The sequence below is a fragment of the Streptomyces sp. NPDC043861 genome, from assembly GCF_056435905.1.
In genome coordinates, this window is the sequence record NZ_JBWKDP010000004.1 from 110041 (window position 1) to 166977 (window position 56937).

A 56937-nucleotide genomic window follows, 5' to 3' on the forward strand; every position below is an offset into this window, starting at 1 on the left:
CGGCGATTGCGATCAGCAATGCCCGGCTCCGAGCAAACATGCAGCGCGCGCTGGTCCGCCTCGAGCGCGAGCAGCAGGCGCTGCGCGCCAGCGAGGAGTCGTTCCGGCAGGCCTTCGAGTACGCCCCGAGCGGGATGGCCATCGCCGAGATGGGCGGGGACCAGCACGGCCGGCTGCTGCGCGCCAACGACGCGCTGTGCCGCCTCCTCGGCCGCCCCGCCTCCGTGATGCGCCGCTATTCCTTCGCGGATCTCGTCCACCCCGAGGACATCGGCACGCTGCTGCGTACGTCGGCCGAGGGCGGCAGGGCCGAGCTCCGGCTGGGCCGGCGCGACGGGACGTACGTCTGGGTCTCCCTGCGCAACTCCGTCGTCGCCGACACCGCCGACGGACCGCGGTTCCTGCTCACGCACGTCGAGGACATCGAGGAGCGCAAGCGGCACGAGCTGCACCTCGCCCACCGGGCCAGCCACGACTCGCTGACCGGGCTGCCGAACAGCGCCGAGCTGCGTGCCCGGCTCAGCGCCCGGCTCTGTGAACGGCCGCAGACGCACCGCCCGGGTGCCGTGGAGACGGTGGACGCGGCGCACTCCGGGCACCCCGCGTACGGGAACGGCTACGGCGGTGGCGGGTTCGACGACACGGACGCCGCCGGGCGCGGTTTCCGGGGTGACGGATTCGACTTCGACCCGCGCGTGCCCGGCCCCCCTTTCGATCATGTGCATGCCATTGCTCCGGACGGTGAGCACGATGACGGCACCAAGGGCCTGGCCGTCCTCTTCTGCGATCTGGACGGCTTCAAGTCGATCAACGACCGCTTCGGGCACAACACCGGCGACGCGGTTCTCATCGAGGTCGCGCGCCGGCTCACGACCGGCGTGCGCGACGGTGACACCGTCGCCAGGCTCGGAGGTGACGAATTCGTCGTTCTCGCCGACGGGCTCGGCGCTGCTGACGCCGCTGACCTGGCCGTACGGCTGCGGAACGCGATCATTCCGCCGATCCGGGTGGACGGACGGGCAGTCCGGGTGGGAGCGAGCTTCGGCATCGGCTGGGCGGTCTGCGGAATGTCCGTAGAAGAGGTAATTCAGTCCGCTGACCAGCGGATGTACATCGAGAAGCGGTCCCGCTCCAAGGTCCACCGGCGCGCCGGATAGCCCGGGCCCGGGAACCGGCCGGGCACCCGGGCCCGTCCTTGGACTTGTTCGAAGGGGGTAGGCTCGGCCGGTCGGCGACGGCTGGCGAGCATGGATAGGAGTGACCCAGGGATGACGGCCGGGAACAACGGCGCGAGCACGCCCGAGGACGACGATCCGTTCGGCTACCTGTACGCGGACGGACAGCAGCCGGCGGGCGCCACGACTCCCCGCCAGGGCGGCTACGGCTACCCCGGTCCGGCCGCGCAGCCCGGTGTGCCGAGGACGTCGTACAACCAGGTCAGAACGGTTGGCGAGCGTCAGTACGGACAGGTGCCGCAGCAGGGCCATGGCCAGCAGCAGTATGCCCACCAGCCGACCCCGCAGTACGCGGCGCCCGAGACGTACCCCGGCGGCGTCCAGACCCGCGCGACTCCGCTCCCGGGCCAGGGCGGCGGCGGCCGCAGTGGCGGGCCGAACACCAGGGGACTGATCATCGGGGCGATCGCGGTCGTCGCGGTGGTCGTCATCGGTATCGGTGTGGCGCTCATCACGAGTGGCGATGACGACAAAGGCCGGCAGGGCTCCGGCAGCGGTGCTCCCGCGGACCAGGTGAAGCCGAGCGAGAAGCCGACCAAGGGCGGCGACAAGAAGCCCCCGGCCGCCAGGCTTCCGAAGCAGGACGCCGCGACGCTGAAGCTCGGGCCGCCGGCGGCTCTGGCCAAGGACGTGAAGGGTGCGGAAGGCACCGGTGGCGCGTATGTGACCAATTTCAACTCGGTGGGTTCCTCGGTGACGTGGAGGGCTGCCGTCGCCGAGCCGGGTAAGTATCGTCTGTACGTGCGCTACTCCGTTCCGGCCAAGGACGCCAACGCGACACTCACGGTCAACGGCAAGGCGAACAGCAACCCCATCGGCCTGAAGAACTTCATCAAGTCCTCAGACCCGAACCTGGAGAAGAACTGGCAGACCACCTGGGCGCCCGTCACTCTGCAGGAGGGCCAGAACGAGATCAAGCTCTCCTGCGAGCAGGGCAATCAGTGCGACGCGATCCTTGACTACCTTGAGATCAGGGTTCCTTGACCGCCCTTGTGTGATGATCATCTAACCTCCCTCCCAACTGACCAGGGGGGTGAGGAAGATCGATCAGGGGATTCCATGGCTCGCGTCGCACGCACCACCGTCATCTCAGGTATAGCGGCATCCTGCCTGCTGCTCGCAACCGCTCCATCCGCACAGGCCGCCACGTCGGGCGCATTCGCCAATGTCGCCTGGAACGTTCGGGCCGCCGCCACGACGACGTCACCCGTGGTTCTCCGAGTGAAGCCGCTGGGCGCGGGTAGCCCGGACCGGGTTCCTTGCTGGAACGATACGTGCACGGGGCAGGCGACAGGTACTTCCTACAAGTGCTCGAGCAGCGGCCGCTCCTACAACTCGTACACCCCGCTCAACGTTCGCGGAAAGAAGTACTGGGTCGCCGACAGGTGCGTGTCGCTCGGCCGCATCGCATAGACCGAACCGCTCACCCTGCGGCCTTTCCTGCCGCAGGGTGAGCGACACGTCTCCGGCCGGTAGTTCGTGCCGCAGGTCAGGGGAAGATCCTGAGGTCTGGCCCCTGACGCGGTGTTGCTGACGGATCGCCCTGTTCCCGAAGCTGCGCCGGCCTCGGGCCTGGTCGCCGGGAGGACCAGCCCCTGGTGCGCGCGGGGCGCCGGAGTCCGTTCAGGCCGCCGACGGGAGTTCCGTCACAGCGATCTTCGGCAGGAGCTCCTCGTACGACGCCCGGTCGAAGTCACCGGCCGCCGGAGCCAGGACCGTCGCCGTGGCAAGGGCGACCGCGCGGCTGAGGCGGTCGGGCCAGGGGAGGGCCTCGACGAGGCCCGACAGGAGGCCGGCGACGGCGGAGTCGCCCGCGCCGGTCGGATTCCCGTGGACCTTCGCGGGCGGCGTGGCCTGCCAGGTGCCGTCGGGGGTGGCCGCGAGTACGCCGTCCGGGCCGAGCGAGGAGACCACCGTGCGGGCGCCGCGACGTCGTGCGTCGCGTGTGGCGCGCAGGGGTTCGCGGGAGCCGGTGAGCCGGGCCAGTTCGTCGGCGTTCGGCTTGACCAGGTCGGGACGGGCCGCGATGCCCCGACGCAGGGGCTCTCCGCTGGTGTCCAGCAGGGCGGGGACGCCTGCCGCCCGCGCCCGGCGGACCAGTTCGGCGTAGGCGCCGACATGGATGCCCGGTGGCAGGCTGCCGCACAGCGCGACCGCATCGGCATCGCGCAGCAGCGTCTCGTACGAGGCGAGGAAGGCGGCCCACTCCTCCGAAGTGACCTCCGGGCCCGGTTCGTTGAGCTGGGTGGTGTCGCCCGTCGCCGCGTCCACGACGGCGATCGTCCGGCGGGTGTTCCCGGCGACCGGGACGAGCGCGTCGCGCACCGGCAGTCCGCCCAGCAGATTGCGCACCACCGCACCCGTGGGACCGCCCGCGAAGCCCGTGACGACCGCCTCGTGACCGAGCGCCGCCAGCACGCGGGCGACATTGAGGCCCTTGCCGCCGGGGCGTTCGCTCACCTCGGTGACGCGGTGGGAGGTGTGGGGGACGAGCCCGGGAACCCGGTAGGTCAGGTCGAGGGCGGTGTTCAGCGTGACCGTCAGGATCACTTCTGACACCCCCCGGAAACTGCGTCTGCCATGGTCGGACGGGTCCTGATCATGCCAAAAAGAAGGCGGTTGGCCCAGACCCTGTCCGGCCAACCGCTCCTTCCCGGGGAGCGAACGGGGGCGCGAAGGGGTCAGGACACCTCGGGCTCGACCACCCAGGCGCCCTTGCGCATCACGCCCTTGAGTGCGAAGTCCGCGTCCAGCACCACCAGATCCGCGTCCTTGCCCGGCTCCAGCGAGCCCACCCTGTCGTACACACCCAGCAGCCGTGCCGGGTTCGCCGAGACCGCCCGCACGATGTCCTCGACCGGGAGCCGGTCGACCGTCGCCGCCCGCCGGAACGCGGTGTCCAGGGTCAGCGTGGACCCGGCGATCGAGCCGCCCTCCACCAGCCGTGCGACCCCGTCCTTGACCTCGACCTCCAGCGGCCCCAGGTGGTAGACCCCGTCGCCGAAGCCCGCCGCGTCCATGGCGTCCGTGATGAAGGCGACCCGGCCGGGCCCCGCGCGGTGGAAGGCCAGCTCCAGTGCCGCCGGATGCAGATGCGTGCCGTCGTTGATCAGCTCGACCGTGACCCGCTCGTCCTCGAGGAGCGCGGCGACCGGGCCGGGCGCCCGGTGTCCGAGGGCCGGCATCGCGTTGAACAGGTGCGTGGCGACGGTGGCACCCGCGTCGATCGCTTCGACGGTCTGCTCGTACGTCGCGTCGGTGTGGCCGATCGCGGCGATCACCCCTTGCTCGGCGAGCAGCCGCACGGACTCGATGCCGCCGGGGAGTTCGGCGGCGAGTGTGACCATCCTCGCCGTGCCGCGCGCAGCGTCGAGCAGCTTGCGCACCTCGGCAGGGTCGGGGTCGCGCAGCAGCTCCTCGCTGTGCGCGCCCTTGCGGCAGGGTGAGATGAAGGGGCCTTCGAAGTGGATGCCCGCGAGATCGCCCTGCTCGACCAGCTCCGAGAGGAACCCGGCCCGACGGGTCAGGAAGTCCATCTCGCCGGTGACGGTGGAGGCGACCATCGTGGTCGTGCCGTGCTGATGGTGGGTCCGAACGCCGGTGAGGACGTCGTCGGCCGTGCCGGAGGTGAACGAGGCGCCGCCGCCGCCGTGGTTGTGCATGTCCACGAAGCCGGGGACCAGCCAGTGGCCGGAGAGGTCGGTGGAGGGCCCGTCGTCAGGGGCGGGCCCGGCGATCCGGGTTCCGTCGACGATCACCTGCCCGTTCTCGACGACCCCGGTGGGCAGCACCACCCGGGCGCCCGCGAGAACCATCCGGTCGGCCATCAGGCGGTTACCTCCGTAGTGAGCAGGTCCCAGGCGAGGAGACCCGCGCCCAGACATCCGGCGGTGTCCCCGAGGGCCGCCGGGACGATCGAGGGCAGCCGCTGGAAGGTGACCCGTGCCTCCACGGCGGCCCGCAGTGGTGTGAACAAGGTTTCTCCTGCCTCGGCGAGGCCGCCACCGATGATCAGCGTGCGGGGGTCCAGCAGGGTGAGCGCCGTGACCAGTCCGTCGGCGAGCGCCTCGATCGCGTTCTGCCAGACGCGGACGGCGCGGTCGTCACCGGACTCGACGGCCTCGGCGCAGCCGGCGGCGTCCGCATCGGGGTCGCCGCTCGCCGCGGCCCAGGCCCGGGAGACGGCGGCGGCCGATGCGAGGGTCTCCAGACAGCCGTGCTGTCCGCAGCCGCACCGGGGCCCGCCGGGGCGGACGACGACATGGCCGATCTCGCCGGCGTACCCGTGGGCACCGGCCTCGATCGTGCCGTCGATGCCGATGGCACCGGCGATCCCGGTGCCGAGCGGCACGAACAGGAACCGGTCGGCCTTCCGGCCGGCGCCGATGCGGCCTTCGGCGAGACCGCCGGCGCGGACGTCGTGGCCCAGGGCCACGGGCACACCGCCGAGCCGTCGGCCCAGCAGGTCGCGCAGGGGGACGTCGCGCCAGCCGAGGTTGGCGGCGTAGACGGCGACGCCGTTGTCCGCGTCGACGATGCCGGGGACGGCGACGCCGGCGGCCACGGCGCTCTCGCCGTAGCGCTCCTCGCCGTGGGCGCGCAGCTCGGCGGCGAAGCCGAGGATCGTCGCGACGACCGCCTCGGGCCCGCGCTCCCTGCCGGTCGCCCGCCGCGCCTCGTGGAGGAGTGCCCCGTCCGCCCCGACGAGGGCGGCCTTCATCCCGGTGCCGCCCACATCGAGGGCGATGACGTGTCTCACGCCTACAGTCTCGCGTGCCGGCCAGGAAAGGTCTAGTCCACTGCTCCGGTTGCCGCGTTTTGCCCAAGCGTGGGCGGGTGGTGTAGACCTCTTGGGTTCACAAGTGGAGGAAGAGCATGGTGGGGGACGAGCGGTGCAGCGGCGCTACTTCGGTCTGACCGCGGCGGCAGCCGCACTCGGTATGACGGCGGTGCTCGCCGGGTGCGGGAGCACCGGCGAGGGCGGGGAGGTCAAGCTGCGGCTGGTCGCCGCGGACTACGGGTCCGGTGCGGCCGACTCGTCCCAGGAGTACTGGGACGACCTGGCGCGGAACTTCGAGGCCAAGAACGCGGGCATCAAGGTGGACGTCGAAGTCCATTCGTGGAAGGACGTCGACCGCAAGGTCGCCGAGATGGTGGCGGACGGGAACGCCCCGGACATCGCGCAGATCGGCGCCTACGCCGACTATGCCGAGCAGGACAAGCTGTACCGCACCGAAGAGATGGTCTCCGTTCCCACCCAGGCGAACTTCCTCCCTCTGCTGAGCGCGGCGGGCGAGGTGGACCGCATGCAGTACGGGATGCCGTTCGCGGCCAGCACGCGGCTGCTGTTCTTCAACGAGAAGCTCTTCACGGACGCTGGTCTGCGCGCGCCGACCAGCTGGGACGAGGTCCGGACGGCGGCGCAGAAGCTGAAGGCGCAGGGAGTGAAGTACCCGTTCGCGCTGCCGCTGGGCTCCGAGGAGTCGCAGGCCGAGGCCATGATCTGGATGCTGAGCGGGGGCGGGGGCTACCAGGACCGCACCAGCGGTGCGTACGAGATCGACTCGGCCGAGAACATCGAGACCTTCCGCTGGCTGAAGGACAACCTTGTCACCCCGAAGCTGACGGGTCCCGTCGCCCCGGGCCGGCTGGACCGTGCCAAGGCGTTCGCCGCGTTCACGCGCGGCGAGGTCGGCATGCTGAACGGCCACCCGACCCTGATGCAGACGGCGGAGAAGGCCGGCATCAAGGTCGGGAAGGTCGCGCTGCCGGGCGTCGACGGCAAGGCCAGGGCGTCGATGGGCGTCGCCGACTGGATGATGGCCTTCAAACAGAACGGCCACCGCAAGGAGATCGGCCGTTTCCTCGACTTCGCCTACAACGACACGAACGTCCTGGAATTCTCCGACCGCTACGACATCCTGCCGGTGACGATCACGGCGAGCCAGACGATGGCGGCCGACGACGACCACAAGGATCTGCGGGAGTTCCTGGAGGCGCTGCCGACGTCGGAGCTGTATCCCTTCGGCGAGACGTCGTGGGCGAAGGTGAGCGCGAGCGTGAAGAGGAACATCGGCGGGGCGGTGGCGCCGGGGGGCGATCCCGCCGCGGTACTGAGGCGCATAGCGGCGGAGGCGGCGGAGGCGGAAGAGGCGGAGTAGCACTCCGTGGCGCGGGGTCTGGCGTCCTGCTGCTCCGGGGGCCGGGCCCGGCGTGTGCCGCCCGGATTTTCCGGAGGTCCGGGGCCCGGGGTGTGCCGCCCTGCACTGCGGGTCCGCGCCGTCAGGGGCACCGCCGGCGAGACGGGGCGCACAGAGGGGAGAGCACCGCGTGCATGACGGTGGGGCGCATTATGTTGCTGATATGACCGATGGCGGGGAGCTTTCCGAGCGGGACCGGGCCGTGCTCGGGCTGGAGCGTGCCGACTGGGCCGGGCCCGGGGCCAAGGAACGAGTGATCCGGGAGCGGTTGGGGATGTCGCCGACCCGGTACTACCAACTGCTGAACGCGTTGCTGGACGACCCGCGTGCGCTCGCGCACGACCCGGTGACCGTCAACCGGCTTCGGCGAGTGCGGGACTCCAGGCGCGAGCGCCGATAGGGTCGGAAGCATGGGCAGCCATGCGGACGACGTACTGCCGGAGCCGAGCACTCCCGCCGGACGGGAAGGGCTCGCCGCGATCCTCGAAAGGCCACAGGACACCGTGGTCGCGCTGGACTTCGACGGGACGCTCGCGGAGATCGTGCCCGACCCGGAGCAGGCGCGGGCGCACCCCGGTGCCGTGCCCGCCATCGCCGCGCTCGCGCCGCACGTGGCGTCCGTCGCCGTCGTGACCGGGCGCCCGGCCGGCGTCGCCGTGCGGTACGGCGGGTTCGCCGGTCACCCCGGCCTGGAGCACCTCGTCGTACTCGGCCATTACGGCGCCGAGCGGTGGGACGCGGTCAGTGGTGAGGTCCACGCCCCCGCCCCCCATCCGGGTGTCGCCGCCGTACGCGCGGAGCTGCCCGGGCTCCTCGATGCGATCGGTGCCTGGCAGGGCACCTGGATCGAGGAGAAGGGCCGGGCGGTGGCCGTGCACACGCGCCGCGCGGAGGATCCGCAGGCCGCCTTCGAGTCGCTGCGTACCCCGATCGCGGAGCTGGCGGCCCGTCACGGGCTGATCGTGGAGCCCGGCCGGCTCGTCCTGGAGGTACGTCCGCCCGGGGTCGACAAGGGCGTGGCGCTGGAGGAGTTCGTCCGGGAGCAGAGGGCGGGTGCCGTGCTGTACGCGGGCGACGACCTCGGTGATCTCGCGGCCTACGCCGCCGTCGAGAAGCTCCGCTCCGACGGGGTGCCCGGGCTGTTGCTGTGCAGCGGCACCGAGGTTCCCGAGCTCGCCGAGCGTGCGGACGTGCGGCTGTCAGGCCCCGCCGAGGTCGTCACGACCCTCGCTGCCCTCGCCCAGCGCCTCCAGCGCACGTAGCTGTTCCAGGAACCACTTCTGCGGCGGCAGCGCGGTCGCCGCCGCGGCCAGTCGCTTGGTGCGCTCGGCCCGTTCCCCGTCCGGCATCGTCAGGGCCCGGTGCAGGGCCGCGGCCGTTCCGGTCACGTCGTAGGGGTTCACCACGATCGCCTCGTCGCCCAGCTCCTCGTACGCCCCGGCCTCCCGCGACAGCACCAGGGCGCATCCCGCGTCCGAGACGATGGGGATCTCCTTGGCGACCAGGTTCATCCCGTCCCGGATCGGGTTGACGAGCGCCACGTCCGCCATGCGGTACGCGGCGAGCGACCGTGCGAAGTCGTCCTTGACGTGCAGCACGACGGGTGTCCAGCCGGGCGTCCCGTAGCGTGCGTTGATCTCCTCCGAGAGCCGCGCGACCTCGGCCGTGTAGTCGCGGTAGACGGGCAGGTCCTGCCGGGACGGGTAGGCGAAGGCCACGTGCACGACCCGCTCGCGCCACTCGGGGTGCGTGTCGAGCAGCGTCCGGAAGGCGAGGAGCCCGCGGACGATGTTCTTGGACAGTTCGGTCCTGTCCACCCGGACGATCGTCTTCCGGGCGCCCGGCCCGGCGTCCTCACCGCCGATCTGGTCGCGCAGCGCGACCATGCGCTCCTCGACGTCCAGCTCGTGCGAGCGCCGCCGCAGGAACTCGGCGTCCGCGCCCAGTCCGTGCACCCCGATGTCCGTCTCGCGCGGCTCCCCGCCGGGTGCTGCGTGGCTGACCCAGCGGCGCGGATCGCCACCGGGCACCAGCGCGGCGGCATCGGGCAGGGTCTGGTCCGCACACCACATGAACGCGTGCGCCCACCGTGAGGTGAGGAACCCGAGCCTGTCCGCGCCGAGCATCCCGCGCACCAGTTGCTGCGCGATGTCGTCCGGCAGCATGCGGAAGTACTCCGGCGGCGCCCACGGCGTGTGGGAGAAGTGCCCGATCCGCAGATCGGGGCGGAGTTCACGCAGCATCCCGGGTGCGAGCGCCAGATGGTAGTCCTGGACCATCACGACCGCGTGGGGCGCAGCCTCCTGCGCCAGTGCTGCGGCGAAGGCGCGGTTGTAGGTCTCGTACGCCGCCCACTGCCGCCGGAACTCCGCGTCGAACACCGGCTCCAGCGGGGTCTGATACAGCATGTGGTGGACGAACCAGAGCACCGAGTTGGCGATGCCGTTGTACGCGTCCGCGTGCACGGCGGGGTCGATGTCCAGCATCCGCACGCCCGGCTCGGCGACACCGCGCCGCACGGCCTCCCGGTCGCCGTCCCCCAGTGCCGCGCACACCCACAGGGCGCCCGCGTCGGGGCCGATCGCCGACAGGCCGGAGACCAGCCCGCCGCCGCCGCGCCTCGCGTCGAGTGTGCCGTCCTCACGGAAGGCGTATGTGACCGGACCGCGGTTGGAGGCGACGAGTACCTGCGCCGCGCGCTCGGAGACCATGTCGCCAAACCTAGCCCGCACCGTAACCGCTCAAACGTATGGCCGGACTCCGTCGGCGGAGTCCGGCCATATGCTCACCCGATCAGTGGCCGCGGCGCCGGCCGCGGCTCGCGGCGATCGCGATCGCCCCGGCCGCCGTGATCGTCAGTGCGACACCGCCGAGCAGCCACAGCCGCTCGGTCCTGGTGCCGGCCGCGGCGATCTCGTGGGCACTGCCGTTGGCTCCGGCGGCACTGCCGGGCACTCCCTGGCCGGTTCCGGGCCGCTCGGGTGCGCCCTGTTCCCCCGGGGTGCGGGACTGTGCGGGATTTCGGGGCGGCGCCGGCCGCGCCTGCAGCGTCTCCTCGCCGGGATGGGCCGTGGCCGGTTCCCGCGGCCGCCCCTGCCCGGGTTCCGCCGGGTCCGCCGACGTCACGGAGCACTTCCCGTCGGTACCGGGCTTCTCGCAGCCTGGCGGGGCCGGCTCCGCCCCGGCGGTGTCCCGGGCCTTTCCGTTCCCGGTGCCCTCCTCGCCGACGGTGACCGTGTACGTCACCGTCGTGTCCATGGGCGAGGACGGCGACCCGGACGCGTTCGTGGTGGCTTCGGGATCCGGCACGGGCGTGGAGAGGGTGAGCGCCGACGCCACATAGGCGTCGGCTCCCGACTCGAACGACACCTTCGCGGACGTGGCGCCCCCACCGGTCCTCGCCTGACCGTCCACGAGGAACCGGTCGCCCATGGGACCCCGGCCGCCCCCGTACGCGGCCACGGACGCCCGGATCTGTCCGCCCGGGCGGTAGAGGCCGCTCACCGACACGGTCGTCGCGGGGGAAGCGGGGAGTTGCGGTACATGCCCGCCGTGGACGTGGATGCTGCGCAGTTCCGGGGCGTACATGGCGTCGGGGCGGTCGTACGCGTACACGACCGTCAGCGACCAGCCCGCGCCGCAGCCCTGGCCGGCTGCGGACCAGATGCCGCCGACCGCGACGGGCAGCGGGGCGCCGGAGCCGGTGACGCCCTTGAAGGCGGCGGTGACGTCGGCCTCGCCGGTGTAGAAGTGCGGTCCGGCTGCGGATTCCCGGTCCTGGACCAGATGCTCCGCGTGGACCGCGACCGGCTTGTTCCGGTTGACGCCGATCGTGGGTGCGGAGGCGAGCGGACCGCCGGAGGGCGAGTCCGCCTTCCGCCGGTCTTCCTTTCGCCGGTCCGCGTCCGCCCGGCGCGCTTTCCGGCGGTCCGTGTCCCGGCGGTCCGTGGCCGCGCCGGCGGCGTCGCAGCGGTGGAGCAGGCGGCCGCCAGGGCTCCGGTACGTGCCGTCGTTGCCGCCCCAGAACAGCCGGGCGTACTCGACACGGGCGCCGGGCGGGACGACTACCCGGCCGGTCCCGGTCCCGTCGCTCCCGACCGTGGTGCCGGTGGTGGTGAAGTCGCCGAAGAGCGATTCGTCGTAGCGCTTCTTGAAGGGGGACACGACATCTGCGGCAGCCCGCCCGGGGGTGAGCATTCCGGTCGCAACGACGGCAGAGGCGGTCGTGAGAACCGCCAGGGCCCCGACGAAACGAGGCGACCTGGAATTCCGGCGCCGAGCGCCCGTGAGTTTCGTATAGCCCATATCAACGCAACTTAGACAATCCGCCCCGTTGGCGCGTGCTGCGCCGCATGTGCGTTAGGCCGCCGGTGTCGTCAGGCCGCTCTGCGCGTCGCGTATTCCGCGATCTCCAGCATGGGCGGCCGCTCCCGGGTGTCCACCTCGTGCGTCCGTGGCACGAACCCGTCCTCGCCCCGTTCGAACTGCGTCAGCGCCGGGCGCACCAAGTGGCCTCGGGACAGCCGGAGTTGGGCCGTGCGGTAGATCGCCGCCGCCATCCGGCCCAGCGCCTGTCCGTCCTGGTGCCGGTGCAGCCGCACCCCCACGTCGACCTGCGCCAGAGCGTCGAGCCCCACGGTGTGCAGCGCATCGACCAGCAGCCCGAGCTCCACCCCGTATCCCACCGGGAACGGCAGCCGCTCCAGCAGCGAGCGCCGCGCCGCATACTCCCCGCCCAGGGGCTGGACGAACCCGGCCAGCTGCGGCCAGTGCAGATTGAGCAGCGGGCGTGCGACCAGTTCGGTGACCCTGCCCCCCTGCTCGGGCCCGCCGGGACGGTCGCCTTCCGCCTTCGCCGCTCCCAGCGGCCGGTCGTACATCGCCTTCACGAACTGGACGTCCGGCTCGGTCAGCAGCGGTCCGACGATCCCGGAGACGAAGTCGGCGGAGAACTCCCTCAGGTCCGCGTCCACGAAGCAGACGATGTCGCCGCTCGTCACCAGCAGTGAGCGCCAGAGCACCTCGCCCTTGCCCGGCACGGCCGGTATTCGGGGGAGTATCGCGTCGCGGTGCACCACCCGGGCGCCCGCCTTCGCCGCCACCTCGGACGTGCGGTCCGTCGAACCCGAGTCCACGACCACCAGCTCGTCCACGAGCGGCACCGCCTCGGTCATGAGCTCACGCCGGATCACGTCGACAATGTCGCCGACCGTCTCCTCCTCGTTCAGGGCGGGCAGCACGACACTGACGGCCGAGCCGTGCTTGGCCGCGCGTTTCGCGGCGACGAGCCGGTCGAGCGGGCGGTCTGCCACGGACCAGGACCGCCGGCCGAGCCAGCGCTCCACCTCTTCCAGCACATGATCTCCATCTCGCGGATCGGACGACCATCTCAGCCGCCCAGGGGTTCGGTTACAGTCTTGAACAACGCGGACGACCATCGCATGCCGGGGTCGTCCCGCCGACAATCACATACCGCTCATCCAGAGGGGCAGAGGGACACGGCCCGTTGAAGCCCCGGCAACCCTCCAGCCGGCTCTCGTCGCAGGTCGTACGACACGCGCGCGAGGCCCCGGCTAGGGAAGGTGCCAATTCCGTCTCGTGGCGAGATGCGCCGCGAGGAAGATGAGGAGAAAGGGCCTCGCCTCCATGGCTGCGCAGACTGTCGCCACCACCACCGAATCCGTTGATCTGGGCCCTGCCTCCGGGCTTTCCTGCCGCGAGTGCGGCGAGCGGTTCGCTCTGGGTCCGATCTTCGCCTGTGAGATCTGTTTCGGGCCGCTCGAAGTCGCCTACGACCTGCCGACCGGCGACCCCGAAGGCCTGCGCAAGCAGATCGAGAACGGCCCGGACAACATCTGGCGCTACGCGCCGCTCCTCCCCGTCCCCGCCGACGTGGCGAGCAAGCCGAACCTGAACCCGGGCTGGACCCAGCTCGTCAAGGCCGACAACCTCGCCCGCGAGCTGGGCGTCACCGGCGGTCTCTACGTCAAGGACGACTCCGGCAACCCGACGCACTCCTTCAAGGACCGCGTCGTCGCCCAGGCCCTGGAGGCCGCCCGGGCCTTCGGCTTCACCACGCTCTCCTGCTCCTCCACCGGCAATCTGGCCGGCGCGGTCGGCGCCGCCGCCGCGCGTGCCGGCTTCCGCTCCTGCGTGTTCATCCCGCACGACCTGGAGCAGGGCAAGGTCGTCATGGCCGCGGTCTACGGCGGCGAGCTCGTCGGTATCGAGGGCAACTACGACGACGTCAACCGCTTCTGCTCCGAGCTCATCGGCGACCCGGCGGGCGAGGGCTGGGGCTTCGTCAACGTCAATCTGCGGCCGTACTACGGCGAGGGCTCGAAGACACTCGCGTACGAGATCTGCGAGCAGCTCGGCTGGCGGATCCCCGACCAGATCGTCATCCCCATCGCCTCCGGATCCCAGCTGACCAAGATCGACAAGGGTCTGCAGGAGCTGATCAAGCTCGGTCTCGTCGAGGACAGGCCCTACCGGGTCTTCGGTGCCCAGGCGGAGGGCTGCTCCCCGGTGTCGGTGGCCTTCAAGGCCGGCCAGGACGTGGTCAGGCCGCAGAAGCCGGACACCATCGCCAAGTCCCTGGCGATCGGCAACCCCGCCGACGGCCCCTATGTCCTGGACATCTGCCGTCGCACCGGCGGCGCCGTGGAGGACGTGACCGACGAGCAGATCGTGGATGCGATCAAGCTGCTGGCCCGCACGGAGGGCATCTTCACGGAGACCGCCGGCGGGACGACCCTCGGTGTGGCGAAGAAGCTGATCGAGGCGGGTGTCATCGACCCCTCCCTCACGACCGTCGTCGTCAACACGGGTGACGGCCTCAAGACCCTCGACGCGGTGGCCCCCACGGCGGGTATGTCCGCAGTCATCCGCCCCAACCTGGACTCCTTCCGAGAGGCTGGTCTCGCATGAGCGTCAACGTCCGCATCCCCACCATCCTCCGCACCTATACCGGCGGCCAGGCCGAGGTCCCGGCGCAAGGTGCGACCCTCGCCGAGGTCATCGCCGACCTGGAGAAGAACCACACGGGCATCGCCGCCCGCGTCCTGGACGACCAGGGCAAGCTGCGCCGCTTCGTGAACGTGTACGTCAACGACGACGACGTCCGCTTCGAGCAGGGCCTGGAGACGGCGACGCCGGACGGTGCCGGGGTTTCGATCATCCCCGCCGTCGCCGGCGGCTGCTGACTCCGGATCGACTGCGGGCCGACTCCGGGCCGGCCTCGGACCCACCCGTACCGGTTACGCTGCGCTACCTGAATTGCCCCCTCCGCAAGCTAAGCGGAGGGGGCAATTCTGTGTGGTTGAGCGCGGTAGAGTTGGGAAGTCCCCTCCGCTGCGTGTGCCAGACGCATATACGAATGCGTCCGCACACGATGAGAAACAGCCAAAGTGTTCGAGCGTATTGCGCGTTAAGTGCGCTTTGTCCGGCCTGACTTGCCCGGCAATGCTCGGAATCCTTCCCTTTGCCCGTTCGGGCGTGCCCAGATTTCTCGTCCGATTGACCTGTTGCAGACGGCAGTTGGACAGATACATTCAGCCGCGGTCGACGCGTTCCGGTACACACTCTTGGCGGTCTCCGCGATGCCCCCTGGGGGTAAGGAAACTCTCCGTGAGTGAGATCCGAAGTGAGTTCTGACCCGGGTCCGCGAAGTGCGGTCCTGTGCAAGGGCCAGTAATAGGGGAGTTAGGCATGGCTCAGGGCACCGTCAAGTGGTTCAACGCGGAGAAGGGGTACGGCTTCATCGCGGTCGACGGTGGTGCGGATGTTTTCGTCCACTACAGCGCGATCCAGATGGACGGTTACCGCACCCTGGAGGAGGGTCAGCGGGTCGAGTTCGAGATCTCGCAGGGCCAGAAGGGGCCGCAGGCGGACATGGTCCGCGTAGCCGGCTGAGCGCCGACTGACTGCAGCGACATGACGGAGGGCCCGTACCTAGGGGGTGCGGGCCCTCCGCCGTGTCCGGGTTTCTCCGGCCGCGACCGCTCCCGGCCGTCACCCGCGCCCACCGTTCGCCGGGGCTTCTTCCGAGGCGCCGCTCCCGCCCGTCACCCGGCCGCCGCGACCTCGCCGAGGTCCTCGAAGCCGCTTGCACTCGAGGGGGTCGAGTGCTAATCATTGGCGTTAGCACTCTACGAGTGAGAGTGACAACTAAGGACCGGGTCGGTGAGGCCCGCAGGCCTCGTGGGGCCAGGAACCACAAGGCATGCAGGCCGTCCGTCGCGGGCGCCAACGCGGTCCGGAGCAATCCTCCCCCGTGGCCTGCTGCGCGGGGGGACCCCCAAGTCCGGGAGGACCACTTCACATGGCCAAGATCATCGCGTTCGACGAGGAGGCACGGCGCGGTCTCGAGCGCGGGATGAACCAGCTCGCCGACGCCGTCAAGGTCACCCTTGGCCCCAAGGGCCGGAACGTCGTCCTCGAGAAGAAGTGGGGCGCCCCCACGATCACCAACGATGGTGTCTCCATCGCCAAGGAGATCGAGCTCGAGGACCCGTACGAGAAGATCGGCGCCGAGCTGGTCAAGGAAGTCGCCAAGAAGACGGACGACGTCGCCGGTGACGGTACGACCACCGCGACCGTTCTCGCCCAGGCGCTCGTCCGCGAGGGCCTGCGCAACGTGGCGGCCGGTGCCAACCCGATGGCCCTGAAGCGCGGTATCGAGAAGGCCGTCGAGGCCGTCTCCGGTGCGCTGCTCGACCAGGCCAAGGAGGTCGAGACCAAGGAGCAGATCGCTTCCACCGCCTCCATCTCCGCCGCCGACACCCAGATCGGCGAGCTCATCGCCGAGGCCATGGACAAGGTCGGCAAGGAAGGCGTCATCACCGTCGAGGAGTCCCAGACCTTCGGTCTGGAGCTGGAGCTCACCGAGGGTATGCGCTTCGACAAGGGCTACATCTCGGCGTACTTCGCCACCGACATGGAGCGTATGGAGGCCTCGCTGGAGGACCCGTACATCCTGATCGTCAACTCCAAGATCTCCTCCGTGAAGGACCTGCTCCCGCTGCTGGAGAAGGTCATGCAGTCGGGCAAGCCGCTGCTGATCATCGCCGAGGACGTCGAGGGCGAGGCCCTGTCGACCCTGGTCGTCAACAAGATCCGTGGCACCTTCAAGTCCGTTGCCGTCAAGGCCCCGGGCTTCGGTGACCGCCGCAAGGCCATGCTGGGCGACATCGCCATCCTCACCGGTGGCACGGTCATCTCCGAGGAGGTCGGCCTCAAGCTCGAGAACGCGGGCCTGGACCTGCTGGGCCGCGCCCGCAAGGTCGTCATCACCAAGGACGAGACCACGATCGTCGACGGTGCCGGTGACAGCGACCAGGTTGCCGGTCGCGTCAACCAGATCCGTGCCGAGATCGAGAACTCCGACTCGGACTACGACCGCGAGAAGCTCCAGGAGCGCCTCGCGAAGCTGGCCGGCGGCGTGGCCGTCATCAAGGCCGGTGCCGCGACCGAGGTCGAGCTCAAGGAGCGCAAGCACCGCATCGAGGACGCCGTTCGCAACGCGAAGGCGGCCGTCGAGGAGGGCATCGTCGCCGGTGGTGGCGTGGCGCTCATCCAGGCCTCCGCTGTCTTCGAGAAGCTGGAGCTCGACGGCGACGAGGCGACCGGTGCCGCCGCTGTGAAGCTGGCCCTGGAGGCCCCGCTGAAGCAGATCGCGGTCAACGCCGGCCTCGAGGGCGGCGTCGTCGTGGAGAAGGTGCGCAACCTGACCGTGGGTCACGGCCTCAACGCCGCGACCGGCGAGTACGTCGACATGATCGCCGAGGGCATCATCGACCCGGCCAAGGTGACGCGCTCCGCGCTGCAGAACGCCGCGTCGATCGCCGCGCTGTTCCTCACCACCGAGGCCGTCATCGCCGACAAGCCGGAGAAGGCCGCTGCGGCCGCTCCGGGCGGCATGCCGGGCGGTGACATGGACTTCTGATCGACCTCTGGTTGATCAACCGTCCTGAAGACCGAGGGCGGCACCCCCACTCCCAGGGGGTGCCGCCCTCGGGCGTTCCGTCGTCTTCGCTGCCGGGTGGTGCCGATGGACCGAAGCGGCACTGCTCAGGCAGTTCGGCGCGCAGTGCAGGCAGTTCGGCGCGGCATCGTGGCCCTCGGGCACCGTGGGTTCCGCAGTGGATACCGAAACCGGCTGAGGGCTGTTCACGCACGGCCGAAGGTAGCCGGATGTCCTTCTTCGGCCGAGTTCACCCCCGGGGGCCGCGCTGCGAGCCGAGCGGCACACAGGGCGGCGGCTGCCCACCCTCCTGCAGCGACAGCGTGAACCACGTCGTCTTGCCGTCGTCCGCCGGGCGCACACCCCAGCTGCCGGCCAGTGTGTCGACGAGGATGAGCCCCCGCCCGGACTCGTCGTCCGCCGCGGCCAGCCGCGGCTGCGGCGGATGGTGGCTGTGGTCGCTCACCTCGACCGTCAGTTCGGTGCTGGTGCGCCGGATCCGCAGCCGCACCGGTCCCTGCCCGTGCCGGATGGCGTTCGTGACCACCTCGGAGGCCAGCAGCTGGGCGTCGTCGGTGAGCTGGGCGCAGTCCCACTCGACGAGGCACTTGGCGAGGAACGCCCGGGCCTCCGACACGGAGGCCGGGGCGGCGGCCAGCTCCGTCTCCGCCACGGCCAGCGGAGCCGCGGGGAGCTGGGCGAGGAGAAGCGTCACATCGTCGTGGTGATGCTCGGTGGCCGGCAGGACGGACGTCAGCACCCGGTCGGTCACCCCTTCCAGGTCGGGCGCGGCGGCGAAAGCGTCGTCGAGGGCCTCGATGAGCGCGTCGAGCTGCTCCTCGATGTCGCCCGAGGGTGTCTCTATGAGCCCGTCGGTGAAGAGGATCAGGCTGGACCCCGGCGCGACGGCCAGGGTGGTCTGCTGGTGCAGATGGTCCCCCACCCCGAGGGGCACGCTGACCGGCGCGGCCAGGGGTCGCACCGCCTCGCCCGGCGCCGCGACGAGGGCCGGAAGGTGTCCGGCGGAGCACACGGTCACCTCGCCCGCGTCCGGAGCGACGATCAGATAGCAGCAGGTGACCAGTTGGTCGGGCCCGTCGAGCTCGGCGACGATCGCGTCGAGGGACTGCATCAGCTGACGTGGCTGCATCCCGGTCTTGGCGAGGGCATGAGCCGCGGAGCGGAGCTGCCCCATGATCGCGGCAGCCTCGAGGCCGCGCCCCATGACATCGCCGATGAGTACGCCGACACGGCCCGCGCCGAGCGGAATGAGGTCGAACCAGTCGCCTCCGACCCCCGCCCCTTGGGTGGCGGGAAGATAGCGGCTCGCCGTGTTCAGCCCGGGAACGGCGGGAGGGGTCCCCATCAGGCTGCGCTGCAGGGTGAGGGCGACATGACGCTGCTGCTCGTAGAGGGCGGTGAGCTGCGCTTCGGCGGCCTTGCGTTCGCTGACGTCGCGTACGGCGGCGGAGACGAGGAGTCCGTCGCTGGTCTCGAGGGGGCTGAGGCTGATCTCGACGGGGAATTCGGTGCCGTTCTTGCGCAGGCCGTGGAGTTCGAGGCCGGCTCCCATGGGGCGGACCTGGCGGTTGTGGGTGTAGCCGTTGCGGTGTCGGACGTGCTGACCGTGGTAGCGGCTCGGCACGAGTATCTCGACGGGGCGGCCGAGGAGTTCTGCGCGCCGGTAGCCGAAGAGGGTTTCGGTCTGGGCGTTGACGAGGCGGATGGTTCCGGCGTCGTCGACGATGACCATGGCGTCCGGTGCGGCCTCCAGCAGCCCGCGGAACCGCTCCTCGGCGGCCTTGCGTTCGCTGACGTCGCGTACGGCGGCGGAGACGAGGAGTCCGTCGCTGGTCTCGAGGGGGCTGAGGCTGATCTCGACGGGGAATTCGGTGCCGTTCTTGCGCAGGCCGTGGAGTTCGAGGCCGGCTCCCATGGGGCGGACCTGGCGGTTGTGAATGTAGCCGTTGCGATGGTCGGAGTGCTGGCTGCGGAAGCGGCTCGGCACGAGTATCTCGACGGGGCGGCCGAGGAGTTCTGCGCGCTGGTAGCCGAAGAGGGTTTCGGTCTGGGCGTTGACGAGGCGGATGGTTCCGGCGTCGTCGACGATGACCATGGCGTCCGGTGCGGCCTCCAGCAGCCCGCGGAACCGCTCCTCGGCGGACCCCGGCGGTGCCTCGGCTCGGGAGATCCGGCACTGGCAGGGCACGGTGGTGCCGGGCCCTAGGTCGGACTCCAATGAGACTGCGGCGGTGATGCCTTCCATGGCTGCCTCCCGGACAGATGCGCCGCCTGCGTCCGTCGCGACTGCCGTTGTCACGGCTGCGTGGTGCGCGGCGGCGGCATCCACGACTGCGGTATCGGGACATCTCAGCGCAGTTCGTCCCCACGCGTCCCCATGAGTCCGATTCTGATCGGCACTGGCGCACATCAGATCTGCGCGGGTGTGGTCCTTGAGCTTCTCGGTGTCCAACTTCGTACATGGCGGGTGACTGGCGGTGGTGGATGCCTTGCCGCGGTGCGGAAACCCGCCGGGCCAGGAGTGCGGAGCCGGGGCAGGGCCTGCTCCGGCGCGCGTTCCGTTTCCGTGGTGGATTCGGCGAGGATCCGTCACCAAGTCGTGAAGGTCGCGCGGGACTCTGGTCTTCTCAGCAGCGCACTCGCGCTTCTCACTCGGGGGGCACAGATGACCGACCACAGCCGTCGCACCGTTCGCAGAGCCGCCGTTGTTCTCGTCGCCGTATCCGCACTGGCCCTGACCGCCTGTGAGCCCGCCGGCGGTACGGACGATGCGGCGGGCAGCCCCGGCAAGTCGACCGCGGGGCCTTCGGGTTCCGCGGGGGCGGGGTCGTCCGGCGGTACGTCGTCCGGAGGGAAGGGCGACGCGTCCTCGTCCGGCGGCTCGTCGTCCGGAGGAAAGGGGGGTTCCGGCGGCAAGGGGTCCGGCGGGAGCACCGGCACGGGCGGCAGTACGGGCGGCGGTTCGTCGTCCGACGACAGCAAGGCCGTCCAGCCGTGCGGCACGGCCGACGTGACGTTCACCGCGACCGTGGCCGATCATGCGACGAGCAGCTATCTGCTGAAGGTCACCAACAAGAGCGGCAAGGCGTGCAAGGCCCTGAACTACCCGGTCGTGACCTTCGGCGATCTGGACGGCCAGGCGACGCAGCGGGAGGAGACCCACCCCGGCACCGTCATCACGCTGGGGCCGGGGAAGTCGGCCTACGCCGGTCTGATGGGCGGTGCCCATGACGGCAAGGGCAAGACGGTCGACTCCATCGCGATGACCATGGACACCGCCAGCGACCTCGTCCAGACCCCGCTCACCGCGAGCACTCCCGGTTTCTACGTGTCCTCCAAGGAGTCCGTGACCGCCTGGCTGGGCAACGCCGAGGACGCCCTCAGCCTGTAGGCAGCCGGGGCCGGGGCGCGACATCGCGCCCCGGTGGACACCGCACACCACCGGCGTGAAGCTGGAGATGATGCGGACCGATGTGCACGCCCATCTGTGGAGCGAGGGCTATCTCCGCCTCCTGGAGTCCTACGGGCGCGAGGACACCGCGACACAGCGGGGCCTGGGAGCGGGGGACAGCCCGGCGGACCTCGACGCCCGGTTCGAGATGAACGACGCCGCGGGCATCGAGCACCAGATCCTGTCCGTCTCGCCCCAGACCCCGTACTTCCCGAGCGAGCAGCAGGCCGTGGCGGCCGCCCGGCACGCCAACGACCTCTACACGGAGGTCGTGCGCGAACGGCCCGACCGCTTCTCCGCCTTCGCCGCTCTGCCCCTGCCGCATCTCGACGCCTCGCTGGAGGAGCTGGTGCGGGCGCTCGACGAGCTGGGGATGGTGGGCGCCGGGCTGACCACGTCCGTGCTCGGGCGCAGCCTCGGCGACCCCGTCTTCCGGCCGGTTCTGGAGGAGTTGGACCACCGGGGCGCGGTGCTGAGCCTCCACCCGGCGGGTCAGGACGCGGGGACGCCGCTCATCGCCGAGAACCGGATGCGATGGATGGTCGGTGCGCCGATGGAGGACACCATCTGCGCCATGCATCTGATGCTGGAAGGCATCCCCAGCCGCTTCCCACGGCTGCGGATCGTCCACTCGCACCTCGGCGGTGCGCTGCCCATGCTGCTGCCGCGCGCGGACGAGCATGTCCAGTGGGAGGCCCCCGACGTCATCGAGATGCCGACCGTCGCCGCGCGCCGCATGTACTACGACACCGTGGCCCACGGCCATGAGCCGGCGCTGCGGGTCGCGGCCGAATCGTACGGCGCGGACCGGCTGATGCTCGGCACGGACTTCCCGTACCAGACCGGGGACGCACTGCGCCGGGCCGTCGTCTTCATCGAGGAGACGCTGGTGCCGGAGGAGGCCGAGGCCATCCTGACGGCGGGCGAGGAGCTGCTCCCGACGCGGAGCAGCTCCTCGCACCTGCCGTACTAGGTAGGCTCTGTTGCCCGTGCAGGACCTAGAGGTCCTGCACGCCGACGACGAACGCGGACCAGGCGGCGGCGCCGAAGACGAGCCTCGGGCCGTCGGGGTTCTTGGAGTCGCGGACGGGGACGATGCCGGGGTGGTCGTCGGCGACCTCGAGGCAGTTGCCGCCGTCGCCGCCGCTGTAGCTGGACTTGTGCCAGACGGCAGTGCTCAGGTCGTACTCAGGGCTGGTGCTCTTCATGCGAGTAATCCTCCGCCACCGACTCGACCAAGGCCAGGGATTCCCGGGGTGACACTGCGCTCGCCGCAACCAGATCGTAGGTCAACTCATGGCGGCCGACCGTGGCCGGGTCGTCCTCCAACTGGCCTGTGCTCAGACCATTGACGTAAGCAAGCGGCGGTGCATCCGTAAACGACATCAGTTTGAGCCCGCCGTCCAGGGCCGCATGCGCCCCCGCCGCGAACGGCAGCACCTGCACGATCACCCGGTGCCGTCGCATCAGTCCGGCGATGCGGCCCAGCGCCTGGGTCATCACCGACGCGTCGCCGACCTTCCGCCGCAGCACCGCCTCGTCCAGCACCGCCCACAACAGGGGCTCTGTTGGATCGTCGAGGAGCCGCGCCCGCTCCAGCCTCGCCTCGACCAGGTCGTCGATCAGCGCTTCCGTCGCGACCGGCTGGTACGCCCGGAACACCGCCCGGGCATACGCCTCCGTCTGCAGCAGCCCCGGGATCAGCAGCGGCGCGTACTCCTTGATCGTCGTCGCGACCGCCTCCGCCTCCGCCGCCTCGGCGAAGTGGTCGGGGTACTTCGACTTGTTGGCCGCCACGCAGTTGCGCTCGAAGAAGCCGTTCGTCCCGAGCATCTCGTCGATCCTGCGCGCGATCTCCGGCTGCATCCTCCGCGTACCGGCCTCCAGCTGGCCGATGAACGAGCCGCTCACGAAAAGCGGTTCGCCCAGCTGGCGCTGGCGAAGCCCGGCCTTCTCGCGGGCGTGGCGCAGCTCAGCGCCGAGGAGGGCCCGGGGAGAGGTGGACGGGTCGAGGTCCTTCGGACCTGGCATGTCAACTCCCTGTCCCGCATGTGGGGTTGTTGGGCCGTGACGCTGGTCAGGCTAGCCGTCCTGTGGCCACGCTGTGTGCAGAACGCGAACACTCAGAGTGGAGGTGCCTGATGGAGCCTGTGCGAGCGGCGGACCGGCTGCGGGCGGCGGAAGAGGTCGTGGCCCAGCTGCGGGGCGAACTCGACGGGACGGGGGTGACCCTGCCGTCCCTGTGCGTGGACCTCGTGTCGCTCACGAACGAGTCGACTGCGTATCCCCTGGTCGACCTGGGGCGCTGCAACCTGGACACGGCGCTCCGGCTCGCGGCCGTACTCCATGGGGCGCGCCGGTGAGCGCTCCGGGGCCGGCGCCCGGGGAGTACGCGATCGACTCGCGCGACGGGCGGGTCGGCCGGGTCATGGGGCGCGAAGGTCCCTACGTACAGCTGCGGCCGCTGGGCGGCGGGCGGGAGTGGGACTGTCCGCCCGAGGTGCTGAGGCCCGCCCCGCCGGGTGAGGTGCTGCGGGCGCGGGTGAGGGAACGCAACCGGCAGAGACGGTTCTGACCACTGCCTCTCGCCGCTGCTCGGAGGCCGACGGTCCCCAAGGGGGCACAACCGGCCGCAACCGGTGCCGTGTCGGCCGATGGACGCGCGGCGGACCGTTCCACGGGCCGGACCGGGGTAAGCTGCTTCCCCGCTTGGTCACGACGTAGGAGGTGAGACCCATTACCGCTGTTGCAGGCCGGGTGCTCGCCTCCGCGCCGTCCTAGACGGCCGAGGGAGCCCCGCTCGGTTTTCCGGAAGGCTCCCGTGCTCTCTTCATCACCTGATCCGTCGGCCGTCGTCGGCCGGCTCCGCACCGCCGGCTGTGTGTTCGCCGAGGACGAGGCGGAACTCCTCCTCTCCACCGCCCGTACGCCCGCCGAACTGACCGCCATGGTGGACCGGCGTGTCGACGGCCACCCCCTGGAACACGTCCTCGGCTGGGCCGAGTTCGACGGCCTGCGGGTCGTCGTGGACCCCGGGGTCTTCGTTCCCCGCCGCCGCACCGAGTTCCTCGTGCGGCAGGCCCTCGACAACAGGCCCGATGCGGCCGTCGTCGTCGACCTGTGCTGCGGGTCGGGGGCGGTGGGTGCCGCGCTGGCCCGGGGACTGGGCGAGTGCGGGGCCGAGGTGTACGCCGCCGATGTCGACCCGGCCGCGGTCCGGTGCGCCCGGCGGAACGTGCCCGGCGGCCGGGTGTACGAGGGGGACCTCTTCGCGCCGCTGCCCGGTGCGCTGCGGGGCCGTGTCGACATCCTCGCCGCGAACGTGCCGTACGTACCCACCGGGGAAGTCGGGCTGCTGCCCACCGAGGCGAGGATGCACGAACCGCTCGTCGCGCTCGACGGGGGCGCGGACGGGCTCGACGTGCTGCGGCGGGTGACGGCGGAAGCACCTCGATGGCTGGCCCCGGGCGGCTGTCTGCTGTTCGAGACGAGCGAGCGGCAGGCGGCGGACGCCGTCGAGGCCGTAGGGGGCAGTGGTCTGGTGCCGCGTGTGGTCACCTCGGACGAGTGGTACGCCACCGTCGTCATCGGGACCAGGTTGCCCAGCTGAGCGAGGCCGAAGTGGCCCTGGAGGAGGGGCCATCCGGACCGTAGCGTCGAGGCGTGTCCCCCTCACGCATCCTGCCGCCCGCCGGTCCGCCGCGGGTTCTCGCCCTCGCCCAGCTCGTCAACTCCCTCGGTGACGGCGCCTACTACGTCACCTCCGCGCTCTTCTTCACCCATGTCGTCGGTCTGTCCCCGGCGAGGGTCGGCCTCGGGCTGACCCTCGCCTGGGCGTTCGGGTCGGTCGTGGGAGTGCCGCTGGGGCGGCTCGCCGACCGGCGGGGGCCGCGTGGCACGGCGGTGCTGCTGGCGCTCGCGACGGGCGCGGCCGTGGGCTCGTTCCTCGTGGTGCGCTCGTTCTGGACGTTCCTGCTCGCCGCCTGCATGTACGCCGCCGCGCAGTCGGGGCTCGCCGCGGCGCGGCAGGCGCTGCTCGCGGGGCTCGTGGCGAGGAAGGAGCGGACCGGGCTGCTGGCCCATCTCCAGTCCACCCTCAATGCGGGGCTCGCCGTCGGCGCGGGACTGGGCGGGCTCGCGCTGTACTCGGGCACCCGGAACGGGTTTCTGGCGGTCTTCGCGGTGGACGCGGTGAGCTTCCTGGTGTGCGCGCTGGTGCTCTCACGGCTGCCGTCGGTCGCGTCCGTGGCGACGGTCAAGGGGCCGGCCCTCGCCGTCCTGCGGGACCGGCCGTACGCGCTGATCGCTCTGCTCAACGCCGTACTGCTGCTGCGGATGCCGCTGCTGAGTCTCGGGATCCCGCTGTGGGTCAGCGAACGGACCCAGGCGCCGGAGTGGGTGGTGTCGGCGTTGTTCGTGGTCAACACCCTGTCCGTGGCAGTGTTCCAGGTGCGCGCCGCCCGTGGGGTCACCGCGCTGGGGCCGGCGGTGGGCGCCGTCCGGCGGGCCGGGCTGATCCTGCTCGCATCGTGTGCCGTCTTCGCGCTGTCGGCGGCCGGTCTGCCGGCGTGGGCGGTGGTCGCCGTGCTGTCGGCGGCCGCGTTGCTGTATGTGGCGGGCGAGATGCTGCACTCCGCCGGCTCCTGGCAGATCAGCTTCGAACTCGCCCCGGAGGGGCGCGTCGGCGAGTACCAGGCCTTCTTCGGCACGGGGCTGACCGTGGCCCGTACGGCCGGGCCGCTGCTGCTGACCGCGCTGCTGGTCACCTGGGGTGTACCGGGCTGGTTCGTGCTCGGCGGACTGTTCGTCGCCGCGTCGTACGGGCTGGGTCCCGCGGTGCGGTGGGCGGAACGGAGCAGGCTGCCCGTGCCTCCCGCTCCGGCCGCGCGGGAGACCGTGACCGGCTGAGCGCACAACACTCATGCGTCTCTCATCGGGGCCTTACCCCTCCCTCACACCGCGTCCCTAGCTTTCGCGCCATGTTCTTCACCTACCTCAGGCGCGAACTGCGCCGCCGCAGGAAGGCGGCCCTCGTCGTCGCCTCGGGGCTCGCCCTCGGAATCGCCCTGGTCATCGTCGTCAACTCGGTCTCGGCCGGGATGAACCAGGCACAGGGCAAGGTGCTGGAGTCGTTGTACGGACTCGGTACCGACATGACCGTCACCAAGGCCGCCGCTCCGTCGGAGGAGGGCGGGACGGTACGGCGGCCGCGGTTCGAGTTCGACGCCAAGGACAGTGACGACGAGGCCGAGCAGAGCCAGGACGTCGTCATGGTCCAGGGCTTCGAGACGCTCGCCGCTTCGACCGTCGCCGAGGTGGGCGGGCAGAAAGGGGTGGCGGATGCCGTCGGCGGTCTGAACGTCCGTGTGATGAAGGTCGACGGACAGTTCACCCGCGGGCAGCTCCAGCAGGGCCCGGCGCAGGGACGGGGCGGCGCGCCGTCCGGCGGCGAAGTGCGGGGCGGCGGGGCGGCTTTCGACGTCGACTCGTACTCCGTGTACGGGACGGACGTGACCCATCAGGAGCTCGGGCCGCTGACCTCGTCGAAGATCACCTCGGGGCGGGCGTTCTGGACGAGCGAGACCTCGGCAGCGGTGGCCGTCGTCGACAGCGCCTACGCCAAGGAGAAGAAGCTCGCGGTCGGCAGCACACTGACGGTCTCAGGGACGAAGTTCACGGTCATCGGGCTGGCGACGGCCGACAGCGGGGACGCGGCCGCCGACGTCTATCTGCCGCTCGCACGGGCCCAGACCCTGGCCGATGCGAAGGACAAGATCACCACGGTCTATGTGCAGGCGACCGACTCCCAGCAGATCGGCACCGTCAAGGAGACCATCCAGAAGAACATCTCCGGCACGACGGTCACGACATCGGCGGATCTCGCCGAAACCGTCTCCGGATCGCTGTCCACCGCGTCGGACCTGGCGGCGGGTGTCGGCAAGTGGCTGTCGGTCGTGGTGCTGGCGGCGGCGTTCCTGGTGGGCGGGCTGCTCACGTCATCCGCGGTGAGCAGGCGGGTACGGGAGTTCGGCACGCTCAAGGCGCTGGGGTGGAAGAGCCGCCGCGTCACCGGGCAGGTGGCGGGCGAGGCACTGGTCAACGGGCTGATCGGCGGCACGTTGGGCATCGGGCTGGGGCTGGCCGGGGCGTGGGCGATCACGGCCTTCAGCCCGACGCTGACCGCGCAGCTGGGCGCGGGTGCCGGGGGCGGTCAGGGCATGGGCGGCCGGATGCTCGCCGGCCGCGGCCCCGGCGGTCAGGGAGGGCCCGCACGGGAGAGTGCGTCGAAGGCGCTGGACATCGCCCTCACCGCGCCGGTCTCCCTCACCACCATCGGTCTCGCCGTGGCGCTCGCGGTGACCGGCGGGCTGATCGCGGGCGGGTTCGGCGGATGGCGCGCCTCCCGGCTGCGGCCCGCGGACGCGCTGCGGCGCGTCGAGTAGCCGACACCCCACCCACCGATGAACGTACGGACGCACAGCAGGAGTTGAATCACCATGTACGAGCTCACAGGCGTCACCAAGCGCTATCGGCGCGGCAAGGACACCGTCCAGGCACTCGACGGCGTCGATCTGGTCATCGAGGACGGCGGGCGGCTGGTGATCCAGGGACCGACCGGCGGGGGCAAGTCCACGCTGCTCCAGATGCTCGGCGGCCTGGACCGGCCCACCGGCGGGTCCGTCGTCCTGGACGGCGTCGATCTCGCGACCCTGCCGGAAGCGCGGCTCACGCGGGTGCGCGCCGAGAAGATCGGCTTCGTCTTCCAGGGCTTCAACCTCGTGCCCACCCTGACCGCTCAGGAGAACGTCGAGATCGCACTCGTCCCGCTCGGGCTCAAGGCCGTCGAACGGCGCGAGCGCGCGGCCGAGGCACTGGCCTCGGTGGGGCTGGGGGAGCGCCGGGGGCACCTGCCCGGCGAGCTCTCGGGCGGACAGCAGCAGCGCGTCGCGATTGCGCGGGCGCTGGTGAAGCGGCCCGCGGTGCTGCTGGCCGACGAGCCGACCGGGAATCTGGACGAGTCCATGCGGGACGAGATCATGGAACTGCTGGAGGGGCTGTGGGAGGAGAACGGGCTGACCTTCGTCATGGTCACGCATGACTCGGCGCTGGCACGGCGGGCGCCGCGGGTGGCGACGATCCGCCAGGGGCGGGTGACGATCGCGGAACGGGCAGCGGGCGCGGCATAGGCCCCCTGCCCCGCGCGGGGCGCCCGTGGCGCGGTGTCGCTGCGTTGCCGGGCCCCCGCGTTGCCGGGCCCCCGCGTTGCCGGGCCACCGCGTTGCCGGGCCCCCGCGTTGCCGGGGGCACCGGCCTCCGCCGGCGGCCCCGGTGGCCAGGGACCGGTCACCGCGCCGGGTGGAGCGGGGCGTCAGCCCCGCAGGGCTTCGCGGAGGTGGCCCTTCGACTTGATGAGGAGGGCCGCTGCCGTCGGGGCGTCGACGTCCGCGAGAAGCATGAGGATCGCCGTCTTCACCTCGCCGCCCGCCGCGGTCAGGGCGGTCTCGATCGCCTCGTCCGTCGCGCCGGTCGCCAGCGAGACGATCCTGCGCGACCGCGCCCGGAGCTTCTCGTTGGAGGCGCGGACGTCGACCATGAGGTTCCCGTACGTCTTGCCGAGGCGGATCATCGTGATGGTCGAGATCATGTTGAGGACGAGCTTCTGGGCCGTACCCGCCTTCAACCGGGTGGAGCCGGTGAGGAGTTCGGGCCCGACGACGACCTCGATGCCGTACTCGGCGGCGGCCGACAGCGCGCTGTCCGGATTGCAGGAAAGACCGATCGTCAGCGCCCCGGCGGCGCGCGCGTGCTCGACGGCGCCGACGGCATACGGTGTGCGGCCGGAAGCGGAGACGCCGACCACGGTGTCGTCGGCGGTGAGACCGAGGCCGTCCAGGTCCCGCGCCGCGAGCTCCCCGGAGTCCTCGGCGCCCTCGACGGCCTGCAGCATCGCCGCCGGGCCGCCCGCGATCAGGCCGATGACCTCTTCCGGGCCGGTGTTGAACGTGGGCGGGCACTCGCTGGCGTCCAGCACGCCGAGCCGGCCCGCGGTACCGGCGCCCGCGTAGACCAGTCTGCCGCCCCGGGCCATCCGCTCCGCGGTCGCATCGATCGCGGCAGCGATGACGGGGAGCCGAGCGGCGACGGCACCGGGAACGGAGCGGTCCTCGCCGTTCATGATCCGGGCGATCTCGAGGGTGGGCAGACGGTCGACCTCGGCGAGTTCGGGGCGGAACGCCTCGGTGGGGAGAGAGTCCAGCTGGGCGCGGAGCCCGGACTGGTCCTGCGCGTCATTCGTGGTCATGGATGCGCGGCTCTTTCGGCGGTTCGCAGTCGGTCGGCGGTGCCCGGCCCGCGCTCGCGGCGGCGCCCGGTGGCAGCCGGCCGTCAGCGGGTGCGGGGCGAGTGGCGGTGGGCGAGGGCCTCGTACGAGGCGGCCAGCGCGGGCGCCGCCGACTCGTACGTACGCTGCGCGACACCGATGAACAGGCAGTCGACGACGAGGAGCTGGCTCGTGCGGGACGACATCGCAGCCGGGCGCAGCTCGCTCTCGCGCGCGGTCGAGGTGGTGAGGACGTGGTCCGCGTACTGCGAGACCGGACCGTCCGGGCGGCCGGTGATCGCGACGGTCGTGGCGCCGTGGTCGAAGGCCACCCGCAGCGGCTCGATGCTGTCCCCGGTCGAGCCGGAGTGGCTGATGGCTATGGCCACATCGCCGGACCGCAGCTGTACCGCATTGGTCACGGCGAGATGCGGGTCGCTGTGGGCGTGCGCGATCAGTCCGATGCGGAGGAGCTTCTGCGCGAGGTCCTGGGCGACCAGGCCCGATGCGCCCACTCCGTAGATGTCGACACGGCGTGCCGTCGCGAGCGCGGCGACCGCGGCCCCGAGCTGCACCGTGTCCAGACCGGCCGCGGTGTCGGCGAGTGTCTGCTGCTCGTCGTACGCGAGCTTGGCGACGACGTCGGCTATCGGGTCGTCCACCGCGATGTCGGCGGTGACGGCGGGGGCGCGGCCCGACTGCTGCTGGGCGGCAAGGCCCGCGAGGGCGAGGCGCAGATCGCGGTAGCCGGGGTATCCGAGGAGGCGGGCGGTCCGCACGACCGTGGCCTCACTGGTGCCGGTGAGCTCGGCGAGGCCGGTGACCGTGAGGGCTGCGCAGCCGGCCGGATCGGCGGCGACGGCCTCGGCGACCCGCTGCATGGAGCGGGTCATGGACGGAGCGAGCGTGCGCACCTTGGCGGCGAGTGCGGCCGGTGCGGGCGGGGCGTCGCCCGCACGTGCGGGCGGACCGCCCTGTGGGCCGATGAAAATTTCCTTCATCTCATTGGTCACCACTGAAAGATATTTTCGGCTGGTGGGGTCGTCAACCCCCCGTTCGTCCCGGTCCCCCGGCCGGGGACCGCGTACCCACCGGCGGGGGGACAATGACCTCATGAACGACGTCGATCCCCTGGAGCAGACGCTGCACGCGGCCCGTGCCCTCGTGCTCGCCGACCTCGCGGCCCGCGACGTGGCCCACGCCGAGGTCGTGTCGCTCGTGGAGGAAGCGGTCGCGGAACGCCGTTGGTGGGTGGAGCAGTGGCCGGAGGGTGCGGCCTATGTCTCCGGGCTGATCGCCCAGGACGTACAGGACGCACTGCTGGAGCGTTACGGGCGGTGGCCGCTGTGCCCGGTCTGCAGCACGGGCGAGCCCCATGCGCTCGACGTGGAGCCCGAGTTGGGCCCCGACCCGCACTGGGTGTGCGGGAAGGCGGGGGTCGTGGTGGCCCCCGTCGGCGGACTGTCGTGACGGTCTACATCGACCCACCGAACTGGCCGGGACACAGTCGTATGTGGTCACACATGGTCAGTGATGTGTCGTTCGAGGAACTGCACGCCTTCGCGGCCTCGATCGGCTGCCCGCCGCGCGCCTTCGAACGGGACCACTACGACGTGCCCGCGCACCGGTACGCCGACGCCGTAAGGGCGGGCGCCGTGGAGATCGGCTCCAAGGAACTCGTACGCCGCATCACGGAGGCCGGTCTGCGGCGCCGCAAGCACGGCTTCCGGCCCGGGAGCACGCAGGGGGACGCCGCTCCTCTTCGCGGAGAGTAACGGTGCCCCGGCTACGCCGCCGAAGCCCGGGCCGCCCCCGGCCGTACCGGTGTCCGGGGCCGGGTCGCCTCGCCGGGACACGGAGCCGGCGCGCGGCAGCCGCTGTGCGGTCGGCCGTCGCCGTGCTCAGGCCGGTTCGTGTGACGGGGCGCGCGTACCGCGCGAGGGCTCCGCACGCGGGTCGGAGGCGGAACCGCCTTCCAGTGGGTGGGGCGGGCCGGTGGCTCTATGGCTGTTCCAGACCCGCCAGCTCGGCCGTCAGATTGCGCCGCGCGGCGGTCTCCCATTCCCGTTCGCCGTACGGGGTACGGAACAGCCGGGGCAGACCGAGCAGCTGCCGGAGCACATCCGCGCGGCCCGCACGGAAGAGGTCGTCCGGGACGAAGCCGTACTCCTCGCGGACGGCGGCGGTGTACGCGGTGTAGGCGTCGGGCGGCGACGCGAGGATCGCGAGGTCCGCGTCGCACAGGACCGTGCCGTTGCTGTCGCCGTCCTGGGCGGCATGCGTCTTCGTGAGGCGGACGAGGCGGGCGACCTCGTTTGTGTCCTTCGCCGTCAGCCCCGCCTCCGGGAGTGCCTTCTCGGCGAGGCGGGCGCTGCGCTCCTCGTTCGCCGAGCGGTCCGGGAAGTAGACGGCGTCATGGAACCAGGCGGCGAGGCGGACCAGGTCGGCGTCGTCCGCGTACTGCTCGAGCGTGTCGACATGGCGCAGGACCGCGGCCAGATGGTCGACCGTGTGATAGCGCCGCTGCGGCTCCGACCAGCGGGCCAGGAGATTGTCGGCGTACCGGAACGGGTCGGGGAAGCAGGGGTCCTCGCGGACGGCGAGCAGCGCGGCGTACCAGCGGTGGCGGAGGTCCTCGGTGTCGGCCATGAGGCCCATTGTGCACGGGGGTTGAGGGGTGCCGGCCGTCGGTACGGCCGCTCTTCGTGACCCGGAACCGCACCCGGCTTCTGCGGGCTTCTGCTGGGTACCGGGCGCGAACGCTCCGGTGCCCCCTGCCGGCCCGGCCGGACGGGCGGGACGCCCCGGTCGTCCTGGGCGCGGACAGCCCCGACCCCGCCACCCGCCCGGGGCCGGCGGCCGTGCTCATCCGGCTGCCGTCGGGGCGGCCGCTGACGGGGCGCTACGAGCTCGGCGGTGCGCGGGAACGGGACCCGGTGCTCTTCGGCCGAGCTCGTGGGCCGGGCCTTCGTCCGCGGGACGGTGCGACCGGCGGCGCCTCTTCTGCCGCGGCCTCCGGTTCTGCCGCGGCCTCCGGCCGGGGCGGCATCGGGCTGCCCGCTGCTCGCTGCCCGAGATGCCATGCCCGGTCCTGGACGCCGTCGACGCCTCGAGGCCCGCCACGGGGCCTTCCCCGGCCCCGGCCATTGCCGCAGGGCGCCGCTTCTGGGCGTATCGGACGATAATGGGTGGGTCAGGCTTGTGTGCCGGTGCGATATGCGGAGGCAGACGCCATGAATTCCTTGATGATCGTCCAGAGCGGTCCGGTCACCGATCAGGCGTCCGGGGTCACCTTTGCTCCGTTCATCCTCGGAATCTTCCTCATTGCCCTGCTCGCCGGTGCGATGTGGTGGGACGGCCGGCGGCGGGCCGCGCAGCGCGCACCGAAGCCCGAGGAGCAGCCGAAGGCCCCCGACCACCCGACGCATATCGCGGAGGTGCGGGAGCCGGACGAGGACAATTTCCCCGACGACGGCGGGCGGCTCATGCCGTACAACCTGAAGACGTACTCGTCGCACACCGGCGTACCGGCTCCCGAGGCCGCTCCGGAGCAGGGCAAGGAAAGCGGTGGGGCGCCCGGAAGCGGTGGCGCGGGCGGCAGTGGCGCGCCCGGAAGCGGTGGCGCGGCCGGAAGCGGTGGCGCGGCCGGAAGCGGTGGCGCGGCCGCCTGAGACCCCCGAGTCGGCCCCGGCGGCTGCATTCACCATGCATCCGCACTAGGCTGGTCCCGATATTGGACTAGACCTGTAATGGGTCGAAGGGATGGGGCGATGAGCAACCGTGCAGTCCTGGAGGTGATCGCCCTCGATGCGCAGGACGCGGTCGCAGCGGAGGCCGGAGGAGCGGACCGCCTGGAGCTCGTCACCGACATTGCGGCGGACGGTCTCACACCCACCCGGGAGACCTTCGCCGCCGTACGTGCCGCCGTCGACATCCCCCTGCGGGTGATGCTGCGGCTCACCGACGGCTTCGCGGTGGGGGATGCGGACGCGCTGGTCAGGGCGGCGCATGGGCTTCGGGCCGAGGGTGCGGACGAGTTCGTGCTCGGGTTTCTCGACGCCCGTGGCATCCCGGACCTCGTCGCCGTGGAACGGCTCATCGCCGAGATCGAGGGCTGCCGGTGGACATTCCACCGTGCGATCGACCGTGCGGCCGACCGCGATGCCCTGCGCAAGCAGCTCGCGGACGTACCGGGGCTCGACACCTATCTGACCGCCGGTTCGGCGACGGGCGTGGACGACGGCCTGCCCGTCCTGCTGGCCGAGGCGGCACGCCGGGGCGAACCGGGCTACGAGGCGCAGCTCATGGCCGGCGGCGGCCTCCGCCTCGAGCACCTCCCCACTTTGCGCACCGGCGGCGTCGACGCCTTCCACATCGGCGGCGCGGCGCGGCCGGGGGGCTGGTCGGCGGCAGTCGACCCGTCGGCGGTCCGGACCTGGCGCGAGGCGCTGGACCGCTAGGGCCTCTCGTTCGGATCTTGCCGGGCTGGTGTGCCCCGGTACGCACTCCCCCTGCGCCCTCCGGGCACGGGAGGTGCCCCCACGCCGCGTTGTCGTCGGTCGCCCACGCTCCGCGCGGGCTCCTTCGTCCGCCTTGCGATCGCGCGCACCGGACCTCGCTCACCGATCCAGCCTGATCCAAACGAAAGACCCTGGTGCTGCGACCGGGACGGAGGCGCCGGCTCGCGCGAGCTGCCCTCAGTCGTCGGGCAGCCGCCAGGCGGTGAGGGCGAGGGTGGCCCGTATCGGTCCGGTGGAGCACCGCAGTTGTCGTCGGGTGCCCGCCGGGGACCGCGGGACAGCCCGTGGGCCGAGCCCGCATCCACCACGGCGATCGGCACCCCCCGGGCCCGGCCCGGGGGGGTGCCGATCGCCGTTCCGGTGTGTGCGTCAGAAGACGCGCACGTTCGGCGCGGTGTCCCAGAGCATGTCCGCGTTCGGGCCGCCGATGCCGCCGCGGCCGTTGCCGTGGTAGAGGAACAGCTGGTGATCGATGGGCCGCATGAGGTCGGACAGCCCATCGCCGTTCACATCGCCGGTGGACATCACGGGCTGGTCGGAGGGCCAGGCGTACGACAGCTTCTTGCGGGCGCCGAACGTGCCGTTGCCCCTGCCGGAGTAGAGCCAGAGGGCACGGGCGCCGTCACGGGCCACCAGGTCGGCCTTGCCGTCGCCCGTCATGTCACCGGGCGAGACCAGCCGGTTCATGGAGTTCCAGCCCGGGCCGAGCTTCTGGCGGGTGCTGAAGGTGCCGTTGCCCCGGCCCGGATACGTCCACAGCGTTCCCGTGGTGTCCCGGGCGACCATGTCGCGGCGGCCGTCCCCGGTGGCGTCACCGACCGCGCTGATCTCGCGCATGGCGTTCCAGCCCGGACCGACCTTCTTGCGGGTGCCGAAGGTGCCGTCGCCCTTGCCGGGGTAGAACCACAGCACCCCGGTCGTGTCGCGGGCGAAGAGGTCCTCCTTGGCGTCACCGTCGTAGTCGCCGTGGCGCACCAGCTGGGTCATGGCGTTCCAGCCGCTCCCGACGAGCTTGCCCTTAGTGACCATGTCGGCGTTGCCGATGCCCGACAGGAACCACAGCCGGCCGTCGTTCGCCCGCTCCAGGAGGTCGGCGCGGCCGTCGTTGTTCAGATCGCCGAACCTGGCCACGGCGGGCAGCCCGTCCGGCCGCTTGCTCTCGGGCTGCCGGTACCAGTCCATCCACGGGACGCCCTGGAACGCCTCGTACTCCGTGGTGGTGACCCGCATGGAGCTGATCTTGTTGTCGAACCGGTTGTCGAAGAACCCGTTGCCGAGGTCGACGGGGCCGTTCTTCGGCGTGATGACGACGAAGTCGGGCGAGGTGCCGTAGTCGGGCTGGATGTAGAGCGTCGCCCACAGACCGCTGTTGTTGACGACCGACGAGATCCTGTCGTTCCAGGCGCCGAGCGTGGGCATCGAGGACGAGAACGTCCCCATGTCGCCCGTGTAGCCGGCGCCGGAGAAGACGCAGAACTTCCCGGCCGGGCAGCGGGCGGAGTTGTCCGCGGCGGCCGCGTGCGGGGCCGCGGTGACCAGGGTGGCGAGCGACGCGGCAAGGGCGGCGGCCGTGCCGAGGGCACGCCGGCCCAGGGTGGATCCGAGCATGAATCGTGCTCCGTTCGAAGCCGGTGAGGGAATCAGAAGACGAGGTAGGTGGCCTGGGCCGCGGCGAGTGTCCTCGGGGACCTGAGTGCGCCGTTCGGCGCGCCGGTCCCGGGGTACGCCCGCACCGCGGCGATGCCCGGTGCGTGCGCGAGGATGTCCGGCAGCCCGTCCCCGGTGACGTCGCCGACGCCCGCGAGCTCGGTGAAGCCGTTCCAGTTGCCGTTGCCGATGAGGTTCCTGGTGCCGAAGGTGCCGTTGCCCCTGCCCGGGTAGAGCCACAGCTTCCCGGCGGTGTCACGGGCCACGAGATCGGCCCGCTTGTCGGAGTTCATGTCGCCGGCGCCGACGAGCTCGTTCATGACCTTCCAGCCCGTGCCGACCTTCTTGCGGGTGCCGAAGGCGCCCTTGCCGTTGCCCGGGTACGTCCACAGGACGCCCGTGCTGTCGGCGGCCAGCAGATCGGCCTTGCCGTCGCCCGTCAGGTCACCCGCGGCCGCGATGTCGCGCATGGCGTTCCAGCCGGAGCCGACCCTGGCCCGGGTGCCGAAGGTGCCGTCGCCCTTGCCGGGGTAGAACCACAGCACCCCGGTCGTGTCGCGGGCGAAGACGTCCTCCTTGGCGTCACCGTTGTGGTCGCCGTGACGGGTGAGCTTGGTCATGGCGTTCCAGCCCGAGCCCACGAGCCGATCCTGGCCCGCACTGCCGTAGACGTGGGACGTCCACAGCTGGCCGAACTTGTTGCGGGTGAACAGGTCCGCGTAGCCGTCGCCGTTGACGTCGCCGAAGGCACCGTCGGCCGGCAGCCCGGCGGGCCGTGGCTTCGGGCCGTAGTCCCATTGGTAGGTGGCGAACCTGCTCTCGGAGCCGCAGAAGTCGTCCGCCTCGGGGCCCGTGTCGAGCGAACTGACGGCGTTGTCGAGCTCGGGGAACATGCTCTCGTCGAACGACTCCCGCCCCGAGTAGTAGTGCGTGGCACCCCAGGGGTCGAGCCCCGGCCTGGGGTGGAAGCACACCGGCCACTCGGAGTTGTTCGTGAACGAGCTGATGCGGTTGTCCCACGTCCCGAGCGTGAGCCTGCTCCCGTTGACGACCAGCATCTCGCCCTTGCCCAGCGGCTCGCTGAACACGCAGAGCTTGCCCCAGTCGCAGCGGTCGTACCCGCTCGCGGCATGGGCCGGCGCGGTGGTGGCGGTGGCGATCAGCCCGCCGACGGCACCGGCCATGAGCGCGCCGCGCACGGCACGCTTGGAGAAGAAACGCACGCAATCCCCCCAGGGTGTGCGCAAGTGATGGAGAAAGAATGCACTCGAAATGATCGAATGATGGCCGGATCATAGCGGTTGTTGCGGGGGTCAACTACACGCCGTCGGTGGGTCGGCCGGATCAGTGGGGATCCGGCCCGCATCTCAGGCCAACTGCGCGGGCAGCGGTGCCCCGTGCAGCACCGTGAGGCCGGACACCGCACGGGTCAGGGCCACATACAGACGGCGCAGACCGGTGCGCTCGTCCGGTTCGCCGTCCACGATCGCCGCGGGCTCGTCGAGGACGACGTAGTCGTACTCGAGGCCCTTCGCCAGGGATGCCGGGACCAGAGTGAGCCGGGATGCGGCGGTCGTCTCCTCGCCGGGGGACAGATGCGCCAGGCTCGCCTCCGCCAGCGCCTCCGCCAGTGCCGGGACACGCGCATCGGCCGCGATCAGGCCGATGGAGCCCTCGTTGCGCAGGGCCTGCACGCATGCCGCCACCACATCGCCGTCGCCGGACGTCGTCCGGATCTCCAGGGATCCCGGCGACTCCCGCACCGACCGGACCTCCGCCAGCCCCGGGGACATGTGCGGCAGCAGCCGCGAGGCGTACGCGATGACCTCACGCGGCACACGGAAGCCCGCCGTCAGCTCCTCCACCGCCGCGTCCGGCTTGCCCAGATGGGCGAGCGCCTCGGCCCAGCTCCCCGTCGCCCAGGGCGTGGTCCCCTGCGCCAGATCGCCGAGCACCGTCGCCGAGCCGGTGGTGCAGCGCCGCCCCACCGCCCGGTACTGCATCGGGGACAGGTCCTGCGCCTCGTCCAGCACCACATGCCCGAGCGAGTGCGTGCGCTCGACCAGGTCGTTCGCCTCGTCGATCAGGACCGCGTCCGCGGGCGACCACTTCGCGGCCCGGACCGAACGCGGCGGCCTGGTCCACAGGATCGCCTTCTGCTCATCGGCGTTCAGGACGCCGTCCGCGTGCTCCGCCAGGAACTCCGCGTCGGACAGCAGCCGCAGGACCAGCTTCGCCGGGTCCACCACCGGCCAGATCGCCTTGACCGCCGCCTTCACCGCCGCATTGCGCGCGACCGCGTCCTGCACCCGGTCGTCGGGTGCCTCGCCGGACTGCTCCATCCGTACGAGCACGGCGTGCGCGATGCGCTGGGGGAGGGCGTCGCGGGCGGCCCCGTAGCGGATGTCGCGCTCCAGCAACTCCTCGACGATCTCGCCGAGTTCGTATGCGGGGACGCGCCAGCGCCGCGAGCCCCGCACCACCGTCAGGGCCTCCGCCGGCATGGCCACGTGCGAGCGCACCGCCCGCCGCAGCACCTCGGCCATCCGGGCGTCGCCCTTGACGATCGCGGTCTCGGCGCCGTCCTCGCCGCGTACCTCCACATGCGCGACGAGATCGTCGACCGTCGCCTGCTTGACCTCCAGCTCGCCCAGTGCTGGAAGGACCTGCTCGATGTAGTGGAGGAAGGAGCGGTTCGGCCCGATGACCAGCGTGCCGGTACGGGCCAGTCGCTCCCGGTGCGCGTACAGCAGATACGCCACCCGGTGCAGCCCCACCGCCGTCTTCCCGGTGCCGGGACCGCCCTGGACGCACACCGAGCCGGACAGGCCCGACCGGACGATCTCGTCCTGTTCGGGCTGGATGGTGGCGACGATGTCCCGCATGGGCCCGACACGGGGCCGCTCGATCTCCGCCTGGAGCAGCTTGCTGGTCCGCTCGGCTTCGGAAGGGTCGGTCAGGTGCTCGTCCTCGTACGCCGTGAGGTCACCGCCGGTGTAGCCGAAGCGGCGACGCAGGGCGACATCCTGCGGGTCCTTCTTCGACGCGCGGTAGAAGGACTGCGAGACCGGCGCACGCCAGTCGATCACCATCGGGTCGCCCTCGGCGTCGTGGACGTGCCGTCGCCCGATGTAGAGCGTCGTCTCGGCCGCCTCCAGCGGCGGGCGCAGCCCCTCGTGGGCGGTGTGCAGACGGTCGAGCCGGCCGAAGAACAGCGGGGTGTGGGCGAGATCGGCCAGCGCCTTGATGCGCTCCTCGATCTGCGCCTCGAGGACGGCGGCGTTGACCCAGTTCGCGGTCACATCACGGATGTCGAGCGCCTGGACGTCCTCACGCATGGCCGTGAGGGCGGCGCGCGATGCGGACAGATGGGCGCGTTCATGGGCCAGGGGGTCGTGCGCGGGCACGGTGCTGCCTCCGGAAGGTACGGCGAAGGTACGTGGGATGTACGGCGTGGCTGCGCGTCCGGTTTCCGTCCGGACGGCGGCGCTCCTCGGAGGGAGGCGGGCAAGACGGGCGATTCTAGTCAGCCCGGGGAGTGCGGGCGAACGGTTTTCGGCGAGGACGCGCGTCGGCGCTACGAACCGGGGTCGTACACGCCGGTCCGCCGAGGTCCACCCCGTAGGGGAGGCCGTATACCCGAAGTCGTACACCCCCCGCACGGGGTATCGGCCCGAAGGCCGATGTGTTCTGCGGGCGACGGGCACACCATGGATGCATGAGCACAGCGACCTTCCACCCAGCCACCAGCCGGGTGCGCGGCGCCACCGCGACCGGTGCCGCCACCCATCACGCCCACCGCCTCGGCGACGCGCTGCGCGCGGTCAGGGTCTTCGCGATCGCGGCCTTCGACATCGTGGTCCTCGGGGAGTACGGCGACGAGGCCGGAGTGGTCCGCCGCCAACGCTGACCTGCCCGGCCCTCCCGCCCTCCCCGTGGACGCGCCGGCCCGTGGACGCGCCGGCCTGTGGACGCGCTTGGCCGGGCCCCATCGTGGCCCCTCACGCCCGGGCCCGTGGACGCGCCGGCCCGTGGACGTGCCGGCCTGTGGACGCGCTTGGTCGGGCCCCATCGTGGCCCCTCACGCCCTTTGAGTATCCGTGTGGGTACGGACTGAGTACGTCACCCCACGCGCGCCCGCCGGCCCGGCTGCTGGAATCGGGGCATGACGACGGACCCCACGCCCACCAGCCGTACCGCCGGCCACGACGGTGTCGCCGAAGAGCGCGACGGCGCACGTTCCCTGAGAGTGACGGCACTGATCGGCCTCGGGCTGCTGCTGGTCTCCTTCGTGATCACGGGCCTCGTCGCCCTGAACGACGCGATCGCCGGTGACGGCTCGGCCGGGGGCGCCTTCGCGGCCGCGCGCTGGGCCCTGGTGCTGTCCGGGCTGGCGGGTTTCGGCGCGGCGGTCGTCCCGGGCGGGGAGATGCTGCCCGGTGTACGGGGCAAGGCCGTGTTCCTCCAGTACGTGCTGATGATCGTCGCACCGTTGATCGCGGCGACGGACTGACGTCCTGACAGGGCGGGGTCTACTGGCGGCTCAGGGAGTCCTGCGAGGGGCCGTTGAGCAGCAGTGCCCGCAACACCCCGGCGCGCACGGTCGGTCAGGGACCCCAGGACGCTCCGGTCCCGGGGTCCTCGTCGGGGCCCTCGCGGAAGTCGACGCCGTCGCCCCGGGGGAACGCCTCCCTGGTGCGCCGTTCCGCCGGTGCCGGGTCGTCGATCTCCATCGGCGGGATGGTGGCCCGCCCGTCCGGGGTGTCAACTCCCTCGTCCCGCAGCCGAGATGCGGCACGGCGACCGCCCACGGGAGTCTTCAGTCGTCAGCCAGCAGCTCGTCCGCGTCGACGATCCGGTATGCGTACCCCTGCTCGGCCAGGAAGCGCTGCCGGTGTGCCGCGAAGTCCTGGTCGATCGTGTCGCGGGCCACCACCGAGTAGAAGTGCGCCTTGTGACCGTCCGCCTTGGGGCGCAGCACGCGGCCGAGGCGCTGGGCCTCCTCCTGGCGGGAGCCGAAGGTGCCCGAGACCTGGATGGCGATGGTCGCCTCGGGAAGGTCGATCGAGAAGTTCGCGACCTTCGACACGACGAGCACGCTGATCTCGCCGTTCCGGAAGGCGTCGAACAGCCTCTCGCGCTGCGAGTTGGGCGTCTCGCCCTTGATGACGGGAGCGTCCAGATGCTCGCCCAGCTCATCGAGCTGGTCGATGTACTGGCCGATGACCAGGGTCTGCTGCCCCATGTGCTTGCGGACCAGCTCCTCCGTCACCTTCCGCTTGGTGGCCGTCGTGGCGCAGTAGCGGTACTTCTCCTCTGTCTCGGCCGTCGCGTACGCCAGCCGCTCGGACTCCGTCAGATTGACCCGGACCTCGACGCAGTCCGCGGGCGCGATGTAGCCCTGCGCCTCGATCTCCTTCCAGGGTGCGTCGAAGCGCTTGGGGCCGATCAGCGAGAAGACGTCCGACTCGCGACCGTCCTCGCGCACCAGGGTCGCCGTCAGGCCGAGGCGGCGGCGGGCCTGCAGATCGGCCGTGAACTTGAAGACCGGTGCGGGCAGAAGATGCACCTCGTCGTAGACGACCAGGCCCCAGTCGCGGGAGTCGAACAGCTCCAGGTGGGGGTAGATCCCCTTCCGCTTCGTCGTCAGGACCTGGTAGGTGGCGATGGTGACCGGGCGGATCTCCTTCTTCGCACCGCTGTACTCGCCGATCTCGTCCTCGGTGAGCGAGGTGCGCTTGACCAGCTCGTGCTTCCACTGGCGGGCCGAGACCGTGTTGGTGACGAGAATCAGGGTCGTCGCCTTCACCTGTGCCATGGCCCCCGCGCCGACCAGGGTCTTCCCCGCGCCGCAAGGAAGCACGACCACGCCCGAACCACCGTGCCAGAAGCCCTCGACCGCCTGCTTCTGGTAGGGGCGCAGGGACCAGCCCGACTCGTCCAGGTCGATGCGGTGGGCCTCGCCGTCCACATAACCGGCATGGTCCTCGGCCGGCCAGCCCAGCTTGAGCAGGGTCTGCTTGATCTGGCCGCGCTCGGACGGGTGGACGGCGACCGTGTCCGGGTCGAGCCGGGCACCCACGAGCGGCTGGATCTTCTTGGAGCGCAGGATCTCCTCCAGCACCGGCCGGTCGGTGGTCGTCAGCACCAGACCGTGGGCAGGGTCCTTGACGAGCGTGAGACGGCCGTACCGGGCCATCGTCTCGGCGACGTCGACGAGCAGCGCGTGCGGGACGGGATAGCGCGAGAACTCCACGAGCGCGTCCACGACCTGCTCGGCGTCGTGCCCGGCCGCCCGCGCGTTCCACAGCCCGAGCGGGGTGATCCGGTAGGTGTGGATGTGTTCGGGGGCCCGCTCCAGTTCCGCGAACGGCGCGATGACGCGACGGCACGCGTCGGCCTGCTCGTGGTCGACCTCGAGCAGGAGAGTCTTGTCGCTCTGGACGATGAGCGGTCCGTTCACGCGTGTGACCTTTCCTCGTGGCTCCCGTGCAGCCGTACAGCCAAACCTCCAGTCTGCCCTATCGGACGGCGCGCCCGGGTGGCCCCGGCCGCCTTTCCCGCGTCCCCGGGGCCGGGCAGCCGCAGGGGCGGCTGGGGCCTCTCGTGCGGATCCTGCCGGGCTCGTGTGCCCCGGCACCCTCACCGATCCGGCCCGATCCCAACGAAAGACCCTAGGAATGAGGCTCGTCGGCGAGTTCGGCGACGCCCGTGATGCGGTGCAGGGGGTACGTACGGACCTCGTCGGCGGTGTGGTCGTACGCCGTGACGAAGCCGCCCTCGACCCGTACGGGCGCGATGACGCGCTGACTGGCCGCGCCGTCGGCGTTGACATAGCCGATCCATACGGCGGAGCCGGTGAGCGCGGCGGCCTGGACGGTCGCGAGGGTCTCGGCCGGTGTGGTGCGCGGCAGCCCGCCGACGGCTGTCGTCGCCGTGCCCGCAGGGGCTCCCTCGTGGGGGCCGGGCTTGCGCACGGCGGTCGCGGCCATGTCCCCCGCTCGAATGGCCTTCACCGCCGCCGTGAGCAGCGTGTCGTCCGGCACCGGTGGCCCGTCGGGCACCGGCACGGGCGGCGTGCGGTGCGCGGTCCGGTGTGCGGCGGCGCGTGTGATCATGACATCGCCCTGTGCCGACTCGGCGGCCGGCGCGTACCCCATGGCGCGCAGCCCCTCGAGCAGCGTCGCAGGATCCGCCTGGGCCGCCAGCACGGTGGGGGCGAGGCGACGCATCCGCAGCGCCTGCGAGCGGCGGTCCGCGAGGATCTCGTCGAGCAGGGCGTCGTCGTCGCAGCGCACGTACGCGGAGGCGGCGCCGATGCGCAGATGGCCGTGTTTGCGGGCGACGTCGTCGATCAGATAGCTGAGCGGCTGGGGTACGGGCGTCCGGCTGTGCTTGGCCAGGAAGGCGTGCAGGTCGGCCGCGGCCTGCCCGTGGTCGAGCGCGCGCCGGACGGAGCCCGGAGTGAACCGGTACACCGTCGCGCCACCCTTCGACTCCACGTCCGCAAGGACCCCGAGCGCATCGGCGAGCGGCCGCTCGAGCGGGCCGGGTGCGACGGCGGTGAGATCGGCCTGGAGGAGGACGTGGTCGAGCGGCGCGGGCAGCAGCGACGCGACGGCCTGCGCGGCGAGTGCGGCCCGGGCGGGGAGCTCGGCCGGGGTCGTGGCCTCGATCAGAGTGCGGGCCGCCGTCGAGAGGGCGCCCCGGCCGGTGAGGCCGAGGAGCTCGGCCTCGGTGAGGGTCCAGGTCGCGATGCGGAGGCGGAGGTCGGTGGACTCGGGGCGGGCCGTGGCCGGCCGGGAGGCTCCCGGCGACTGGGCCGGCGCGGGGCGGGCCGGATGCTCCCACCGGAGGCGTGCCAGCACCGAGTCCGTCTTCGGCGACGCACCCGCCGGGAGACCGGCCAGCAGGGACAGCACCCGGTGGCGGACCTCCGGAGCCGGCCCCCGGTCGAGGTCGGGCCCGAGTACCGCGAGAGTACGGCCCTTGGCGTCCTGGCCGCCGACCAGGCCCGGCGTACGGGTAGCCGTGAGCCACGCCGTCACGAGCGCCGTCCAGCGCTCGGCCGCCGGGAGGTCGAGCCAGTCGTCGCAGGCGGGTGTGGGTGCGAAGCGTTCATCCGCCTCGCCGTCCGAGGCCAGCAGCCCGGCGCCGTACGCGAGCTCGATCCAGAACGCGGCGATCGCCTCCGTCACGTCCAGCGCCGCTGCCGTCCGCTTGAGGTCGCGCACGCTCAGCCCGCCCGCCCGCAGCACCGCGGGTCCGGTCGACTGCCAGTCCTTCAGCAGCTCCTCGACCGTGGAGAGCGAGGTGTAGGCCTGTCCCGCCGCCGTACTGTCCACAATCTGTGGACGGTGTTCGGCCGCGACGAGGACCTCCGGGGCCACCGGCTCCGTCTCCCGGTGCGCCCGCCCCGCCCGCAGATGCAGCGCGGCCTCACGAGGCAGTACCACCGTGCGCGGCGAAGCGGGGAGCAGCATCCCGCGGTCCCGCAGCCAGCGCACCGGCGGCGCGGGATCCGGCGTCACCTCGCCGTAGGGCGGCCCCCACACCAGCCGGTCAAGCACCGCCAGCGCCTCCGCCGGAGCCGTGCCGAGCAGCGCCGACATCCGCTCGCGGTCCGTGAACAGTCCCGTGAGCGCGGCGACCGCCGACACCGGGTCGTGCGTCGTCGGCAGCCCGGCCGCCGCCAGGATCTCCTGCAGCCGGCCCGGCGACATGCCCGCCGTGGCCTCGGCGACCGTCGGTCCCAGGCCGGTCGGCGACGGGTGCGAAGGGGAAGGGGCGAGCAGCTCACGGGCGGTACGCACGAGTCTCAGCCGGTCGTCGCCGCCCCACACCAGCGCCTGTTCGCGCAGTACGCCGAGCGCACGCGGCAGCGCGGCCACGACCGCCGCGTCGCCGTCGTCACCGGCGAGCAGACCAAGGACGGTGTCGTAGGACGCCGGCTCGGCGGCCACCGCAAGGGCCTGCGCGGTCTGCAGCGTGAACCGGTCGAGCCGCTCCAGTGCCCGTACGACGGAGGCACGCGTCCCGGCCCGGGTGGCGAGCTGGGTGAGATCGCTCGGGACCGGGGTCAGCAGATCCGGGCGGGCACGCAGCAGTGCCGCCAGCCCTTCGTCGCCGCGGGCGCGCAGCGCTTCGGCCAGTGTGCGCGGTGACGAACCTGCCGTGCCGGCCCCGCCGGCCCTGCTTGCGGGCACGTGCGCCTCCCGTTCGAGCTCACCGGTCCCCATCCGCCCCACGTTAGCCCCTGCCCGCGCGCTAACGTCGGGTCAGGGCGACCGCCGTACAGGGCGCGCTGTGGAGGGGCGACCGTGGGGATCGAGAGCGACCAGCTTGTCTTCGACTACCTGAGCCGGGTCGGCGACCTGGCCCAGCAGCGCCAGCTGCCCTCGGGGACCAGGATGCAGCTCGTGTCGTCACTGCGGAACGAGATCGACCGGCAGCGTGCGAAATTCCCGACCGACAGCCCGGCGGCGGTGCGCCGCATCCTGGGGCGGCTGGGTACGCCGGACGAGGTGGTGGACGCGGCGGCGGAGGGGACGGGAGCGGCCGCGAAAACCGCACCCGCCGGGCCCGAGCCCGTGGTTCCGGAGCAGCGGGCGCGTCCGGGGCGCAGGTTCGTACCGCGCCCCCGCAGGGCGGAGCAGCAGGCCGCCGGCCGGCCGTCCGCCGCGTCGCCGCCGCATCTGGCGGGGATGGACGAGCTCGGCGTGTCGAGCGGCGGTGAGCCCGACTGGTGGCGGATCGGTCCCGGGGACGACGCCGGCATCGGCGGTTTCGTGGGCGGCGTGGAGGTCGCCGAGATACTGCGCCCGCCGCACAAGGAGGAGGCGGAGGAGGACCCGGACGACACGGACCACGAACACACGGCCGCTGACTCGACCGCGCCGGAGCCCGACACCGCACCGCGTCGGTGGCTCCCACGGCTCCGCCGCAGTACCGGCGAGGACACGGGGCGCCGTTCGCTCGGCAGCCCCGTTCTCCTGACCGCCGCCGCGCTCCTCCTCGGCGGCACGGTCCTCGGCTCCTGGTTCGCGCTCGCCCTCGGCTGGCTCCTCGCCTATGCCTCGCGCGCGCTGTCCCGCAGGGAGGCGAAATGGGCGGTCCTCGGCCTCCCGGGCGCCGTCGCCACGACCGCGGCGGTCTGGCTCTGGGGCCGTGTCAACGGCCGCTGGGGCGCTCCCATCCCGCCCGGGGGCGATGCGATGGCCGAAGCCCTCTCGACCACCTGGCCCTGGGTGCTCCGTGCCGCCGCGGTGGCCACGGCGCTCCACCTGATCTGGCGCGCCCGCCGCACCTGACGCGGATGCGGGCCGTGGCGAGTGCACGGCGACGCCACGCCGGTCCGGCGTCCGGCGGCCGGGCCCCGCCAAAGACGCCACGACGGTCCGGCGACCGCGGCGCGTGCGGTGACACGTGGTGCGTGTACCGGTGGTCCGGCGCGCCGCCAGGGGTGTCGCGGCACCGGGTGGCCGCGGTGACCGCGATCCCGCATCGCCCGGGGACCCCGCACAATGACACCCATGCCATCGGAATCCGCGCCACGTCCCCTGACCGTCGGCTTCGACCTCGACATGACCCTCATCGACTCGCGGCCCGGGATCCACGCGGCCTTTCGCGCGCTGTCCGCCGAGTCGGGTGTGCCCATCGACGCCGACCTGGTCGTGACCCGGCTCGGGCCGCCACTGGAACAGGAGCTCGCGCACTGGTTCCCCGACGACCGCATCCAGGAGATCGGCGACCGCTACCGGGAGATCTACCCCGCCCATGCAATAGGCCCGACGCTCGCGATGCCCGGTGCGCGTGAGGCAGTCGCCGCGGTACAGGCCCTCGGCGGTCGCGCGGTCGTCGTCACCGCCAAGCACGAGCCGAACGCCAGACTCCACCTCCACCACCTCGGCATCGAACCGGACGCCGTCGTCGGCATGCTGTGGGCGGAGGCCAAGGCGGAGGCGCTGCGCGAGCACGGGGCGCGGGTGTACGTCGGCGACCACATCGGGGATGTGCGCGGGGCCCGTACTGCTGGGGCGGTCTCCGTCGCCGTACCGACCGGTCCGTGCGGGGCGGCAGAGCTCAGAGAGGCCGGAGCGGACGTGGTCCTGCCGGACCTCATCGCATTCCCCGGCTGGCTGACCGCCTATGCGGAAGCGGATCCGGAAGTGCGCGCCTGACGGCGCTGCGCCGCCACCGACCGCAGCACCCCCGCACCGGCGATCAGAAACCCGACGCCCATCAGCATGCACACCGCGTACGCGACGGGCGGGAAAGGCTCCGTACCGAGAAACAACGGGGCCACTGTGGCCAGAGTGGCCACGGCGCCGACGATGAAGACAATCGCACCGACGCGAACGAGGGCGTCGCCCGGCCCGGCGGAATTCGCTTGGGTTTCGTGAGTCACCCGACCAGGGTAGTTCCCAGCGCACAGGAATCACCGGGGACGTCTTGTCAGTGGGCCCTGGACCATTAGCCTTGGGTCGTGGCGGGTCGGGCGACCCGCTGCAGTGCTGTACAGACCAGTTTTTCTTTCGCAGTTTCCGACGAGTACGAGGACGAGGACAGACGTGCCTACCGGCAAGGTCAAGTGGTTCAACAGCGAGAAGGGCTTCGGCTTTCTCTCCCGCGACGACGGCGGCGACGTCTTCGTCCACTCGTCGGTGCTTCCTGACGGAGTCGACAGCCTCAAGCCCGGACAGCGGGTCGAATTCGGTGTGGTCGCGGGCCAGCGCGGTGACCAGGCGCTTTCGGTCACGGTCCTCGACCCCACCCCGTCCGTCGCCGCCGCGCAGCGCCGCAAGCCTGACGAACTCGCGTCGATCGTGCAGGATCTGACGACGCTTCTGGAGAACATCACTCCGCAACTGGAGCGCGGCCGTTATCCCGACAAGGCCCACGGAAAGAAAATCGCGGGTCTGCTGCGGGCGGTCGCCGACCAGCTCGACGTCTAGTGCTGTGACCGGATAGGTTCACCGGCTCGCGACGCCCTGCACGGCACTCCCCCTGGCTTCGCCGGGAGGCGCCCCCACGCTGCGTTGTCGAATCACCCGAGTACATCCAGTACGAGGGCGATACTCCGCCTTGCGATGCGTCCCCGCGGCCCCAAGGGGCCGGGGGAGACCCCAAGCACCGGACGCCGCGAGCTTCCCGGCAAACCTATCCGGTCACAGCACCAGGGTCTTTGTCGATCCAGCGCCTCTGATGCGGCACCAGGTCCGGACCCAGGTCCCGGACAGGGCCCGGTCCTGACCGGAGGGGATCACCGGCTCGCACACCAGACCCTCCGGTCACGGCCCCGGCCGAACCCGACGCATCCCGGCCGAGGGGCTGATGCAGCCCCTCGGTCGCGGCATGTGTGGGGGCCGCCCGTCCTCATGCGCCGTGGAGACGGACGCGCACGTGCGACGGCCGACCGGCTCCCCGCGCCGTGCAGACGGACGCCGCACGCGCGGCACGTGCATGCGGCCCTCAGGGAAACCGGAGCGCTGCGGGCCCCAGCGGCGGTACCAGGCCCTCGGCCGCGGCGCGTGTGAGGAGTCCCCGGACGGCGGCATACCCTGCCTCGCCCAGACCGGCCGTGAACTCGTTGACGTAGAGGCCGATGTGCTGGTCGGCCACGGCGGGGTCCATCTCCTGCGCGTGCTCGAGCACGTACGGACGGGACGCAACCGGGTCGTCCCAGGCCATACGGACGGATTCACGGGCCGATCGGGCCAGCAGCTCGAGCGTCTGCGCGCCCAGTGAACGCTTGGCGATGATCGCGCCCAGCGGGATCGGCAGTCCGGTCGTGGATTCCCAGTGCTCGCCCATGTCGGCAAGACAGTGAAGCCCGTAATTCCGGTAGGTGAAACGCGCCTCGTGAATGACGAGACCCGCGTCCACCTTTCCGTCCCGCACCGCAGGCATGATCTCGTGGAACGGGAGTACGACGATCTGCCCCACGCCCTCCGGGACGACATCCGCGGCCCACAGCCGGAACAGCAGATACGCGGTCGACCTCTCGCTCGGCACGGCGACGGTGCTGCCCGCGAGTGCCGCAGCGCCTTCGGCCCGGGAAGTGCCCCCGCGAGTGTCCGGCTCACGGGTCAGCACGAGCGGACCGCAGCCCCGGCCGAGCGCTCCGCCGCACGGCAGCAGGGCGTACTCGTCGAGCACATAGGGGAGCACGGCGTACGACACCTTCAGGACGTCGAACTCGCCGCGCTCGGCCATGCCGTTGGTGATGTCGATGTCCGCGAAGGTCACATCGAGGCGGGGCGCACCCGGGACCCGGCCATGCGCCCAGGCGTCGAAAACGAAGGTGTCGTTCGGACAGGGCGAGTAGGCGATCTTGACGGTGGTCATCGAGCCTCTTCCTCCAGCACGGGGCTGAGCAGTTCGAACGCGCGACGCAGGGAGTCCAGGGCCTCGCCGATCCGCCAGGCGGCACGGTCGCGTGGACCGACGGCATTGGACACGCAACGGATCTCGGCCACGGGGACGCCATGCGCCGCGGCGGCCTCGGCCACCCCGAAGCCCTCCATCGCCTCGGCGACGGCCCGGGGGTGACGCGCGGTCAGCTCGGCGGCACGCGCGGCGGTCCCCGTCACCGTGGACACGGTGAGGACCGGCCCGTGCAGTGCGCCGAGGGACGCGGCGATCCGCCCCGAGAGCGGCGACGGAAGGTGCACGGAGCGCCCGAAGCCCAGTTCTTCGACGGCGAGGTATCCGCCGGGCGTTCCGGCACCCAGGTCCGCGGCGACGATCGCGTCCGCGACGGCGGTCGCGCCGAGCGGGGCCGCAGGCTGGAATCCACCGCCGATACCCGCGGACACGACGAGGTCGTACCCGTTGCCCGGAGCGCCCGCCCGCGCCGCGGTCAGCGCCGTCGCCGTGGCCGCGGCAGCAGCCGCAGGGCCCACGCCCCCGGACAGGACGTCGACGGTGACGCCGGTGCCCCCAGGGCACCGGCGGAGGTCATAGCCGCCCGGGAGGGTGTGGGTGGTGACCGGGGAGCCGGCGGCGCACGGTACGAGACCGGCGGACACGGAATCCGCCTCCGCCGGTACCGCGGTCACGACGAGTACACGCATGGGTGTCGACCAGCCGGTGAGCCGGGGCTCAGTCCTTCTTCAGCGTGAAGTGCCAGATGCCGGTCAGCCTCTTGCCGGTGGTCTCCACGATGCTGACCTGGGCCTTGTTGGTGGCCTCACCGGTCTGGGTGGAGAAGAACGCGCTGCCCGGGATGGACCGGTACGTCTTGTGGTAGGGCTCCTGCTCGGCCTGCTGGCCGCCGATGAACAGCGTCCAGCCGTTCTTGGCCACCTCGGGCTCGACGCCGAAACGGACCCTGTCGTCCACGCCGACCTCGATGGTCTTGCCGGACTTCTGGTTGAGGCAGCCCTGGATCAGCGACTCCTTGATGGGGTCGCCGTCGTTGTAGCAGGCAGCCTCCGTGGTGACCGAGTTCGTCCCGACCGTCACGGTCGCGAGCGGGGTCGGCTTGTCGCAGGCGGAGAGTACGAGGAGGCCGGCGGACACGGCACCGAGGGCGGCGGCGGCCCGGCGGTGCTTGCCGGTGAAGAACGCAACGGTCATGGTCCGAAGGCTATCGGGCGGCCGGTGTCCCGCAGCGCGGGGGTGCGGCGTGGCGCCGCGCCCGCCCCCGCGACCGGCGGCCGGGCCCGGCCCACCGGTGCCCGTCTGCCTCACCTCACCCGGGGCGCCGTGCTCACTCCGGACGGGAGCGGGGCGCTGCGCCGGGAGGCGACCACCAGCCCGCGCATGGCCAGCAGTGCGCCGGTCGCGAGGATCACGGCCGCCACCGACATGCCCACCACGCCGTTCAGCGGCAGCGCGATCCCGATCGCCCCACCCACCACCCACGCCATCTGCAGCAGCGTCTCCGCACGGGCGAATGCCGACGTCCGCACGGACTCGGGCACATCGCGCTGGATCATCGCGTCCAGCGACAGCTTCGACAGTGCCTGCGTCAGTCCCGCGACCGCGCCCAGCGCCAGCACCATGATCGGACTGAAGAACACCGCGGCGAGGACCGCGACCGAGAGTGCGAGCGTCAGCCCGGTGGCCACGATCACTTCCGGTGGCCGGTGCTTGACCCACGCGCCGATCGCCGTACCGCAGGCGTTCCCGACGCCCGCCGCGACGCCCACCATGACCAGCGACACCGCCGCGCTCTGCCCGGCCATCGGGTGCACCCGCAGCAGGAACGCGAGGAAGAAGATCAGGAATCCGGAGAGCGCCCGGTGCGCCGCGTTCGCCTGGAGGCCGTGCAGCACCGAAGGGCCGACCGTGCGCAGGCTCGGCCTGCGCTCGCCGTGCGTCAGCATGTGCGCCTTGCGCTCGCCCTTCGCGGAGTCGACCTTGTGCGGGAGGCTGAAGGCGAGGAACGTGCCGGCGACGAAGATGGCGCACGCGCCGTACAGCGGCCACTCGGGGCCGATCCGCTGCAGTCCGGCTCCGATGGGGGCGGCGACCCCGGTCGCGACCAGACCGGCGAGTGTCACCCGGGAGTTCGCCTTCACCAGGGCGAAGCGCGGTGGCAGCAGCCTCGGTACGACCGCGCTTCTGACCACGCCGTACGCCTTCGACGCCACAAGTACGCCGAGGGCTGCCGGGTACAGCTCGAGGCCCCCCGTCGCGACCGCGCCCGACATGGTGAGCGCCAGCACCGCGCGGGTCATCATCGCGGCGGCCATTGCCGCGCGGCGGCCGTGCGGGATGTGGTCCAGCAACGGGCCGATGACGGGAGCGAGCAGCGCGAACGGCGCCATGGTGATCGCGAGATAGAGCGCGACCCGGCCCCGTGCCTCGTCGGTGGGCACTGCGAAGAAGACCGTGGAGGCCAGCGCGACGGTGATCATGACGTCGCCGGCGCCGTTCACGGCGTGGAGTTCGATGAGTTTGCCGAGTCCCGACTCGCCCGCGCCATGGGCGTGGGTCGCCCGGCGAATGCCTTTCGCCGTGCCGGTGAACGGCATGTGCAGGGCACGGCCGACCGACCGGGCCGCCCTGCTCATCGGCCCGGGAACGGAGGACGACCTTGCGGCTGTCACCTCGTCATAGTGCCCTAAGGGCCTTCGACCCGAACCGGGATTCGGGCGTGCAGGTGGGCGGCACGCCACGGAGGGGGTAGCGTGCGTAGCGCGCCACCGGCGGTAGTTCCCGGCCGCGCGCCTCTTCGTCATCCCGCAGAATGGGTGATGGTAGGCGTGCACGGGACGGATTGCCCGGGCGCGGACGTCGATGCGGTCCCCCGGTCCGCTCCGCCCGCCGCCCGTACATCGTGATTCGGCCGGCGCACCCGTGAGACGGCGTAGGAGAGAAGCGAGACCTGTGAGTGCTGCGACGACGCGAAGCCGTACCCCCGACCGTCTGTGCGCCGAGGCGGTAGACCTCGCCCGGGCGGCCGCCGAGGAGGCTGCCGCGCCGGGGGTGGTGGGCGAGCACGTCGGCCTGGTGTCCGAGGGCGACCGGGTCGTCACCCATCTCTTCGAGTGCAAGGAGCCGGGATACCGCGGCTGGCGCTGGGCCGTGACGGTCGCGCGGGCGTCCCGCGCAAAGGTCGTCACGCTCGACGAAACCGTCCTGCTGCCGGGCTCCGACGCGCTGCTGGCGCCCGAGTGGGTGCCGTGGAGCGAGCGGCTGCGGCCGGGGGACCTGGGACCGGGTGATCTGCTTCCCACCGAGGCGGAGGACCTGCGCCTGGAGCCCGGCTACTCGGGCGAGGACACGCCACCGCCGAATTCCCCGGTCTCGGAGGAGATGGCCGAACGGGTCGACGCCGAGGACGCGGAGATCGTGACGCGGGCGCCGTCCCGGGGTGCGATCACGTCCCTCGCGGAGGAACTGGGGATGCGCCGGGCGCGCGTGCTCTCCCGGTACGGGCTGCACATCGCGGCCGACCGCTGGGAGGAGGCGTACGGCGCCAAGACACCGATGGCGCAAGCAGCACCGGCGACATGTGTGTCCTGCGCGTTCCTGATGCCGCTGTCGGGCTCGCTCAAGCAGGCCTTCGGGGTGTGCGCGAACGAGTTCTCTCCGGCGGACGGGCGTGTCGTGTCGCTGACCTACGGGTGCGGGGGGCACTCCGAGGCGGCGGTGATGCCGAAGCCGCCGCGTCCGGCGCAGCCGGTGTTCGATTCGATGCGGCCGGACGAGTTCCCGCTGCGGCCTGCTCCGGACAGCGGGTCGGTGCCGGACCATGTGGACACGGCGTCGCCGGACGACCTGGGTCATTCCTGAGGGCTGTCCGGTGGCCCCGGGGAGACCCCAGGCACCGGATGCCGCGAGCTTCCCGGCAGACCGGTCGCAGCACCGGCCGGACTACCCGCGTCACTCCCAAGGGCTGCCGGGTGGGCCGCCCGGCGAGTCGGGGGTGCGCCGCCCCCGAGCAGGGGGGCTGTCGGCCGGGGTACCCCGTGCAGGGTGACCGTGCCCGGTACCGGACGCCCACCCGCACCGGGCAACCCGAAACCGCTCGGCACCGCGCGACGGCCCCGCACGCGATACCTTCGGGCCGCGGTTGAGGTACACCGGTAACAGGACAGAGCGGAGACAGGCGTGAGCGTCAGGACGACCGAGGGGGCCGACCCGTTCGGGACGGCGCGGCTGCGGCGTGGGGTGCTCGACTCCTGGGGGGCGAGCCCCGCGCGGTTCCGGGAGGACGCCAACGCCGAGGAGGACCTCGCCCTCGGCGGCTATCGCGACCGCCTCGTCGTCGAGCTCGCTCAGAACGCCGCCGACGCCGCCGGCCGCGCCGGCGTGCCCGGACGGCTCCGGCTCACCCTGGTCCAGGGCACCCTCGTCGCCGCGAACACCGGCGCGCCCCTCGACGCCGCAGGGGTCGAGTCCCTGTCCACGCTCCGTGCCTCCGCCAAGCGCGAGAACGACCAGCAGGCCGTCGGCCGGTTCGGCGTCGGTTTCGCCGCCGTCCTCGCGGTCAGCGACGAGCCCGCCGTCGTCGGGCGCCACGGCGGCGTCCGGTGGTCGCTCGCCGAGGCCCGCGGGCTCGCCCAGCAGGCCGCCCAGGCCAGTCCCGGCCTCGGTGACGAGCTTCGTCGCCGCGACGGCCACGTACCGCTGCTGCGGCTTCCGCTGCCCGCCGAGGGCAGCGCCCCCGACGGCTACGACACCGTCGTGATCCTGCCCCTGCGCGACGGCACCGCAGAGGACCTCGTCGGCCGACTCCTCGCCGGGGTGGACGACGCGCTTCTGCTCACCCTTCCTGGCCTCGAAGAGGTCGTCGTGGAGACCCCGGAGGGGGTGCGGACGCTACGCCGTTCGCAGCACGGCGCCTACGTCCACATCGAGGACAGCGTGACCGGCGTCAACCGCTGGCGGGTCGTCACCCACCACGGCGCCGTCGACACCGCGCTCCTCGCCGACCGTCCCGTCGAGGAGCGGCTGCGGCCCCATTGGACCGTCACCTGGGCCGTGCCCGTGGACGGCGACGGATCGCCCGTGTATCCCGCCACCGCACCCGTCGTCCACGCGCCGACCCCCACCGACGAACCCCTCGGCGTGCCCGCGCTGCTGATCGCGACCCTCCCGCTGGACACCGCCCGCCGGCATCCCGCGCCGGGACCGCTCACCGACTTCCTGGTGCGGCGCGCGGCGGAGGCGTACGCCGAACTCCTGGGCGACTGGAAGCCCGTCGGCACCGGCACCATCGACCTGGTCCCGGGGCCCCTCGGCAAGGGTGCCCTCGACGGCGCCCTGCGCACGGCGATCCTGGAGCTGCTGCCCCGTATCGCGTTCCTCGCCCCGGCCGTCCCTTCGGAGGACGTCGTCGCACTGCGGCCGCTCGAGGCGGAGGTGGTCGAGGGCGCGGGCGCCGAGACCGTACGGGTACTCGCCGACGTATTGCCGACGCTGCTGCCTGCCGGTCTCGAGCGGCGGGTGGAACTGCGGACGCTCGGAGTGGCGCGCGTCCCGCTCACGGAGGCGATCGACCGGCTGGCCGGGATCGAACGGGATCCGTCGTGGTGGTGGAGCCTCTACGACAGCCTCGCAGGTGTGGACCCGGAGCGGCTGTCCGGTCTGCCCGTGCCGCTCGCGGGGGTGGGCGCTGACGACGGGACCGACCCCGGGCCGCGGCGCGCCCGTACCACCATCGGCCCCCGCCAGATCCTGTTGCCGACCCCTGAAACCCCGGCGGGTCTCGGCCGGTTCGGGCTGAAGGTGGCCCATCCGGATGCCGCCCACCCCCTCCTCGAGAAGCTCGGTGCGCTGCCCGCGACCCCGCGTGCCGTGCTGACGACACCCCAGGTGAGGGCGGCCGTGGCCGCGTCCCTCGACGACGGGGACGGGCTGTGGGACGAGGACAGTGACGCACCGGACAGCGATGAGCTCGCGGAGATCGTGCTCTCGCTGGTGCGCGACGCCGGCCTGGAGCCGGGCGCCGAGCCCTGGCTGGGTGCGCTCGCACTGCCCGACGAGGACGGCGAGCTCGCCCCCGCCGGTGAACTCGTGCTGCCCGGCAGCTCGTTCGCATCCGTGATGAGTGAGGACGAACTGGCCCTCGTCGATGCCGATTTCGCCGACCGCTGGGGCGAACAGCCGCTGGCCGCCTGCGGGGTGCTGGCGAACTTCGCGCTCGTACGCGCCACCGACGTCGTGCTCGACCCCGATGAACTGGAGCCCCGCGAAGGCGACTTCCCCGAGCCCGACGACGCGGGTCTGCTCGACGCGGTCGACGTGTGGTGCGAGGACGTGCTCGACCGGCTGCCCGACACCCCGGTGCCGCCGGTCGCGACGGAGATCGTCGCCGTGCGCGACCTGGACCTGGTCGACGATGACCGCTGGCCCCAGGCCCTCGCCCTGCTGGCGCAGCCGCCACTGCGGGACGCGCTCACCCAGCCGGTGCGGGTGCTGCTGCCCGACGGCACGACGGAAACCGTCCGCCCCTACACCGCCTGGTGGCTGCGGGACCACCCGGTTCTCGGCGGCCGCCGCCCTGCGGGCCTGCGGGCCTCCGGCGGCGATCCGCTGCTGGTCGGGCTGTACGACTCCGCGGACGCGACCGGCTTCGAGGACGAGCAGGTGCTGCACGCCCTTGGCGTGCGGACCTCCGTCGCCGCGCTGCTCGACGAGCCCGGCGGGGCGGCCGAGCTGCTGGGCCGGCTCGCCGACCCGGACCGCCCGGTGAGCCCCTCCCAGCTGCACGCCCTCTACACCGCCCTGGCCGACCTCGATCCGGAACAGGTGACGCTCCCCGACGAGGTGCGCGCGGTCGTCGACGGCGAGGTCCGGGTCGTGGACGCATCGGACGCACTGGTCGCCGACGCGCCGGATCTGCTTCCGCTGGCCGCCGGCCGCTCGCTGCTGCCGGTCTCCCCGGACCGGGCGGCGGACCTGGCGGAGCTGTTCCAGGTCGGACGGCTCGGTGACGTCGTCGAGGCCGAGGTGACGACGGTCGGCGAGGAGCACGACGTACCCCCGTCGGTGCACGCCCTGCTCGGTCCGGGCACCCCCGCCACGTACATCGAGCACGAAGAGCTTCTGGCGGGCGGCATCGAGCTCGACTGGCGCCGCACCCTCGACGGCGTCATCCACGCCGCCACCCTGGAGGGCGTCGCGGCCGGTCTGGCCTGGGCGGCCGGCCAGTGGCCGCGCCGTTTCGAGGTCGCGGCACTGCTGGAGGACCCGTCCCGCACCGAGGAACTGGCCCGGGACCGCTGGTTCGACTGAACTTTCTCCCCGGGACGCCCGGCCGGTGGGGTCGCCCCCTTCGGCCCGGCTGCCGTGGGGGCATGGCCCGTGCCGGAACGGGTGGGCAGGGACGCGCCCCTTCGCCCGGCGCTACGCCGGGAACCTCCGGTCCACCCAGCGCCACGCGAGCTCCAGCAGCGCCGCGGCGGCCGCCGCGATGCCCACCGCCGCCCATGGCATCGTCGTGCCCACGAGCTTCAGGGCGAAGAAGTCCTGCAGCCAGGGCACGGCCAGAACGATCAGGAAGCCCAGCCCCATCGCCAGAACGAGGCCGAGCCGCCACCACGTGTAGGGCCTGGCAATGATCGCGAGGACCCACATGGCGACCAGGAAGAGGGTCAGCGTGGCCGCGCTGGTCTCGGCCTCCAGGGCGCCCGGGCCGCTGTAGTGGGAGCGGGCCAGGAGGTAGGAGGCGAAGGTGGCCACCCCTGCGATGATCCCGCCGGGGATCGCGTACCGCATGACCCGGCGGACGAAGTGCGGCTTGGCCCGCTCCTTGTTGGGGGCGAGCGCGAGGAAGAAGGCCGGCACGCCGATGGTGAGGGTGGACAGCAGTGTCAGATGCCGGGGCAGGAAGGGGTACTCCACCTGCCAGCAGACCACCAGGAGCGCGAGCAGTACCGAATAGACGGTCTTCGTCAGGAAGAGCGTCGCGACGCGGGTGATATTGCCGATGACCCTGCGGCCCTCGGCGACGACCGACGGCAACGTCGCGAAGCTGTTGTTCAGAAGGACGATCTGGGCGACGGCCTTGGTCGCCTCGGAGCCCGACCCCATGGAGACGCCGATGTCGGCGTCCTTGAGGGCGAGGACGTCATTGACGCCGTCGCCGGTCATCGCGACGTTGTGGCCACGGGACTGGAG

At 71.8% G+C, this 56937-nt stretch carries 52 protein-coding genes and 1 riboswitch (2 of these 53 cut by a window edge); of the genes, 28 read left to right on the forward strand and 24 right to left on the reverse strand.

The genetic code is table 11. The annotated features are described in order from the left end of the window. Together cdgB and AC068D_RS11365 are read left to right on the forward strand one after the other, a co-directional pair. On the forward strand, positions 1-1157 hold the 3' portion of the coding sequence (gene cdgB / locus AC068D_RS11360; RefSeq protein ID WP_478822740.1) for a diguanylate cyclase CdgB. Its footprint begins 538 nt before the window's first position; only the last 1157 of its 1695 coding nucleotides appear in the window; its start codon lies off the left edge, out of view; it ends in the stop codon at positions 1155-1157. A 111-nt stretch (positions 1158-1268) separates the two neighbouring features. After that, positions 1269-2219, forward strand: a complete 951-nt coding sequence (locus AC068D_RS11365) for a CBM35 domain-containing protein (RefSeq protein ID WP_478822741.1) — start codon at positions 1269-1271, stop codon at positions 2217-2219. Between the two features lie 639 nt (positions 2220-2858). On the opposite strand, the gene AC068D_RS11370 is transcribed toward AC068D_RS11365, so the two are convergent. The 3 genes from AC068D_RS11370 to AC068D_RS11380 all read right to left on the reverse strand — a co-directional run bounded on the left by AC068D_RS11370 (position 2859) and on the right by AC068D_RS11380 (position 5955). Then, complete coding sequence (locus AC068D_RS11370; RefSeq protein WP_478823118.1) at positions 2859-3785, reverse strand: 1-phosphofructokinase family hexose kinase; 927 nt, start codon at positions 3783-3785, stop codon at positions 2859-2861. A 131-nt stretch (positions 3786-3916) separates the two neighbouring features. After that, entirely contained in the window at positions 3917-5062 is a 1146-nt protein-coding gene (nagA, locus tag AC068D_RS11375) for an N-acetylglucosamine-6-phosphate deacetylase (RefSeq protein WP_478822742.1), read from the reverse strand. Continuing rightward, positions 5062-5955 (reverse strand): ROK family protein, encoded by an 894-nt coding sequence (locus AC068D_RS11380; RefSeq protein WP_478823119.1) that lies wholly within the window; start codon positions 5953-5955, stop codon positions 5062-5064. Before AC068D_RS11380 ends, nagA begins: the two co-directional genes overlap by 1 nt. 172 nt (positions 5956-6127) lie before the next feature. Here AC068D_RS11380 and AC068D_RS11385 point away from each other — a divergent pair, with 172 nt between their 5' ends. The 3 genes from AC068D_RS11385 (at position 6128) to otsB (ending at position 8697) form a co-directional block, all read left to right on the forward strand. Next, positions 6128-7396 (forward strand): extracellular solute-binding protein, encoded by a 1269-nt coding sequence (locus tag AC068D_RS11385; protein ID WP_478823120.1) that lies wholly within the window; start codon positions 6128-6130, stop codon positions 7394-7396. A 202-nt stretch (positions 7397-7598) separates the two neighbouring features. Continuing rightward, on the forward strand, positions 7599-7835 hold the full coding sequence (locus AC068D_RS11390) for a DUF3263 domain-containing protein (RefSeq protein WP_478822743.1): 237 nt from the start codon (positions 7599-7601) through the stop codon (positions 7833-7835). 10 nt (positions 7836-7845) lie between these two features. Next, positions 7846-8697 carry a trehalose-phosphatase gene (otsB, locus tag AC068D_RS11395; RefSeq protein ID WP_478822744.1) on the forward strand — a complete coding sequence of 284 codons (852 nt, stop codon included), beginning with the start codon at positions 7846-7848 and terminating at the stop codon, positions 8695-8697. Here the strand turns inward: otsB and AC068D_RS11400 are convergent. From AC068D_RS11400 to AC068D_RS11410, 3 genes are all read right to left on the reverse strand, one after another. Further along, entirely contained in the window at positions 8635-10146 is a 1512-nt protein-coding gene (locus AC068D_RS11400; RefSeq protein ID WP_478822745.1) for an alpha,alpha-trehalose-phosphate synthase (UDP-forming), read from the reverse strand. The genes otsB and AC068D_RS11400 overlap by 63 nt on opposite strands. An 82-nt stretch (positions 10147-10228) precedes the next feature. After that, positions 10229-11599 (reverse strand): hypothetical protein, encoded by a 1371-nt coding sequence (locus AC068D_RS11405; RefSeq protein ID WP_478822746.1) that lies wholly within the window; start codon positions 11597-11599, stop codon positions 10229-10231. A gap of 212 nt (positions 11600-11811) precedes the next feature. Next, the gene (locus AC068D_RS11410; RefSeq protein ID WP_478822747.1) at positions 11812-12792 is read right to left on the reverse strand and encodes a glucosyl-3-phosphoglycerate synthase; all 981 of its coding nucleotides are present in this window, start codon (positions 12790-12792) and stop codon (positions 11812-11814) included. 116 nt (positions 12793-12908) lie between these two features. Continuing rightward, positions 12909-13064: riboswitch (SAM riboswitch) on the forward strand. A 17-nt stretch (positions 13065-13081) separates the two neighbouring features. Here AC068D_RS11410 and thrC point away from each other — a divergent pair. From thrC to groL, 4 genes are all read left to right on the forward strand, one after another. Beyond that, entirely contained in the window at positions 13082-14365 is a 1284-nt protein-coding gene (thrC, locus tag AC068D_RS11415) for a threonine synthase (RefSeq protein ID WP_478822748.1), read from the forward strand. Next, positions 14362-14640, forward strand: coding sequence for a MoaD/ThiS family protein (locus AC068D_RS11420; protein WP_478822749.1), 279 nt, complete (start codon positions 14362-14364; stop codon positions 14638-14640). Before thrC ends, AC068D_RS11420 begins: the two co-directional genes overlap by 4 nt. Positions 14641-15145: 505 nt before the next feature. After that, positions 15146-15349 carry a cold-shock protein gene (locus AC068D_RS11425; protein ID WP_003986833.1) on the forward strand — a complete coding sequence of 68 codons (204 nt, stop codon included), beginning with the start codon at positions 15146-15148 and terminating at the stop codon, positions 15347-15349. A gap of 409 nt (positions 15350-15758) precedes the next feature. Then, positions 15759-17381, forward strand: a complete 1623-nt coding sequence (gene groL, locus AC068D_RS11430) for a chaperonin GroEL (RefSeq protein ID WP_478822750.1) — start codon at positions 15759-15761, stop codon at positions 17379-17381. Between the two features lie 268 nt (positions 17382-17649). Here the strand turns inward: groL and AC068D_RS11435 are convergent, their stop codons facing one another. Then, positions 17650-19665 carry a PAS domain S-box protein gene (locus tag AC068D_RS11435; RefSeq protein WP_478822751.1) on the reverse strand — a complete coding sequence of 672 codons (2016 nt, stop codon included), beginning with the start codon at positions 19663-19665 and terminating at the stop codon, positions 17650-17652. 420 nt (positions 19666-20085) lie between these two features. Here AC068D_RS11435 and AC068D_RS11440 point away from each other — a divergent pair, with 420 nt between their 5' ends. Beyond that, the gene (locus AC068D_RS11440) at positions 20086-20811 is read left to right on the forward strand and encodes a DUF4232 domain-containing protein (RefSeq protein ID WP_478822752.1); all 726 of its coding nucleotides are present in this window, start codon (positions 20086-20088) and stop codon (positions 20809-20811) included. Between the two features lie 55 nt (positions 20812-20866). Then, positions 20867-21844 (forward strand): amidohydrolase family protein, encoded by a 978-nt coding sequence (locus AC068D_RS11445; RefSeq protein ID WP_478822753.1) that lies wholly within the window; start codon positions 20867-20869, stop codon positions 21842-21844. Positions 21845-21869: 25 nt separating this feature from the next. Here AC068D_RS11445 and AC068D_RS11450 read toward each other — a convergent pair whose 3' ends face one another. Both AC068D_RS11450 and AC068D_RS11455 read right to left on the reverse strand, forming a co-directional pair. Next, the gene (locus tag AC068D_RS11450) at positions 21870-22079 is read right to left on the reverse strand and encodes a DUF397 domain-containing protein (protein ID WP_478822754.1); all 210 of its coding nucleotides are present in this window, start codon (positions 22077-22079) and stop codon (positions 21870-21872) included. After that, positions 22060-22902: a helix-turn-helix domain-containing protein gene (locus AC068D_RS11455; RefSeq protein WP_478822755.1), complete on the reverse strand. Its 843-nt coding sequence runs from the start codon at positions 22900-22902 to the stop codon at positions 22060-22062. Before AC068D_RS11455 ends, AC068D_RS11450 begins: the two co-directional genes overlap by 20 nt. 110 nt (positions 22903-23012) lie before the next feature. Here AC068D_RS11455 and AC068D_RS11460 point away from each other — a divergent pair, with 110 nt between their 5' ends. The 6 genes from AC068D_RS11460 (at position 23013) to AC068D_RS11485 (ending at position 28058) form a co-directional block, all read left to right on the forward strand. Further along, positions 23013-23234 (forward strand): hypothetical protein, encoded by a 222-nt coding sequence (locus AC068D_RS11460; protein ID WP_478822756.1) that lies wholly within the window; start codon positions 23013-23015, stop codon positions 23232-23234. Further along, on the forward strand, positions 23231-23446 hold the full coding sequence (locus AC068D_RS11465; protein ID WP_478823158.1) for a hypothetical protein: 216 nt from the start codon (positions 23231-23233) through the stop codon (positions 23444-23446). Before AC068D_RS11460 ends, AC068D_RS11465 begins: the two co-directional genes overlap by 4 nt. 246 nt (positions 23447-23692) lie before the next feature. Then, positions 23693-24481 (forward strand): putative protein N(5)-glutamine methyltransferase, encoded by a 789-nt coding sequence (locus AC068D_RS11470; RefSeq protein WP_478822757.1) that lies wholly within the window; start codon positions 23693-23695, stop codon positions 24479-24481. A gap of 53 nt (positions 24482-24534) precedes the next feature. Further along, on the forward strand, positions 24535-25779 hold the full coding sequence (locus AC068D_RS11475) for an MFS transporter (RefSeq protein ID WP_478822758.1): 1245 nt from the start codon (positions 24535-24537) through the stop codon (positions 25777-25779). Positions 25780-25850: 71 nt separating this feature from the next. After that, entirely contained in the window at positions 25851-27314 is a 1464-nt protein-coding gene (locus tag AC068D_RS11480; RefSeq protein WP_478822759.1) for an ABC transporter permease, read from the forward strand. 54 nt (positions 27315-27368) lie between these two features. Next, a complete protein-coding gene (locus AC068D_RS11485; protein WP_478822760.1) occupies positions 27369-28058 on the forward strand; it encodes an ABC transporter ATP-binding protein in 690 nt (229 codons plus the stop codon). A 182-nt stretch (positions 28059-28240) separates the two neighbouring features. Here AC068D_RS11485 and murQ read toward each other — a convergent pair whose 3' ends face one another. Both murQ and AC068D_RS11495 read right to left on the reverse strand, forming a co-directional pair. Continuing rightward, positions 28241-29173 (reverse strand): N-acetylmuramic acid 6-phosphate etherase, encoded by a 933-nt coding sequence (gene murQ, locus AC068D_RS11490; RefSeq protein WP_478822761.1) that lies wholly within the window; start codon positions 29171-29173, stop codon positions 28241-28243. An 83-nt stretch (positions 29174-29256) separates the two neighbouring features. Beyond that, on the reverse strand, positions 29257-30204 hold the full coding sequence (locus AC068D_RS11495; RefSeq protein ID WP_478822762.1) for a MurR/RpiR family transcriptional regulator: 948 nt from the start codon (positions 30202-30204) through the stop codon (positions 29257-29259). 100 nt (positions 30205-30304) lie between these two features. On the opposite strand from AC068D_RS11495, the gene AC068D_RS11500 reads away from it, so the two are divergent. Further along, on the forward strand, positions 30305-30661 hold the full coding sequence (locus AC068D_RS11500; protein ID WP_478822763.1) for a hypothetical protein: 357 nt from the start codon (positions 30305-30307) through the stop codon (positions 30659-30661). Next, positions 30658-30966 carry a DUF4031 domain-containing protein gene (locus AC068D_RS11505; RefSeq protein WP_478822764.1) on the forward strand — a complete coding sequence of 103 codons (309 nt, stop codon included), beginning with the start codon at positions 30658-30660 and terminating at the stop codon, positions 30964-30966. The genes AC068D_RS11500 and AC068D_RS11505 overlap by 4 nt, the downstream gene beginning before the upstream one ends. A 226-nt stretch (positions 30967-31192) precedes the next feature. Here AC068D_RS11505 and AC068D_RS11510 read toward each other — a convergent pair whose 3' ends face one another. Further along, positions 31193-31840, reverse strand: a complete 648-nt coding sequence (locus AC068D_RS11510; protein WP_478822765.1) for an HD domain-containing protein — start codon at positions 31838-31840, stop codon at positions 31193-31195. Between the two features lie 584 nt (positions 31841-32424). Between AC068D_RS11510 and AC068D_RS11515 the strand changes: the two genes are divergently transcribed. Both AC068D_RS11515 and AC068D_RS11520 read left to right on the forward strand, forming a co-directional pair. Continuing rightward, a complete protein-coding gene (locus tag AC068D_RS11515; RefSeq protein WP_478822766.1) occupies positions 32425-32862 on the forward strand; it encodes a DUF6479 family protein in 438 nt (145 codons plus the stop codon). 99 nt (positions 32863-32961) lie between these two features. Beyond that, on the forward strand, positions 32962-33651 hold the full coding sequence (locus AC068D_RS11520) for a copper homeostasis protein CutC (RefSeq protein WP_478822767.1): 690 nt from the start codon (positions 32962-32964) through the stop codon (positions 33649-33651). Between the two features lie 429 nt (positions 33652-34080). On the opposite strand, the gene AC068D_RS11525 is transcribed toward AC068D_RS11520, so the two are convergent. From AC068D_RS11525 to AC068D_RS11535, 3 genes are all read right to left on the reverse strand, one after another. After that, on the reverse strand, positions 34081-35319 hold the full coding sequence (locus AC068D_RS11525; RefSeq protein WP_478822768.1) for an FG-GAP-like repeat-containing protein: 1239 nt from the start codon (positions 35317-35319) through the stop codon (positions 34081-34083). Positions 35320-35351: 32 nt separating this feature from the next. Further along, positions 35352-36581 carry an FG-GAP-like repeat-containing protein gene (locus AC068D_RS11530; RefSeq protein ID WP_478822769.1) on the reverse strand — a complete coding sequence of 410 codons (1230 nt, stop codon included), beginning with the start codon at positions 36579-36581 and terminating at the stop codon, positions 35352-35354. A 144-nt stretch (positions 36582-36725) separates the two neighbouring features. Further along, the gene (locus tag AC068D_RS11535; RefSeq protein WP_478822770.1) at positions 36726-38765 is read right to left on the reverse strand and encodes a HelD family protein; all 2040 of its coding nucleotides are present in this window, start codon (positions 38763-38765) and stop codon (positions 36726-36728) included. 311 nt (positions 38766-39076) lie between these two features. Between AC068D_RS11535 and AC068D_RS11540 the strand changes: the two genes are divergently transcribed. Beyond that, positions 39077-39268, forward strand: a complete 192-nt coding sequence (locus tag AC068D_RS11540; protein ID WP_478822771.1) for a hypothetical protein — start codon at positions 39077-39079, stop codon at positions 39266-39268. 255 nt (positions 39269-39523) lie between these two features. Continuing rightward, entirely contained in the window at positions 39524-39871 is a 348-nt protein-coding gene (locus tag AC068D_RS11545) for a hypothetical protein (protein ID WP_478822772.1), read from the forward strand. A gap of 94 nt (positions 39872-39965) precedes the next feature. Here AC068D_RS11545 and AC068D_RS11550 read toward each other — a convergent pair whose 3' ends face one another. The 3 genes from AC068D_RS11550 to AC068D_RS11560 all read right to left on the reverse strand — a co-directional run bounded on the left by AC068D_RS11550 (position 39966) and on the right by AC068D_RS11560 (position 44597). Further along, a complete protein-coding gene (locus AC068D_RS11550) occupies positions 39966-40091 on the reverse strand; it encodes a hypothetical protein (protein ID WP_478822773.1) in 126 nt (41 codons plus the stop codon). 86 nt (positions 40092-40177) lie between these two features. Beyond that, entirely contained in the window at positions 40178-41821 is a 1644-nt protein-coding gene (locus tag AC068D_RS11555) for a DNA repair helicase XPB (RefSeq protein ID WP_478822774.1), read from the reverse strand. A gap of 211 nt (positions 41822-42032) precedes the next feature. Continuing rightward, positions 42033-44597 carry a helicase-associated domain-containing protein gene (locus tag AC068D_RS11560; protein ID WP_478822775.1) on the reverse strand — a complete coding sequence of 855 codons (2565 nt, stop codon included), beginning with the start codon at positions 44595-44597 and terminating at the stop codon, positions 42033-42035. An 81-nt stretch (positions 44598-44678) separates the two neighbouring features. Here AC068D_RS11560 and AC068D_RS11565 point away from each other — a divergent pair, with 81 nt between their 5' ends. Both AC068D_RS11565 and AC068D_RS11570 read left to right on the forward strand, forming a co-directional pair. After that, positions 44679-45668 carry a hypothetical protein gene (locus AC068D_RS11565; RefSeq protein ID WP_478822776.1) on the forward strand — a complete coding sequence of 330 codons (990 nt, stop codon included), beginning with the start codon at positions 44679-44681 and terminating at the stop codon, positions 45666-45668. Between the two features lie 222 nt (positions 45669-45890). Continuing rightward, on the forward strand, positions 45891-46538 hold the full coding sequence (locus tag AC068D_RS11570) for an HAD family hydrolase (protein ID WP_478822777.1): 648 nt from the start codon (positions 45891-45893) through the stop codon (positions 46536-46538). Here the strand turns inward: AC068D_RS11570 and AC068D_RS11575 are convergent. After that, the gene (locus AC068D_RS11575) at positions 46505-46765 is read right to left on the reverse strand and encodes a hypothetical protein (RefSeq protein ID WP_478822778.1); all 261 of its coding nucleotides are present in this window, start codon (positions 46763-46765) and stop codon (positions 46505-46507) included. The two genes, AC068D_RS11570 and AC068D_RS11575, sit on opposite strands and share 34 nt — an antisense overlap. A gap of 163 nt (positions 46766-46928) precedes the next feature. Here AC068D_RS11575 and AC068D_RS11580 point away from each other — a divergent pair, with 163 nt between their 5' ends. Continuing rightward, positions 46929-47312, forward strand: a complete 384-nt coding sequence (locus AC068D_RS11580) for a cold-shock protein (protein WP_017946048.1) — start codon at positions 46929-46931, stop codon at positions 47310-47312. 517 nt (positions 47313-47829) lie between these two features. On the opposite strand, the gene AC068D_RS11585 is transcribed toward AC068D_RS11580, so the two are convergent. The 4 genes from AC068D_RS11585 to AC068D_RS11600 form a co-directional block, all read right to left on the reverse strand. Next, positions 47830-48705: a 1,4-dihydroxy-6-naphthoate synthase gene (locus AC068D_RS11585; RefSeq protein WP_478822779.1), complete on the reverse strand. Its 876-nt coding sequence runs from the start codon at positions 48703-48705 to the stop codon at positions 47830-47832. Next, entirely contained in the window at positions 48702-49433 is a 732-nt protein-coding gene (locus tag AC068D_RS11590) for a futalosine hydrolase (RefSeq protein WP_478822780.1), read from the reverse strand. The genes AC068D_RS11585 and AC068D_RS11590 overlap by 4 nt, the downstream gene beginning before the upstream one ends. Before the next feature lie 28 nt (positions 49434-49461). Further along, on the reverse strand, positions 49462-49938 hold the full coding sequence (locus AC068D_RS11595) for a DUF2771 domain-containing protein (protein WP_478822781.1): 477 nt from the start codon (positions 49936-49938) through the stop codon (positions 49462-49464). Positions 49939-50048: 110 nt separating this feature from the next. After that, positions 50049-51416 (reverse strand): MFS transporter, encoded by a 1368-nt coding sequence (locus AC068D_RS11600; RefSeq protein WP_478822782.1) that lies wholly within the window; start codon positions 51414-51416, stop codon positions 50049-50051. Positions 51417-51696: 280 nt separating this feature from the next. On the opposite strand from AC068D_RS11600, the gene AC068D_RS11605 reads away from it, so the two are divergent. Both AC068D_RS11605 and AC068D_RS11610 read left to right on the forward strand, forming a co-directional pair. After that, a complete protein-coding gene (locus AC068D_RS11605; protein ID WP_478822783.1) occupies positions 51697-52605 on the forward strand; it encodes a DUF3027 domain-containing protein in 909 nt (302 codons plus the stop codon). Between the two features lie 318 nt (positions 52606-52923). Continuing rightward, positions 52924-56052: a sacsin N-terminal ATP-binding-like domain-containing protein gene (locus AC068D_RS11610; protein ID WP_478822784.1), complete on the forward strand. Its 3129-nt coding sequence runs from the start codon at positions 52924-52926 to the stop codon at positions 56050-56052. Positions 56053-56163: 111 nt separating this feature from the next. On the opposite strand, the gene AC068D_RS11615 is transcribed toward AC068D_RS11610, so the two are convergent. Further along, on the reverse strand, positions 56164-56937 hold the 3' portion of the coding sequence (locus tag AC068D_RS11615; protein WP_478822785.1) for an HAD-IC family P-type ATPase. The gene runs 1680 nt beyond the window's last position; the window shows 774 of its 2454 coding nt (coding positions 1681-2454); the start codon falls outside the window, past its right edge; it ends in the stop codon at positions 56164-56166.

Excerpts from the sequence above, each read along its gene's own strand:
- AC068D_RS11365 (WP_478822741.1), top strand. The coding sequence starts at position 1,269 with ATGACGGCCGGGAACAACGGCGCGAGCACGCCCGAGGACGACGATCCG.
- nagA (WP_478822742.1), bottom strand. The coding sequence starts at position 5,062 with ATGGCCGACCGGATGGTTCTCGCGGGCGCCCGGGTGGTGCTGCCCACC.
- AC068D_RS11380 (WP_478823119.1), bottom strand. The coding sequence starts at position 5,955 with ATGAAGGCCGCCCTCGTCGGGGCGGACGGGGCACTCCTCCACGAGGCG.
- AC068D_RS11390 (WP_478822743.1), top strand. The coding sequence starts at position 7,599 with ATGACCGATGGCGGGGAGCTTTCCGAGCGGGACCGGGCCGTGCTCGGG.
- otsB (WP_478822744.1), top strand. The coding sequence starts at position 7,846 with ATGGGCAGCCATGCGGACGACGTACTGCCGGAGCCGAGCACTCCCGCC.
- AC068D_RS11400 (WP_478822745.1), bottom strand. The coding sequence starts at position 10,146 with ATGGTCTCCGAGCGCGCGGCGCAGGTACTCGTCGCCTCCAACCGCGGT.
- thrC (WP_478822748.1), top strand. The coding sequence starts at position 13,082 with ATGGCTGCGCAGACTGTCGCCACCACCACCGAATCCGTTGATCTGGGC.
- AC068D_RS11420 (WP_478822749.1), top strand. The coding sequence starts at position 14,362 with ATGAGCGTCAACGTCCGCATCCCCACCATCCTCCGCACCTATACCGGC.
- AC068D_RS11425 (WP_003986833.1), top strand. The coding sequence starts at position 15,146 with ATGGCTCAGGGCACCGTCAAGTGGTTCAACGCGGAGAAGGGGTACGGC.
- groL (WP_478822750.1), top strand. The coding sequence starts at position 15,759 with ATGGCCAAGATCATCGCGTTCGACGAGGAGGCACGGCGCGGTCTCGAG.
- AC068D_RS11435 (WP_478822751.1), bottom strand. The coding sequence starts at position 19,665 with ATGGAAGGCATCACCGCCGCAGTCTCATTGGAGTCCGACCTAGGGCCC.
- AC068D_RS11440 (WP_478822752.1), top strand. The coding sequence starts at position 20,086 with ATGACCGACCACAGCCGTCGCACCGTTCGCAGAGCCGCCGTTGTTCTC.
- AC068D_RS11450 (WP_478822754.1), bottom strand. The coding sequence starts at position 22,079 with ATGAAGAGCACCAGCCCTGAGTACGACCTGAGCACTGCCGTCTGGCAC.
- AC068D_RS11455 (WP_478822755.1), bottom strand. The coding sequence starts at position 22,902 with ATGCCAGGTCCGAAGGACCTCGACCCGTCCACCTCTCCCCGGGCCCTC.
- AC068D_RS11460 (WP_478822756.1), top strand. The coding sequence starts at position 23,013 with ATGGAGCCTGTGCGAGCGGCGGACCGGCTGCGGGCGGCGGAAGAGGTC.
- AC068D_RS11480 (WP_478822759.1), top strand. The coding sequence starts at position 25,851 with ATGTTCTTCACCTACCTCAGGCGCGAACTGCGCCGCCGCAGGAAGGCG.
- AC068D_RS11485 (WP_478822760.1), top strand. The coding sequence starts at position 27,369 with ATGTACGAGCTCACAGGCGTCACCAAGCGCTATCGGCGCGGCAAGGAC.
- murQ (WP_478822761.1), bottom strand. The coding sequence starts at position 29,173 with ATGACCACGAATGACGCGCAGGACCAGTCCGGGCTCCGCGCCCAGCTG.
- AC068D_RS11500 (WP_478822763.1), top strand. The coding sequence starts at position 30,305 with ATGAACGACGTCGATCCCCTGGAGCAGACGCTGCACGCGGCCCGTGCC.
- AC068D_RS11510 (WP_478822765.1), bottom strand. The coding sequence starts at position 31,840 with ATGGCCGACACCGAGGACCTCCGCCACCGCTGGTACGCCGCGCTGCTC.
- AC068D_RS11515 (WP_478822766.1), top strand. The coding sequence starts at position 32,425 with ATGAATTCCTTGATGATCGTCCAGAGCGGTCCGGTCACCGATCAGGCG.
- AC068D_RS11520 (WP_478822767.1), top strand. The coding sequence starts at position 32,962 with ATGAGCAACCGTGCAGTCCTGGAGGTGATCGCCCTCGATGCGCAGGAC.
- AC068D_RS11525 (WP_478822768.1), bottom strand. The coding sequence starts at position 35,319 with ATGCTCGGATCCACCCTGGGCCGGCGTGCCCTCGGCACGGCCGCCGCC.
- AC068D_RS11540 (WP_478822771.1), top strand. The coding sequence starts at position 39,077 with ATGAGCACAGCGACCTTCCACCCAGCCACCAGCCGGGTGCGCGGCGCC.
- AC068D_RS11545 (WP_478822772.1), top strand. The coding sequence starts at position 39,524 with ATGACGACGGACCCCACGCCCACCAGCCGTACCGCCGGCCACGACGGT.
- AC068D_RS11550 (WP_478822773.1), bottom strand. The coding sequence starts at position 40,091 with ATGGAGATCGACGACCCGGCACCGGCGGAACGGCGCACCAGGGAGGCG.
- AC068D_RS11560 (WP_478822775.1), bottom strand. The coding sequence starts at position 44,597 with ATGGGGACCGGTGAGCTCGAACGGGAGGCGCACGTGCCCGCAAGCAGG.
- AC068D_RS11570 (WP_478822777.1), top strand. The coding sequence starts at position 45,891 with ATGCCATCGGAATCCGCGCCACGTCCCCTGACCGTCGGCTTCGACCTC.
- AC068D_RS11585 (WP_478822779.1), bottom strand. The coding sequence starts at position 48,705 with ATGACCACCGTCAAGATCGCCTACTCGCCCTGTCCGAACGACACCTTC.
- AC068D_RS11590 (WP_478822780.1), bottom strand. The coding sequence starts at position 49,433 with ATGCGTGTACTCGTCGTGACCGCGGTACCGGCGGAGGCGGATTCCGTG.
- AC068D_RS11595 (WP_478822781.1), bottom strand. The coding sequence starts at position 49,938 with ATGACCGTTGCGTTCTTCACCGGCAAGCACCGCCGGGCCGCCGCCGCC.